51 protein-coding genes and 1 pseudogene (2 of these 52 only partly in view) are annotated in these 57671 nt (G+C 57.7%); 10 read left to right on the top strand and 42 right to left on the bottom strand.

Going from position 1 to position 57671, the window contains the following annotated elements; genetic code table 11:
- The 4 genes in view from FHW68_RS12970 to FHW68_RS12955 are tightly spaced (at most 19 nt apart) and all read right to left on the bottom strand, a layout consistent with a single transcriptional unit that may run on beyond the window.
- On the bottom strand, window positions 1-699 hold the 5' portion of the coding sequence (locus FHW68_RS12970) for a type IV pilus biogenesis/stability protein PilW (protein WP_260296508.1). It extends 123 nt beyond the left edge of the window; 699 of the gene's 822 nt are visible here — the first part of the coding sequence; its start codon is at window positions 697-699; its stop codon lies off the left edge, out of view.
- Window positions 686-1234, bottom strand: coding sequence for a hypothetical protein (locus tag FHW68_RS12965; protein WP_183680686.1), 549 nt, complete (start codon window positions 1232-1234; stop codon window positions 686-688). Before FHW68_RS12965 ends, FHW68_RS12970 begins: the two co-directional genes overlap by 14 nt.
- Before the next feature lie 19 nt (window positions 1235-1253).
- A complete protein-coding gene (locus tag FHW68_RS12960) occupies window positions 1254-1631 on the bottom strand; it encodes a hypothetical protein (protein WP_183680683.1) in 378 nt (125 codons plus the stop codon).
- Between the two features lie 10 nt (window positions 1632-1641).
- Window positions 1642-2091 (bottom strand): hypothetical protein, encoded by a 450-nt coding sequence (locus tag FHW68_RS12955; RefSeq protein ID WP_183680979.1) that lies wholly within the window; start codon window positions 2089-2091, stop codon window positions 1642-1644.
- A gap of 256 nt (window positions 2092-2347) precedes the next feature.
- Here FHW68_RS12955 and FHW68_RS27070 point away from each other — a divergent pair.
- Window positions 2348-2530: pseudogene (locus tag FHW68_RS27070) on the top strand (DUF6124 family protein); the annotation flags it as partial.
- A 127-nt stretch (window positions 2531-2657) separates the two neighbouring features.
- Here the strand turns inward: FHW68_RS27070 and FHW68_RS12950 are convergent.
- The 26 genes from FHW68_RS12950 to tssA all read right to left on the bottom strand — a co-directional run bounded on the left by FHW68_RS12950 (window position 2658) and on the right by tssA (window position 33605).
- Window positions 2658-4022, bottom strand: a complete 1365-nt coding sequence (locus tag FHW68_RS12950; protein ID WP_183680681.1) for a lysozyme inhibitor LprI family protein — start codon at window positions 4020-4022, stop codon at window positions 2658-2660.
- A 78-nt stretch (window positions 4023-4100) separates the two neighbouring features.
- Window positions 4101-4427 (bottom strand): hypothetical protein, encoded by a 327-nt coding sequence (locus tag FHW68_RS12945; protein WP_260296505.1) that lies wholly within the window; start codon window positions 4425-4427, stop codon window positions 4101-4103.
- Between the two features lie 248 nt (window positions 4428-4675).
- The gene (locus FHW68_RS12940; protein ID WP_260296502.1) at window positions 4676-5428 is read right to left on the bottom strand and encodes a lysozyme inhibitor LprI family protein; all 753 of its coding nucleotides are present in this window, start codon (window positions 5426-5428) and stop codon (window positions 4676-4678) included.
- 79 nt (window positions 5429-5507) lie between these two features.
- A complete protein-coding gene (locus FHW68_RS12935; RefSeq protein ID WP_183680679.1) occupies window positions 5508-5930 on the bottom strand; it encodes a hypothetical protein in 423 nt (140 codons plus the stop codon).
- Window positions 5931-5939: 9 nt separating this feature from the next.
- Window positions 5940-8369, bottom strand: a complete 2430-nt coding sequence (locus FHW68_RS12930) for a M23 family metallopeptidase (protein WP_183680677.1) — start codon at window positions 8367-8369, stop codon at window positions 5940-5942.
- Window positions 8370-8409: 40 nt separating this feature from the next.
- Window positions 8410-10458: a type VI secretion system tip protein VgrG gene (locus FHW68_RS12925; protein ID WP_183680675.1), complete on the bottom strand. Its 2049-nt coding sequence runs from the start codon at window positions 10456-10458 to the stop codon at window positions 8410-8412.
- A gap of 28 nt (window positions 10459-10486) precedes the next feature.
- Window positions 10487-11503 (bottom strand): serine/threonine-protein kinase, encoded by a 1017-nt coding sequence (locus FHW68_RS12920; protein WP_168185109.1) that lies wholly within the window; start codon window positions 11501-11503, stop codon window positions 10487-10489.
- Window positions 11500-12228: a PP2C family serine/threonine-protein phosphatase gene (locus tag FHW68_RS12915; protein ID WP_095633637.1), complete on the bottom strand. Its 729-nt coding sequence runs from the start codon at window positions 12226-12228 to the stop codon at window positions 11500-11502. The genes FHW68_RS12920 and FHW68_RS12915 overlap by 4 nt, the downstream gene beginning before the upstream one ends.
- Complete coding sequence (tssM, locus tag FHW68_RS12910) at window positions 12228-15752, bottom strand: type VI secretion system membrane subunit TssM (RefSeq protein ID WP_183680673.1); 3525 nt, start codon at window positions 15750-15752, stop codon at window positions 12228-12230. Before tssM ends, FHW68_RS12915 begins: the two co-directional genes overlap by 1 nt.
- 13 nt (window positions 15753-15765) lie before the next feature.
- Complete coding sequence (gene icmH / locus FHW68_RS12905; RefSeq protein ID WP_183680671.1) at window positions 15766-16641, bottom strand: type IVB secretion system protein IcmH/DotU; 876 nt, start codon at window positions 16639-16641, stop codon at window positions 15766-15768.
- Between the two features lie 5 nt (window positions 16642-16646).
- Window positions 16647-17978, bottom strand: a complete 1332-nt coding sequence (gene tssK / locus FHW68_RS12900) for a type VI secretion system baseplate subunit TssK (protein WP_095633640.1) — start codon at window positions 17976-17978, stop codon at window positions 16647-16649.
- A gap of 2 nt (window positions 17979-17980) precedes the next feature.
- A complete protein-coding gene (gene tssJ / locus FHW68_RS12895) occupies window positions 17981-18481 on the bottom strand; it encodes a type VI secretion system lipoprotein TssJ (RefSeq protein ID WP_095633641.1) in 501 nt (166 codons plus the stop codon).
- Window positions 18482-18486: 5 nt separating this feature from the next.
- Window positions 18487-19683: a type VI secretion system-associated FHA domain protein TagH gene (gene tagH / locus FHW68_RS12890; RefSeq protein ID WP_095633642.1), complete on the bottom strand. Its 1197-nt coding sequence runs from the start codon at window positions 19681-19683 to the stop codon at window positions 18487-18489.
- A gap of 17 nt (window positions 19684-19700) precedes the next feature.
- Window positions 19701-19841, bottom strand: a complete 141-nt coding sequence (locus FHW68_RS12885; RefSeq protein WP_007894589.1) for a hypothetical protein — start codon at window positions 19839-19841, stop codon at window positions 19701-19703.
- A gap of 270 nt (window positions 19842-20111) precedes the next feature.
- Window positions 20112-21632: a sigma-54-dependent Fis family transcriptional regulator gene (locus FHW68_RS12880; RefSeq protein ID WP_095633643.1), complete on the bottom strand. Its 1521-nt coding sequence runs from the start codon at window positions 21630-21632 to the stop codon at window positions 20112-20114.
- Window positions 21633-21642: 10 nt separating this feature from the next.
- Complete coding sequence (gene tssH, locus FHW68_RS12875; protein ID WP_183680669.1) at window positions 21643-24297, bottom strand: type VI secretion system ATPase TssH; 2655 nt, start codon at window positions 24295-24297, stop codon at window positions 21643-21645.
- 13 nt (window positions 24298-24310) lie between these two features.
- Window positions 24311-25318 carry a type VI secretion system baseplate subunit TssG gene (tssG, locus tag FHW68_RS12870; protein WP_095633645.1) on the bottom strand — a complete coding sequence of 336 codons (1008 nt, stop codon included), beginning with the start codon at window positions 25316-25318 and terminating at the stop codon, window positions 24311-24313.
- Window positions 25282-27069 (bottom strand): type VI secretion system baseplate subunit TssF, encoded by a 1788-nt coding sequence (gene tssF, locus FHW68_RS12865; protein WP_095633646.1) that lies wholly within the window; start codon window positions 27067-27069, stop codon window positions 25282-25284. Before tssF ends, tssG begins: the two co-directional genes overlap by 37 nt.
- Before the next feature lie 124 nt (window positions 27070-27193).
- Entirely contained in the window at window positions 27194-27631 is a 438-nt protein-coding gene (locus tag FHW68_RS12860) for a hypothetical protein (protein ID WP_095633647.1), read from the bottom strand.
- Complete coding sequence (locus FHW68_RS12855) at window positions 27631-28023, bottom strand: hypothetical protein (protein ID WP_143517878.1); 393 nt, start codon at window positions 28021-28023, stop codon at window positions 27631-27633. The genes FHW68_RS12860 and FHW68_RS12855 overlap by 1 nt, the downstream gene beginning before the upstream one ends.
- A 33-nt stretch (window positions 28024-28056) precedes the next feature.
- Window positions 28057-28986, bottom strand: a complete 930-nt coding sequence (locus FHW68_RS12850) for a DUF6402 family protein (protein ID WP_183680667.1) — start codon at window positions 28984-28986, stop codon at window positions 28057-28059.
- 67 nt (window positions 28987-29053) lie between these two features.
- A complete protein-coding gene (locus FHW68_RS12845) occupies window positions 29054-29578 on the bottom strand; it encodes a PAAR domain-containing protein (protein WP_183680665.1) in 525 nt (174 codons plus the stop codon).
- Between the two features lie 10 nt (window positions 29579-29588).
- Entirely contained in the window at window positions 29589-29996 is a 408-nt protein-coding gene (gene tssE, locus FHW68_RS12840) for a type VI secretion system baseplate subunit TssE (protein ID WP_007894554.1), read from the bottom strand.
- 12 nt (window positions 29997-30008) lie between these two features.
- Window positions 30009-31484 carry a type VI secretion system contractile sheath large subunit gene (gene tssC, locus FHW68_RS12835; protein WP_019580436.1) on the bottom strand — a complete coding sequence of 492 codons (1476 nt, stop codon included), beginning with the start codon at window positions 31482-31484 and terminating at the stop codon, window positions 30009-30011.
- 28 nt (window positions 31485-31512) lie between these two features.
- A complete protein-coding gene (gene tssB / locus FHW68_RS12830; RefSeq protein ID WP_095633651.1) occupies window positions 31513-32016 on the bottom strand; it encodes a type VI secretion system contractile sheath small subunit in 504 nt (167 codons plus the stop codon).
- Between the two features lie 32 nt (window positions 32017-32048).
- Complete coding sequence (tssA, locus tag FHW68_RS12825) at window positions 32049-33605, bottom strand: type VI secretion system protein TssA (RefSeq protein ID WP_183680663.1); 1557 nt, start codon at window positions 33603-33605, stop codon at window positions 32049-32051.
- 664 nt (window positions 33606-34269) lie between these two features.
- Here tssA and tssI point away from each other — a divergent pair.
- From tssI to FHW68_RS12805, 4 genes are read left to right on the top strand one after another with little or no spacing between them, the layout of a single operon-like run.
- Window positions 34270-37710 (top strand): type VI secretion system tip protein TssI/VgrG, encoded by a 3441-nt coding sequence (gene tssI, locus FHW68_RS12820; RefSeq protein WP_183680660.1) that lies wholly within the window; start codon window positions 34270-34272, stop codon window positions 37708-37710.
- Window positions 37703-38371 (top strand): DUF2931 family protein, encoded by a 669-nt coding sequence (locus FHW68_RS12815; RefSeq protein ID WP_183680658.1) that lies wholly within the window; start codon window positions 37703-37705, stop codon window positions 38369-38371. Before tssI ends, FHW68_RS12815 begins: the two co-directional genes overlap by 8 nt.
- On the top strand, window positions 38358-39065 hold the full coding sequence (locus FHW68_RS12810) for a DUF2931 family protein (protein ID WP_183680656.1): 708 nt from the start codon (window positions 38358-38360) through the stop codon (window positions 39063-39065). Before FHW68_RS12815 ends, FHW68_RS12810 begins: the two co-directional genes overlap by 14 nt.
- Complete coding sequence (locus FHW68_RS12805; protein WP_183680654.1) at window positions 39052-39759, top strand: DUF2931 family protein; 708 nt, start codon at window positions 39052-39054, stop codon at window positions 39757-39759. Before FHW68_RS12810 ends, FHW68_RS12805 begins: the two co-directional genes overlap by 14 nt.
- 263 nt (window positions 39760-40022) lie before the next feature.
- Here FHW68_RS12805 and FHW68_RS12800 read toward each other — a convergent pair whose 3' ends face one another.
- From FHW68_RS12800 to FHW68_RS12790, 3 genes are all read right to left on the bottom strand, one after another.
- Window positions 40023-40298: an HU family DNA-binding protein gene (locus tag FHW68_RS12800; protein ID WP_003213368.1), complete on the bottom strand. Its 276-nt coding sequence runs from the start codon at window positions 40296-40298 to the stop codon at window positions 40023-40025.
- 190 nt (window positions 40299-40488) lie between these two features.
- Window positions 40489-41637, bottom strand: coding sequence for an NAD(P)/FAD-dependent oxidoreductase (locus FHW68_RS12795; RefSeq protein WP_183680652.1), 1149 nt, complete (start codon window positions 41635-41637; stop codon window positions 40489-40491).
- A 19-nt stretch (window positions 41638-41656) separates the two neighbouring features.
- Entirely contained in the window at window positions 41657-41824 is a 168-nt protein-coding gene (locus FHW68_RS12790) for a rubredoxin (protein WP_027926308.1), read from the bottom strand.
- 200 nt (window positions 41825-42024) lie between these two features.
- On the opposite strand from FHW68_RS12790, the gene FHW68_RS12785 reads away from it, so the two are divergent.
- Both FHW68_RS12785 and ubiA read left to right on the top strand, forming a co-directional pair.
- Window positions 42025-42588 (top strand): chorismate lyase, encoded by a 564-nt coding sequence (locus tag FHW68_RS12785; protein ID WP_095632865.1) that lies wholly within the window; start codon window positions 42025-42027, stop codon window positions 42586-42588.
- Entirely contained in the window at window positions 42588-43478 is an 891-nt protein-coding gene (gene ubiA / locus FHW68_RS12780) for a 4-hydroxybenzoate octaprenyltransferase (RefSeq protein WP_095632864.1), read from the top strand. The genes FHW68_RS12785 and ubiA overlap by 1 nt, the downstream gene beginning before the upstream one ends.
- Before the next feature lie 149 nt (window positions 43479-43627).
- Here ubiA and FHW68_RS12775 read toward each other — a convergent pair whose 3' ends face one another.
- Window positions 43628-44005 (bottom strand): hypothetical protein, encoded by a 378-nt coding sequence (locus FHW68_RS12775; RefSeq protein ID WP_095632863.1) that lies wholly within the window; start codon window positions 44003-44005, stop codon window positions 43628-43630.
- 151 nt (window positions 44006-44156) lie between these two features.
- Here FHW68_RS12775 and phoB point away from each other — a divergent pair, with 151 nt between their 5' ends.
- From phoB to FHW68_RS12760, 3 genes are all read left to right on the top strand, one after another.
- Window positions 44157-44846: a phosphate regulon transcriptional regulator PhoB gene (gene phoB / locus FHW68_RS12770; protein ID WP_007896474.1), complete on the top strand. Its 690-nt coding sequence runs from the start codon at window positions 44157-44159 to the stop codon at window positions 44844-44846.
- Between the two features lie 143 nt (window positions 44847-44989).
- On the top strand, window positions 44990-46276 hold the full coding sequence (phoR, locus tag FHW68_RS12765) for a phosphate regulon sensor histidine kinase PhoR (RefSeq protein ID WP_221217140.1): 1287 nt from the start codon (window positions 44990-44992) through the stop codon (window positions 46274-46276).
- 123 nt (window positions 46277-46399) lie between these two features.
- Window positions 46400-47740 carry a hemolysin family protein gene (locus FHW68_RS12760; RefSeq protein WP_183680648.1) on the top strand — a complete coding sequence of 447 codons (1341 nt, stop codon included), beginning with the start codon at window positions 46400-46402 and terminating at the stop codon, window positions 47738-47740.
- 186 nt (window positions 47741-47926) lie between these two features.
- Here the strand turns inward: FHW68_RS12760 and FHW68_RS12755 are convergent, their stop codons facing one another.
- From FHW68_RS12755 to FHW68_RS12720, 8 genes are all read right to left on the bottom strand, one after another.
- A complete protein-coding gene (locus FHW68_RS12755) occupies window positions 47927-48823 on the bottom strand; it encodes a peptidoglycan DD-metalloendopeptidase family protein (RefSeq protein ID WP_183680647.1) in 897 nt (298 codons plus the stop codon).
- 121 nt (window positions 48824-48944) lie between these two features.
- On the bottom strand, window positions 48945-49895 hold the full coding sequence (locus FHW68_RS12750; RefSeq protein ID WP_095632859.1) for a response regulator: 951 nt from the start codon (window positions 49893-49895) through the stop codon (window positions 48945-48947).
- Between the two features lie 166 nt (window positions 49896-50061).
- Window positions 50062-50823 carry a phosphate signaling complex protein PhoU gene (gene phoU, locus FHW68_RS12745; protein ID WP_007896483.1) on the bottom strand — a complete coding sequence of 254 codons (762 nt, stop codon included), beginning with the start codon at window positions 50821-50823 and terminating at the stop codon, window positions 50062-50064.
- 120 nt (window positions 50824-50943) lie between these two features.
- Window positions 50944-51777 (bottom strand): phosphate ABC transporter ATP-binding protein PstB, encoded by an 834-nt coding sequence (gene pstB, locus FHW68_RS12740; protein WP_095052363.1) that lies wholly within the window; start codon window positions 51775-51777, stop codon window positions 50944-50946.
- Window positions 51778-51891: 114 nt separating this feature from the next.
- Entirely contained in the window at window positions 51892-53562 is a 1671-nt protein-coding gene (gene pstA, locus FHW68_RS12735) for a phosphate ABC transporter permease PstA (protein WP_095632858.1), read from the bottom strand.
- A 15-nt stretch (window positions 53563-53577) separates the two neighbouring features.
- Window positions 53578-55611 carry an ABC transporter permease subunit gene (locus FHW68_RS12730; protein WP_183680975.1) on the bottom strand — a complete coding sequence of 678 codons (2034 nt, stop codon included), beginning with the start codon at window positions 55609-55611 and terminating at the stop codon, window positions 53578-53580.
- A gap of 490 nt (window positions 55612-56101) precedes the next feature.
- Window positions 56102-57100, bottom strand: coding sequence for a phosphate ABC transporter substrate-binding protein PstS (locus FHW68_RS12725; RefSeq protein ID WP_095632856.1), 999 nt, complete (start codon window positions 57098-57100; stop codon window positions 56102-56104).
- 232 nt (window positions 57101-57332) lie between these two features.
- Window positions 57333-57671, bottom strand: the 3' portion of a protein-coding gene (locus tag FHW68_RS12720; RefSeq protein ID WP_095632855.1) for an MFS transporter. It continues 960 nt past the right edge of the window; 339 of the gene's 1299 nt are visible here — the last part of the coding sequence; its start codon lies beyond the right edge, outside the window; its stop codon occupies window positions 57333-57335.

Genomic DNA, 57671 nt, shown 5'->3' with positions numbered 1-57671 from the left:
GGCGATGTTCAACATCAACACTGTGCGTTTACCGACCGCCTCAACGCCTCGATAAAATTTTAGTGCAAGCGCATCGTTACCACCCTCGGCCAAGTAGAAACCCAAGTCATTGAACGCCTGAACATTACGCGCCGGGGGATGACACGCCATGTAGGACTCCGGACTCAAAAAGCTCAGGCTCCATTCGATGGATTCCGCACGGGACTGCGCCGGCTCGTCCACGACATGCCTCAACAAGTCCTTTGGGGGCTTCGTCTCCAGGACGGGATTGAACACTTCGCCGTCGTTGGAAACCCACTGATTGCCCACCCATTTACCGACACAAAAGCTGGCAGAACGCTCAGCGAGCACGCAACCGGTCTCCATCGAGATCACATCGCAATGCTGTTGCGACACCAGTTTTTCTTCACCACTCTCGACCGACAACATGCCGAAGCTCACCGGGTCGAGCAACAAGGTTTTCTTGTCAGGACTGAGCCAGTCGGAGTGCCCATCGGCGCCAACATCGGAGCCGAAGAGTGGGAAGGTTTTGCCGTTTGCGGTGAACCAGGCGGTCGCCGACTCCACACCGGGCATCGTCCATTTTGTCGCCCGAAACGTCACTGTGTGCCCGCCGACACCGACTATTGGCAGGTCTTCGGCAAAGGCACTGGCGGCAAACAGGCTGCCGAACATCAACACCCACTTAAGGCTGGCCATAAACGATCCTTTTCACTGCAGGGCTTTCCGATTGCAGTTGTCTCTTCGTGACGCCATAAGCCTCGATCAGCCCCTCCCAAGAACCTTTCGAACCAAACGACCGATAGCTATTGCTGTAGCTGTAATGCTCTAACCGGCCGGCCGTGGAGTAATACCCGCGCCACTCCGGGCAGGATCCGCACCCGCCATAACCGCCAATTGAAACCAGGCTGCCCTTGGTTCCTTTCACGCAATCCATCGCCACGACCACGTTACTCAACATCTTCGTCTTCGCACCGTCGGACGTGAGCTGTGAAACTTTGTCGATGTTGCGCCGAAGCATTTTGCCGCCGATGTTGATTGCTTGATCGGAGCAGACCGGGATTACGTGGGTTTCAGTTTCTTGCACCGTCACGGATCGGCAGGACGAAACCAATACCACTTCAACGCCGCCACACTGCATGACATCGCGTTGGGTGTAGGCATCCGAAGGAGCGGCGAAAGTTGGAAACGAGAGCAGCAGCGAAAGGCTGCCCGCGAGAAGACGCTGATTCATGGAAAATTCCCTTTCACCGTTAACTGGCCTGTTTTTTCGCGAGGCACTTTGCATAGCCGTCGGCGAATTGGGTATCGAATGACAGTTCCACCGGTTCCTCCAGTTCAGCCGAGGTATTGAGCAACACTCGGGTGGCCGGGATGTATTTGATCCAGCCGATGGTTCCGGTGCCGTTCGTGTCATAGAGCAACTTGGCCCGCACGGTTTCTCCGTCGTCATCGTCAATCAGCAGGTTGACCTTGTCCTTGCCGACATAGCGGAACGGGAAGTTGCTGCTCCTGACCATCTCGGTGAGGTAGCCGTAGCAACTTCCTGCTTCGGCAGTTGCCGGGATGGCGTAGGCAAGGGGCAACAGTAAAAGAGCATTCAGCGTGGGCCGAATGGAAAAGCGGTTCATCCAATCATCCTTAATCAAGCGGCGGTGATTCCGCGTCAGTGATCGTCAGCAGCCGAAACTCATTGTTCACAAACTCGTAGTAACGATCCCGGTAACGACTTTCCAACCGATTGCCTTGCGCGTCCTCTTCACCATTGAGCGCGAGGCCGGAAATGAAGATCAAGCGGCTATCGGACTGGTAGGCCATATCGAAAGTGCTGCCTTCGTATGCGTTCGGCAGCCCGACGACAACGTCCCCCGTACGCGCATCCAGCACTTCGCCGCAAATGGCGCTGCCGCCACAACCGAGCCTGTACAGGATGTAATGACCGGCGAAATTGACCTTGCCTTTCAGAGCCTGCGCTCGTGCTTGATCCATCATCGCGTTGCTGTTTTCTTGCGGTACCGGTTCATGGTTGGTGCCGGTGAACACTGGGGTGACGGTGTAGTCCTTGAAGTCCGGGTCGGCGGCGAAAGCCATGGACGTGGCAATGGCCAAGAGGCCTCCGAGTAGAACTGAACATCCTTTCACGCTGTAACTCCGTATATGGGGTACATCATTGGGCTGCTTTCTCAAAAACAATACTGCGCACCGCTGTTTTGATTTGTTCAAACCCTTCGGCGCTGATAGCCAAAGGAGGACTGGAAAGGTGAAAAGGGGACGGTGAAAAGGGTGATTTATTTATCGACAGCTAAACCTACCTCATAAACCTTATAAATAAATCAGTCTCCTTTTCGCCTCAGAAGACCTGAAGTCCATCAGCGCCATCGCTGCCGACCTGGCTGACGACATCGACGGCACCCGCCGCTCAGTCGCCCTGGCGCTCAGCAGAATGGCGGATGGGGTGCAGTTGATGGTGGAGCGAGCGCTGGATCATATTGATTCGCCGAATCCGGCGGAGTATCGGGCGAAGGTATAGCAACTTCGCGAATAGAGAACGGGGGCTTCGCGCCCCCCTTCTTGCTGAACCAAAATCGCACCGAGCCTCAATACGATCGACCAGTTGAACGCCCCCTTCTTCAACGTTTATATCTGCACAGCGAAATTCACAGACAGTGGCTAGCCTTTATGGCTGAGCCTTGCGAAACCAAGCGCTTCACGCTGTCGCTACCCCGCGGGCTACCTTTGTCAGCTGACAACTGATAACAGGCCAACGCCCGGGACATATCCTTCGTTCCCAACTCGCCACTCTCAAAAGAAGAAGCCAGATAGTTAATCGCCTCTGTGGATCCCATGGAAACCGCGCGAATAACTTCCCTTTCTGCTTGCTCGGGGTGCAGGCAAGGGCCGTTATAGTCGGTGGAATTACCGTTACAAAAATAAGTGGCATAACCCAACGCGCCGCTCGGTGTCGTCGATGCCGCTTTAAGCAGAGCCTCAAGCTTGCTGGTTTCCAACTGAGGTGCCATCTGCGAAAGACTCAAGCTTGCCGCCGACAGACTCGCCTGTGGATCACCCGACTCTGCAGCACATACATAATTTTCCAGGGACGCTTCATGCAATTCTTTAGTCAGCCGGTATTGTTCAAGCGCGCCTAAACCACCCAAACCCTCCGCACGTTGATAGCAGAAATTCTCGGCACGGCTCATTCCGGGTTTACTGGATGCAACAAGCTCCTTCTCGCTTATCGACCAATCCTCAATCCCCACCAACGACCAGCACGACTTTTTAGAAAAGTTAAAAATCTTGATATTGCTGTTACCGGCCCGTTTATCCACAACGCTCATGTGAGTGTCGTCGACCGTTTCGATCTCAACCCCTTCAGTCTTGCCTTCCATCGCAGCCATCAACGGAAACGCCAAACTCGAGCCTGTCTCAGCAGTAATTTGCGGTTCAAAGCGACCAGGGTCCGAAGTCCGCTTCAACACCAGTATTTTTACCGCCAGCGCGGTTAGTCGTTTCTGGGACTCAGTACTGGCAGAGAATGCCGGCAGAAACTGAGCAAAGTTCTGGGATGGACACGAGACACCTGATCCACGCCCAACAGCGGAGCCACTCACGATGTCGGGCGCAATATTGTCCAGAAAGACTGAGCGCTCGCGGCTCATTCTTGCTATGCAATTGTTCACCGTCACCACATAGGCGGACGTGCCAGGCTTAATCTCAAACGCTTCGAGCGGACAATTCGCATCGCGCAATTTTATCCACACACGCTGTGCTTCTTTGACCTTCGCCGTATACGCCGTCCCTGTGTCGGGTTCGGCTCGATACTGCGTTTCGAGTCGAGCCATCAGCTGGTGGTAACTCGTATTCAACTGTGAATCAGCAGCAACCTTCGATACGTCAGAGCACTTATCAACTTGTTGGCTTGTGATGTTCCCGGTGCACTCATCCTGAGCAAGTGCGAGTGAAACCGGTAGAACGGCCTGGCATGTCAATGTACAAAGAGCCCCTAAAAAAAAGTGTTTCACTGTCTTCTATCCTTGATCTATTCAGATGAAATCCAAGCAACCTAATCTGGAAAAATTTGTTACATACACCTCAGCGGCTTACTCGGATTGCCCTTCATAGCGCTGTGCCTGAGGATTGAAACGCCACAGATGCGGACGGGTCATCGCTTTGTCGCCCTTGTATCGAATCTGGCCGCTGGAGTTTCTGATGTAGGAGTAGATCTCGATCTCCTTGAAATTGCCGCCGTCCTTGCGAGCGCCATCCAACACCTTGACACCCGCAAAGTAATCACCACCCGCATGCTTCAGGTAGCCGCGGCACTGAATCAGAAAGGCGAATGTGCTGTCCATGGACGAACCGATACCCACACGGGAGTTGAAGATAAAATCTTCTACGCCATCGCCATTGAGGTCGCCGCGGTACACGACGTGACCTGGATCAAAGGAAAACTCTTTCCCGTCGGAGCTCGAAAGTATGTCTTCGGGACTTTCGCCGCTATCCGACCATTGTGAAAGGAAAGTATTTGGAGTCGTTCCTAGGATCGCAAAGACCCGACGCCATGGCTGTCATTGGCAGCCATGCCATACCTAATAACAGTAGTATTCTCACTGCATGCCCTTTGAATCAGCTATTAACCAGATGAAGTTGCCGCTTTCACTAGCTCTGGGATAAATCAATTTTTATATTTTTCAGGAGCTAGAGCCAGTTGACGCGTTCGCTCACCCGTCGCGCGAATCAGACATTGTTCTGTTGAGTCTCCAGAAACTGATCTATCTGATTTAGGATCCGGTTTGCATTCCGCATCTCGGAATTTTATCCAGACCCGTTGTGCCTCTCTCAATCCTTTTTGCTTAGCCTCGTCAAGACGAGCCATTCGGTCCCGATATGCAGCATTGAGCCGAGCATCTGCATCAACAAGTTCTACATCAAGTAAATCGTGCGAATAAGCCTGCAATTCCACATCAGCTAAAGCCTGCTCGGCTTCATCATTCCAGTTGTAGAAACCGTTTTCTTCAATTCGAAGTAGAGCGGATCGCCCATGATGATTCGTAGGATCGCTTTCGTTTACCTCCGAACGATAGACAATTTCGAGGTATATGGGGTCAGTAGACAGCTGGGGATCATTCAACAGAGTCTGCTGGATGATATTTCTTGGCTGCTGATCTTCAGTTATACCTACCGAAAAACAAGGATCTGGCCCCGGACGATCCGGTGACTTGATCCGCTTATGGCAGTCGCTACGGCTCGCCATTGGCACCGAAACTTCGCCTCCACCGACATCCGCAACCCTTACTAGCAATCGAACTTCAGGATCACGAGTAAAATCGGCCTGGAGTACAGTTGCGACCATAGTCCCCTCAGCCTTGACAACGATTGAAAACATAGCAACAGGCAAAATCCAGACCGATCTGAAAAGACGCAACATTTACCCCCCCGACTTTAGTTATGTCTCAAGCCAAAACCACCAACAAAAAAACTTGCACCCTACCAACAACTCTAAACAATCACTTCCATTCACACCCACCATCTACAGAGACTTCGACTGTTGGATCAAAGCTAAAGGAATACTCCTTTCCACTCTTTTTTTTGTAGACCATCGAAACTATATTTCCGCCTTGGCTAACCATCTCATACTCACCTGTTATCTGCCCATCTAAAACCTCTGACCATGTACGCGTTAACTGAGTCGGCGCTTGCGGGTCCAATTCTTCGTGCTCGACACGCTTTAATACCAACGATATTGGCTGTTTTGATTTCTTATACTTAACAAAGCCACCAAACCAATTAGCAGACGAGTCAGAATAAGTCCGCAACTCATACTTTATCTGGCCACCAGGTGAAGATTCAAAACAAAGAGATTCTGACTCAACCTCACAATACGCAGAAATCGGAAATACACATAAAATTAATGAAAGCAGCTTTTTCATCTCAATTCCTCATGGCTTCTGATGGACTAATGACACATTAATAGTGTGCGTCCCCAAGTAAAATTTCTTCTTCACGAGCGGGGGCTTTGGTGGCGGTTGCGGAATCATAACAGGATGACCATTTTGATCTAGAACTGGCTCCTTCTGACTATTCCTACGCCACTCGAATGTCAAACTCTGCGCATCACCTTTTCTTGGATAATCCAAAAGAATATTTTTGAGATAGATAACCGACTGCAATCGCGCATCTAATCCGTTCAAATTTTGAATTGCCACATTACCATTAACATCTCTACTTGCTGCGATCGCGTTGTTTTGCTCCACCCCAGCATCCAAATGACTAAGCATATTTTTCTTTTGAATTATATAGAAGCATGCACTGTCAGCACAGTTTTTATAGTTATGATCACCCGAAACGTTGCGCGCTATAAGCACATCAGGATCCCAACCTAGCTCGTGAAATTTTTGAGGAGTACTCGGAGTACTAAGCTTTCTGAAGTTACCATAAAGCTTATAGTTTGCAAGCCATGTAAGTTGAATCAGCCCCCTCCCGTAGTACGGACTATAACTTTGGTTTTCACCACCGAGCTCTTTCACCAATCGTAGATTGGCTGTCTCTGGAATAACATGAGCTAGAAAATGGAGTACCCGCAACTTATTCGCGGCAATTCCATACCGCCTCGTCGCCAAGTTAAACGAATCCGACCAATCCTTAATGATTTTATATGCAGCAGCCCAGCTGAGATTCGTCACGTTGAATGTCGCATGGTGTAAGTGGGATAAGCGGCGCGGCATACATTGAGTCATTTCCTCTGCTTTCATCCAGCCACATTTCCTAAATGCAGAGATAAATTCTTTAGGAGGAAAATGCCAATGCTTATTTTCTATTCCTTCAATTTTAGCTTCCTCCCAAAAACCCAATGCTTGTTGATGTTTCCTCAGTTTTTCATAAGCATCTTGTGGCATCGGTCCGTTTTCTGCCACTTTGAGCAACCAGTCGTAGCGGTTATCGAAATCATTTTTGCACCATTCACTTGGAAATTTACATATAAGGCGCTTAATTCGACTTTGCATTTCAGGCAACTCTAACCTAGCCTTGCTTAAACTACGCTCAGCCACATAGCGCTCTGACAACTGAAGCTTTTGATCTTGAGTAAGAGAATTATATCCTGGAGAAGTCGCCACCCCCACCGCATCGGTATTGTCCGAGACAACCTTATTAATATCCAAAGACAATAACGCTCGAACAAACGGAGATTGACAATGGCTATCCATATCTTTGTCATCATCAACCAAATGCCATCCTTGCCAATGAGGAAAGTCTGCATCGCTAAACTTGGTGATCGATGGATGATTTAGGTTAACCCACCCAACTTTTTCTTCCTCTCCGAATTTTCCGGGAATCTTTATTTGACGCCAGTGGGCTGCATCGACAGGCTGAAGGCGGTCCTCACCAAGGACTCGACCAAATCTCAACAATTCAAAGCCGGCACTAGGAGACTGCGGATATGTATCACTAGCGGCTTTATAAAGCCGGTACTCATACTCAGCCTTTTCAGTGAACGCTCCCAGTTCGAATCCAGAATGGGTAAATGTTTTAAGCTTACATTCACCGCCAGAATAGCTCATTTGAACAAATAAACCGTTCTGTAATTCCGAAGCCAATGCCCACTCATATCCATGGACTAAATTGGAGTCACCGGATAAGGATGTCGTCGCACCAGCCTCTTCAATTTTCGCGGGTCCTGCCGGCATAGCGGGGCACCGATAAACAACCTGAAAGTTGTTCTGTGTGGCCAGCAAATTCTGAGGCGGCTTTTCGTATATGAGAACTTCAGTTGGGATAAAAAAATGCGTATCACCCCAAAAGCTGTCTTTTCTCCCTTCATCTGTCTGAAATACCAAATCCCTTTCTTTGCGTCCGACAATATTTTCTATTTGACTGTCATCTGCAACTATCTCGAAATGGATTCGATTTTTTTCGCCATATACACTCCCTGCTTCGCCTACAGAATCCATGCGATAGACAGGATCACCTACTTTAGGATTGACCAAATCAATTTTTGAAAGATGCATATAGATTGAATAGAAGACGATTTTTGCTTTGGCTCCTTCTCCGATTTCAGTTTCATGGCGAATCACAACACATCCATCGTCTGTCCACTTATTACGATAACGTAATGCATGATCCTGAGGGGTAGTGCTCTCGAGGGTGGGTTTACGGAAATATGCCAACTTTCCATCTGAAATCGCGCGCACAGGCAATGCACTTCCTCCCTCTTGGGGAGCAGTCAAGTGGATGCCGCCATGCCAATTCAGGTCAAAGCTCAGTGGATAACCACCATCACCAGGAACACCACCCACCATGGCGCGCGCCAGGAAGGCATCGTCGGTCTCTCCCGCAACTGGAGCTGGAATAAAGGGAGGGCTAATGATCATTCAAAAAATTCCTTGTTCATATTGACGCTTGTCCGTCCGCTCAAAGCGAGAAAGGGTAATCAACTGTCGGTTTAACCTTCTCAGGCACCGCATTCCCCAACGCCTGATCCATCAAACTCCCCGCCTTATCCTTATCCGCCGCCCCCGGCAGCACCGGCGGCTTAATCCCAATCCCGGTCCCACTCCCCGCCGAACCACCCGCATTAATCTTCACCACCGGCCCAACAACAGTCACCCCACCGGCATCGAGCTTGATAAAACTCCCACCGGCCTTAACCGTGAGCTCCATCCCGGCTTCGATAACAATCTTGTCCCCAGCCTTCAGGTGAATCTCTTTCCCCGCACTGGTCAGCTGCGCAGTCCCCAGCTTGATGTGCTGGTTCTGCCCAACCGTCAGGTGATCATCCACCCGCACTTCACTCTTGCGATCCGCAATCGTGGTGCGATGCTCCTCAGCCTTCAGCTCGGTGTAGGTGTTCTTCTCCACGGTGTCGTGGCGTTCATTCCCCACCCGAATCTTCTGGTCGTGCTCAATGTTTTCATCCCAATCCCGCTGGGCATGGATGAAGATCTGCTCCGCCCCTTTCTTGTCTTCAATCCGCAGCTCATTAAACCCGCCGCCCCCCGGTGAGCTGAGGGTTTTGAATACGGTGCGGGTTTTGTTCGCCGGCAGGTCGTAGGGAACCTGGTTTTCCTTGTGGTACAGGCAACCGGTCACCAACGGTTGATCAGGATCCCCTTCGAGGAAGGTGACTAGCACTTCCATGCCGATGCGCGGGATGGCGATGGCGCCGTAGCGGTCGCCGGCCCAACTGGAGGAGACGCGCATCCAGCAGCTGGTTTTGTCGTCGGCGAGGCCTTCGCGGTCCCAGTGGAATTGCACTTTGATACGGCCGTATGGGTCGCAGTGGATTTCTTCGCCTTTGGGGCCGGTGACCATGGCGGTCTGGCTGCCGAGAACGCGGGGTTTCGGGTGTTGTAGCGCGGGGCGGTAGAAGACGTTCCACGGGGTGGCGAGGAATCGGTTGCGGTAGCCCTGGTGGAAGTCGTCTTTGTTGTTGGTGGTGTCGCTGGTCACGGACTCTTCGAGCACTTGCGGCTGTTTGCCTTCGTGGACGATTTCGGTGAGCAGCCAGAGGTCGTTCCACTCGGTGCGCGGGTGGTCGGAGATTTCCAGGAAGTGGCCGCTGACGAGGGTGGTCTGGTCGCCATGGCCTTCGGCTTGCTGGTAGTCGGCGCGGTGGCGCTCGAGGGCGCGTTGGCTGAGGAATTTGCCACGGGCGCGGTCGAGGAAGCGGCCGGGGTAGTCGTAGTCTTCCAGGTCCGGTTCGGTGCTTTCGCCGTCGGGTTTGCCGTCGGGTTTATAGCTGGCTTCAAGTCGCAGGTTGGGCTTTTCGAAGTCGTAGTCGCGGCGGGTGACACGGCCGGTGCGGGTTTCCAGGCGCAGTTTGAAGCCTTTGATCACCGGTTCGTCGGCGACCATGCCGCTGCCTTGGACATAAGCCGTTGGCTGGCCGAGTTTGGGGAACACGGTCTGGTCGTCGCCGAACACCAGCAGGTGGGCTTTTTCGCTGTGCTGGAAGTGGTAGTGAATGCCTTCTTCTTCACACAGGCGCTGGACGAAGTGCAGATCGGTTTCGTCGTATTGCACGCAGTAGTCGCGGTCCGGGCACGGCTGGCTCAACTGAAATTTGTAGGCGTTGCCCTTGATGCCGTGTTCTTCGAGGATCAGCGCGATGATTTTCGGCGCCGACATCTGCTGGTAGATGCGCTGGTTGGTGCGGTGATGCAGGTATTGCAGGTGCGGCACCAGGGAGACTTTGTAGCGGGTCAGGCGCCTGCCGGCATCGCCTTGGGCAACGCGGTAGATCTGGCCGTGGATGCCACTGCCTTTCGGGTCGAATGCGAGGAACGCCTGCTTGTGCAGGAGCTTTTCCAGGTCCAGGTCAGGGTTTTCGCTGACCAGTTCCAGGTCGAAGCGATACGGCTGGCTGATGCCTTCGGTGCCGGTGAACGACAGCACTTGCAGGTCGCCCACATAGTCTTCAACGGTCAGGCTGAAGTGCGTTTCGTTAGCTGGGTTGAACATGGCTTGCTCCCTGTTCGGTAGTCATCCGTTACGCCCGCAGTCGCAGGCGTTGCAGCAAAGACGAAGTGACGCCCAGGGCGTCACGCAATTGGGCGGCGGTGATGGTGCGCTTGGCCGCATCGAAAGCCAGCGCCGTTCGCAGGGCTGGCCAGCAGTGTTTCGGCAGGTTTCGGGGTGCGTGCAGCTCGCGTTCGAGGTGCCCGTCGCGGGCCTCGGTCGAGGGCAAGCGGCGGAACGGGTGTTTGCCGCCCGCCAATTCGTAGATCACGCAGGCCACGCCGTACACGTCTGCGCTGGCCGACAACGGTTGGCCCTCAAGCAGTTCAGGGGCAGCGTAGCCAGGGGTCCAGGCGTTGAAGCGGTTGCGGCTCAGGTGCGGCAAGCCGGGCAAGATGCCCTCTTGCGCTTGGCCAAGGCCGAAGTCGAACAGGCGAACGCCGTCTTCGCTGAGCATCACGTTGCTTGGTTTCATGTCGCCGTGCAGCACGCCGCGCGCATGGGCGTAGGCCAGCGCGTCGAGCAGCGGTAGCGCGATGTCACGCAGTTCTTTCCACGGCAGGCCCAGGGGCCGCTCGCAGAGTAATTTGTCCAGGGTTAGCCCACGCATGAGTTCCATGGTGATGAAGGCGCGCTGGCAGTCGGTGTCCACTTCAAAGGTGTGCGGTCGCAGCACGTTGTTGTGGCGCAGTCGTCGGGTCAGGGCGAACTCGCTGTAGAGCAAGGCACTGGCGTCCGGCGATTCGGCAAATTCTTCGCTGAGTATTTTCAGCGCGATGTAAGGATCGGGATCGCCGAACTGTTCGCTCAGCAAGTCCCGTGCGCGGTAAACCGCACCCATGCCACCGGCACCGAGCAGGCGCTCGATACGGTAACGCCCCGCCAGCACGTCCGGCAGTTCGCCGATACTGGCCCGGGTGGGCGCCAGCACAGGATCGGCCTGATGCGGCTTTCCGTTTAGAGGCGTGGCGAAGGCGAAGTAAGTCAGGTTATTGGCTTCTTCTTCGGTCACCAGCAGGTCGTCGATCGGTGGCATGAGTTCAGTCATTGGCGGATCACCACGGCGGTCAGGTTGTCCCGGGCCGAGCCACGCAGAGCGCCGTCGAACAGACGCTCCAGCGCAACGTGCGGCGCGGTCAGGCTGAGCGCGTTGCCCAGGGCATCGCTGCTCAGTCCTTGGTACAAACCGTCGCTGCACAACAGAAACGCATCGCCGGGATAGACCTCGAGCTCCAACACATCCAGGGTCAGTTGCTCGGCAGCGCCGACCGCACGGGTCAAGGCATGGGCGGCAGGATGAGCCTGGGCTTGCTCGACGCTCATGTTCTGCTCGTCGATCAATTGCTGTTGCAGCGAATGGTCCTTGGACAGCTGATACAAACGCTGGCCACGCCACAAGTAGCAGCGGCTGTCGCCGGCCCAGATGCAGGCCGCGCGATTGCCTTCCACCAGCAGCGCCACCACGGTGCTGCCCATGATGCTGTCGTGGCGCCCGGCGGTGACGGTCAATTCCTGACCCAAGCGGCGGTTGAGCCAGTGCAGGCACTGGCGAATCCCTTTGAGGCGTTCGTCGAAGTCGTCCTTCACAGGCAACTCCGCTAGGCTGGCGACGATCAACTGGCTGGCGATGTCGCCGCCCTGATGACCGCCCATACCGTCCGCGACCACCCACAGCCCCTGCTGTGGACAGTCGAGGAAAGCATCTTCGTTGCGCGCCCGAACCTTGCCCGGATCGGTACGCGCAGCGCTGCGCCAGGGGCTGGCAACCAGCATCAGAGCTGCACCGGCATACGGAAAGTACGCAGCACGCCCATGTCGAACGGGTTCGGCGTGCGCTGGCTCGACAGCAAGTAGTTGGCGCGCAGGCCGCCCACATCAGCTTTCAGCACCAGCACGTCGCGACCGGTCAGGTACTCGGTCTGCATCAGGTCGAACAGACGGAACAGCGACCATGGGCCGGTGTTCTTCTCGATGCCGATCGGGCGGCCAACCATTTTGTCCAGGACCAGACTGGTGCGACCGTCTTCAGCGTCGGTCGGCCATTTGAAGGACACCGGCACGATCGGGCCGTGACGGTATTCAATGGTCTTGTCGCCAAACTTGAACTCGGAACGGCTGACGGCCGGGTCGAGGGTGTACGGCTCCAGTTTGAACTGCACTTGCGGCTCGGCCGGGTTGATCGAGAAGAAGCTCTGGCGGATCACTTGGGCCGCGGCCATCTGGTCGAGGTAGACCTTGGAGATCGGCATGCTATGACCGTCAATGCTGCGCAGGCGGTAGTTGCCTGGATCGCCACTCACGAACGGACGCATGTAGTTGTCGAAGAAGCGATCGGCAATGCCTTGGGCCTTGAAGAACTCGCGGAAGTCGCTGATCGCAACGTCGCTGGTGCTGTGGGCGCTGAACGGGTAACGCTTGTTGATTGCCTTGCCGTAAAAGCTGTACAGCTCGCTCTGATAACGCTGGTTCAGGTACTGGTAGGAATCGTTGAGCACCAGACGCCAGGTGTCTTCGGCCAGCACGTTGAACCACACGCTCACAGGGCGTGGCAGACGGTTCGAGGCATTGCGCAAGTTGCTCAGCGCATCACGCTGGCCGCTCATGCGGGTCTTGGCCATTTCGAACGCAGCCTGCTCCGGCGCGCTGGCACGGGCCAGGCTCGACAGTTGCAGTTGCAGGTCGTTGAGTGCTGTCAGTGCCGGGGTCAAATCAGCGGCCGGGCCGTTGTTGTCATCCAGCAATCGGTGCAGCGGTTCGAAGCGCCGTTGCAGGGATTTTTTTGCGGTGTCTGGCAAGGTCTTCGCGATGTCCGACGCTTTGTCCGCGGCGGCCGCAGCCAGTTTGCCCAACTTGCCGCCCTTCTCGTCCAGTTTGTCAGCCGCCTCGGCAGCTTCATCGGCGCTGTCTGCAATGACCTGGAAACGGGTGTTCTCGCGCACTTCCACCAGCAGTTGCAGCACCGGCGAGTTGGCCGACGTCAGGCCCGCCAGTTGCTCGGCGCCTTCACCGGCGTCGTTGATCGGTGGCAAGGCCACCTGGCCGACCGCTTCGCTCCAGAAGTTGGCGTAGTCGCGAAAGTACAGCTGCTCCAGTTCGACCATCAGGCGACGCAAGTCCATGCCGCTGATGCCCGAGCCTTCGCCCAGCACCCAGTTGTCCCGCAGGATGTCGGTAACCAGCGCAGTGCCCTGGACCGAGAAGTACTGCTGATAACCCTGTTGGGTGTAGAACCCCGGGATCACGTAATCGGTGCCGACAAACAACGCACCTTGGGGGCCCAGGTGTTGGCTGAAGCGGTAGTCCGGCAGATTGCGAGCCTGCTCGCGCAGCATCCGGTAAACCACGTTAGCCAGCGACTCGCTGCGCAAAACCTGACGCGCCTGCGCCACCAGTTGATCGTTCAGCGGGTAGATAAACGGCTGCTTGAGCAAGCGCTCGAAGTGGGTGTTCAAGCCGTTCTGCACCGCGGTGTTGCCGGCGTAGCGCAGGGACCAGTCATTCGCGACCCAATCCTTGAGCCACGTAGCATCGCGGCGATCTTTCATGTTCAGCATCAGGTACGCACGCAGGCTGTTGAGCAGGCGTTCGCGGTCCTTCATGTTGGCGCGGATCTGCCCTTCCAGCAGGGTCGCAACCCGTGGCAACAGTTGCGCTTCAAGCTCACGCTCGTAGGCGCTCATGACCACTGGATTGGCGTCTTCGCCTTGGTACAGGCCACCGCGTTCGTGGTACGACACGTCACCTTTGTTCGGAAAGACCTGGGTTGCCGCATAGCGGGTGTCGAGGGTCTTGAGCGCCGCCATGGCGTCATCACGAGCGGTCAGGGCCGAGCGTTGCTGATTCCAGGTTTGCGCCAGTGAGCGCAGGTTTTCCAGACGCTCATAGTTGGCCGAGAAACCGCCCGCCCACAGCATGCCGAACAGCGCCAGCGCCGCCAGTGCGCCCACGTACAGGGCGCGCTGGCCCCAATGGATGCGGCTGCGCTCGCGTTTGTCCAGACCGGCCAGATCGGCCTCCGGGAAAATCACCCGGCTGAGCAAATGGTGAATGAACCGAGAACGGCCGCTGCGCAGGGTCGGCAGCATGCCAGCGTTCATGCCCAGGTTAGCGCCGATGCTGGCGGTGGTCTGGTCCATCTCTTGAGTCAGGTGCGGCGCGCTGATCAGGTAGAAGCCGCGCAACTGGCTGACACGCTGGTAGCGGTTGCCGGTGAACGCCAGGTCGACGAACAGGCACAGGCGTTCGCCGATCTGCCCCAGTTGATGCGGAAAGTCGAGGATGCGGCCACGGCGCTGGGTGTCGCGCTCCTGGTGCATGCGCATGATCACCTGGCTGTTCAGGCGACGCAGCAGCTCTTCGAACTCGGCGCGCAGCACGGCAACATCAGTGCCGCTCTGCTCTTTGCGGAAGCTGGTACCGAGCACCTGATCGCTTTCTTCGCGGGTCAGCTGATCGAAGAATTCGTCGAAACCAAGCAGGCGATCGGCCTTGCTCAACACCAGATAGATCGGCACGTCGACGTGCAGTTTTTGATGCACGTCTTGCAGGCGCGCACGCACCTGGCGGGCCAGGGTCTCGAGGTCTTGCTCGGTATTGCCCAGCAGCATTTCCACCGGAATGGCCACCAGCACCCCGTTCAGCGGGCGGTTACGCCGACGCTTGCGCAGCAGGTCGAGCAAGGTGCTCCAGGCGCTGCCATCGACTTCGGTATCCGGCTGGGTCAGGTAACGGCCGGCGGTGTCGATCAGCACGCCGTGGTCGGCGAAATACCAGTCGCAATGCCGCGTGCCGCGAGTGTCGCGGGTGAGTTTGCGGTCGATCTTGTTGATCGGAAACTCAAGACCCGAGAAATCCAGCAGGCTGGTCTTGCCACTGCCCTGCGGGCCGATCAGCAAGTACCACGGCAAATCACTGCGCCAGCGCTCGCTGCGACCGCGATACAGGCTCGAAGTCTTCAGGGTTTTCAACGCATCCTTGAAGCGTACGCGAAGCTCTTTCTGCTCTTCGTCGATCAGCTCTTCGCGGCGAATACGGTCCTGGCCGTCTTCGGTTTCTTCGATGGCCTTCTTGCGCACACCGGCGCGCCAGCTGACGAAGACCATGGTCAGGCCCCAGACCAGGAACAGCACACTGATGGTCAGCAGGCGGGAGGTCGAACCTTCCCAGAACTTGTAGTCATTGACCGCCAGCAGCGGCCCGACGAACCACACCAGCAGCGCGACGAACAGCACCAACAGCAGGGTCCAGACCCAGGTCTGGCGCAGGAAAGCGCCGACTTTCTTGAAAAACTTTTTCATCACACGTCCCTGTTTACGGCTGCGACTGCGGCTGAACCGCGGCCGGATCTAGCTGCTGATAAGGTTGCAGAACGGTTTCGCGTTGCTCGCCCAACACCCAGGCGAAGCCCGAATACATCACCACCAGGCAAACCACAGTGAACAGCACCACCATCCACGCCGGCACGATGCGCACCAGGCTGCGGCGCTGATCGTTCAAGCCTTCCCAATGCGGCGACAGCTCACGCGGCACGTCGCCGCGCAGCTGACGGATCTGCCGATACAAGGCGTCGCGGATGCCTTCGAGCTCAAGCATGCCGCGGGCTTGCACCCGGTACTTGCCTTCAAAACCGAGGGACAGGCACAGGTACATCAGTTCCAGCATCGGCAGGTGCTTGACCGGGTTTTTCGACAGGCGATCCAGTAGCTGGAAGAACTTCTCGCCACCGAAGGTTTCGTTGTGGAAGCTGCTGAGCAGGCTCATCTGCGACCATTCGCTTTCGTTGCCCCACGGCGTGGTGACGACGGCTTCATCGACCACGGTGCAAAGCACGTAACGTGCGGCCATCACCTGGCTGCTTTCAGCGCCGTTGTGCAGCGCCCGCACTTCAAACAGCTTCAGCCCGGCGGTCAGTCGCTCGTTGAGCGCATACAGGTCTTCGCGGGTGTCGCTGTGCTTGAGTCGCACCACTTCCGACAGCAAGTCGGACGCCGCGGCCACCAGCGAATTGAGGCTGATGTTGAACGCTTCGGCCGGGCGCAAACGCGCGGCATAGATCATCCGTTCTTCCAGCTGTTCGAAACGCGGTGGTGCAGCGAAGTCAGTCAACGGACTCGACGCCGGGCCATGGCCCTGACGGTCGAGCAGGACGGTTTTGTCGTCCTGGTTGTGTTCCATGTCCTTGATCATGTCGGTCAGTTCCTGATGGCCCAGAATTTCAGTTCAAGCTCGGCAAATTCGCCGGACACGTGGAACGCGAAGCCGCCGGAGCGCTCCAGTTGCGCCAGGTCTTCGGAACTGAGTTCGAGGATGAAATAGGTTTTGTTGGAGTGGAACGCGATCTGCCGTGGGGCCACCGGCAACGGTTTGACCTTGATGCCCGGCAGATGCAGGTTGACCAGTTGGCGAATACGCTCCACCGGCCCGACCTTGAGGTGCGCCGGCAAGCGATGGCGCAGTTCTTCGGAGTCGCAGTTGGCACTGGCCGCGAGCACGAACGAGGCCGAGCCCAGCAGTTTGTGGTCGTGCAAGGGCGACACGATGATTCCGTACTGACGCGCCTGCAGCACCAGTTCGATAGCGTGCTGTTCGAGCACCATCGACAGCACCTGACGAATCGCTTCCATCAGTTTGCGGAAACTCGCGCCCTGATCACTGTGCTGATAACGGCTGTCCAGACGCGGGCGTTTGCTCTCGCTGGAAAATGTCGCCAGATCGCCAAGCATAGTCAGCAGCGTGCGGTACAACTCTTCCGGGTGCACCTGTTCCAGGCCGAGGTAATGGCGCAGCAACAGTTCGGTGCGGTTGATCAGTTGCAGCATCATGAAGTCACCGACTTCCGCGCCACCGACCTTGCCGTTGGAGCGAATCCGGTCGGCGATGGTATCGCCCCGGTGGCCGAGCATGCTGATCACTTCCTTGAGGCACGACAGCAGGTAGCTGGACGAATGCGCCTGAAGGTAGGTCGGCACGAAATCCGGATCGAGGCTGATCACGCCGTCGGGCGTGGTATCGAGCACTTCGCAGATTTTCAGCTTCACGTAGGCCTGGTCGCTTTGCTGCTCACCCAGCAACAAACGGAAATCCGGACGGGCGCAACTGACCTGGCTCGCAGAGTCGTCACCGGCATTGGAGTCGGCAACTTCCGCTTCGTACGCGGTATAGCGCGCCAGCACATCGGATTGCTCCGGGCGGCGAGACTCGATGTGGTTACCGGTCACCAGTGGCAGCGCCAGATAAATCGGTGTGTTGCCGGTGTTCGGCGGCACATCCAGGGCCAACGGTTCGGTGTTGCCACCCAGCTCGAACAGGCTGCCGTCCGGCAGAATCCCCGAGGCCTGGCTGATCACCAGTTTGCCCATGTTGAGGAACTGCAAGTCGATTTCCAGGTTGAGGAAGCCCCAGGTGTAACTGCCCAGCAACTGGGTGCGGGTCTTCATCTGGTGGTCGTAGTAACGATCGTTGTGCTGGAAGTGCTGCGGTCGCAGCAGCATGCCTTCCTGCCAAATGACTTTATGGGCATTCATGTTCAGTCATCCGCCTTGGCGAGCGTTTCATGGGTATTGCGGATGCCGGCCTGATCGAGGGTCAGGTCAGCCACGGTGACTTCCAGCGCAGTGGTTTGCAGGGTGTAGCGCCATTTGGTTTCCGGCAGGTCGCGATAGGCCGCGAGCACGCCGACATAACGGCTGCCCTCCTCCACGCTGAGCTTGAGCTCGATGGTTTCACCGGGGCGCAATTCGAGTTCTTCGCTGGCCACCAGGTCCGGTGCCAGGGATTCCTTGGCACGTTCGTAGAGGCTGAAGAAATCAGCGTTCTCGAACGTTACCGGGTGCTTGAGCTCCAACAGGCGCACGACAATCGGCGACGGACGACCGTTGAGGTCCGGGTTCAACTGATCGCTGGCCGTCAGCTTCAGGTTGAGTTTGGTCACGGTGGAATACGGCGACAGCGACGAGCAACCGGCCACCAGCACGAGGGCAGCCAGCGCAGTCAGCGTCTTGAAAAAAGCGGTCGAACAGCGAGACATGCGCATCATCCTTGGTGGTCGGTGTGTAGGGTGGAAATCAGCCGTATCTGCTCTTCGTAGGCCTGGGCGAAATCACGGGCCAGCAAACGCTCGCTCCAGTCATCATCCTGACGCAAGGCCTGGTGATAGCGCCCGTACGCTCTCCAGCGACTGCCTGAGGTGGCGAGCAACGGCTTGTTGTCGCGCTCGAAGCGCAGGGTCAGCTGTTGCGGCGAGAAGTGCTCCAGGGTGCCGCGAACGGCGGCGCGACTGGCGGTCAGCAACGCGACCTGATGCGCCTGCAAATCACGGAACGCACGGGAGATCGCTTGTTCGGCCGGCAACTGACCCGGCTTGTTGCCCTGCAACAGAATGCCCAGCGCTTCGCCGGCATCGACGGCAAATTTCAATGGGTTCTTGTTAGTGCCTTGCACGGTGGTTTGAGCCAGGCGCAGTTCGTTTTTCAGTTCGCTGCGGGTGCGCAGGCTCTGCTGCAAACCGCCAATGCTTTGCTTGAGCAGGCGTGCGGCATTCAGTGCCAGGGCTTCGCGGGCATCGTGATCGAGGCCTTTGAGGTCCACGCCCAACGCCGCACCGAAGTGCTCCCAAAAACCTTCGCTCTGACGCTCGACCGCTTTGGGCGGGGACGCTGGCGCAGGTTCTGCCGGGGCCGCGATCAGCTCCGGGACCATCAGGCTTTCCATGTCGATGCGCGCGTAGTCGGCGCGTTGACGGGTGTCTTCGATGGTTGTGCTCGGGGCGATCAACTCATCGATTTCCGAGTACACGCGTTCCTGCTGGTCGAGTGCATTGAGCGGGTCGAGATCGAGAAACGCATCGTCCGGAATGATGCTGCCCGCCGCTTGCGGACGGCCGGCTTCAACGTCGAAGGTCGCCGGGTCGCGCACCAGTCGCGCACGGATCTCGAAGTCACCCAGCACGTACACACTGCCGTGCTCAATGCGCATCGGCTCGCCTTTGCGCAGGCGCGCGCCGCTTTCGCTGTCCTGGATACCGTTGCTGCTAGTGTCGGTCAGGAAAAACGTGCCTTCGCGGTAGCTGATCAACGCGTGATGGTTGGACAGGTGACGCTTGCGGTCGGGGATGATCCAGTCGCAATCCTCGCCTCGGCCAATCACGCCACCGGCCTGTTTGAAGGTCTTCTGGCACAAATCCGTGGGCACGAACTGCTTGGTGTTCAGCATTTCGAAAACCAGTTCCATGGTGATACTCCTTGCGGTCACTTGCCGCGATTGACCGCCTGCGGATCACCCAATGGGCGATAGGTGTTGTCGTTGTATTTGTAATTGCCGCTACAGCCGCCGAGGCCGCATAGAACGACGAGGGTCAGCAGGACGGCTTGCCAGTGACGAACAGGCATCAGAGGGTCTCCAGGGGTAGACAAAGCACAAAGCGCCGACCCGTTCGGGCAGCGCTGTTAGAAGCGAATGAGGTGATCTGTGGCGAGGGGGCTTGCCCCCGTTGGGTCGCGAAGCGGCCCCAAAACCAGCCATCCTGTTTATTCAGGCAAACCGCACTTAACGGACTACGACTGCTGCGCAGCCGAACGGGGGCAAGCCCCCTCGCCACAGGAATTGCGCTGGCCACAACAGGCATTCCAACCACAGTGTTTGGGTGGCAAAAGTTATGGTCAGCCATCGAAGTCACCCAAATTGATATTCAGGCGCCCGAGGCGGTACAGCAGTGTGCGCCGGGGCAGTCCGAGTTCACGGGCGGCGAGGGTCTGGTTGCCGTCGTTCTTGCGCAGGCAATCAAGGAGTAGACTGCGTTCGACCTGTTCCAGGCGTTCGCGCAGATTCAGGCCGCTGCTGTCCTCCGGCATGGCTTCCATGCGCAGGGAAAAATGCTCGGCCAGCAACTCACCGCCTTCGCACAGCAAGACCGCGCGTTCGACCAAACCCTTGAGTTCGCGAACGTTGCCGGGGAAGGCATAACCGGACAAATGATCCAGCGCCGCGTCGGACCATCGCACCGCATCGCGTTGCAGAAACGCGCAGGCCTTGTCGGCGAAATGTCGGGCCAGGTCGAGGATGTCGCCTTCGCGCTGACGCAAGGCCGGCAACTCGATCGGAAATTGCGCCAGGCGGTAGTACAAGTCCTCGCGGAATTTGCCTTCACTGACCAGCACCGCCAAATCCCGGTGTGTGGCGGCGATGATGCGCACGTCGATCTTGTGGGTGTCGTTGGAACCCAATGGGCGGATCTCGCCTTCCTGCAACACGCGCAACAGCTTGGCTTGCAGGGACAACGGCATATCGCCGATTTCATCGAGCAACAAAGTGCCGCCATTGGCCGCATCGAACAGCCCGGCACGGTCGCGGTCGGCACCGGTGAAAGCGCCTTTGCGGTAGCCGAACAGCTCGCTTTCCAGCAGGTTCTCGGGGAACGCCGCGCAGTTCTGCACGATGAACGCCTGAGAACGTCGCGGGCCGCAATCGTGAATCGCCCGCGCCACCACTTCCTTGCCGGTGCCGGTCTCGCCACGCAGCAGCACGGTGTACGGGCTGTGCAAAACTTTGCTGATCAGCGAATAGGTCTGACGCATCGCTGCGCTTTTGCCGATCAGGCCATAACCGCTGGCGCTTGGAACATTGACCGGTGCAGGTACTGCATTGCCGCTCGGTTGCCGCAAACGTTGCAGCAAGTGCAACTGGCCGAGGACGAACGAGCCCAATTGACCAAGGGAATCGGCAAAGCCTTGCAGGTTGATATGCCGATGACTGGCACACAGCAGCAAGCCTTCGACAGCTTTTTGCTGATTGACCAACGGCACGCACAACAGCGACTGCCAGGGCGTGGCTTGCAGCGGCAGGAAACTGGTTTCGTGCAGGCTGCCGCTCAGCTCGCTGAGGCACACCACGCGGTTCTGGCACAGAGCGAATTGCAGCAGTTGTTCACCGTTGTAATCCGCCGGCAGGCTCGCCGCTTCCCGAGGTTGCAAGATGCCGTTCAGGCACTCGGCGTTCATCCCCAGGCAGGTATGGGTCGCATCCAGCAGGTACAGCTGCGTCAGCTCGCAACCGCTGAGCTCGGCCAAACCGCGCACGAAGTCACCCAGCAGCGCAGCACCGTCCGCCGCCCGCGACAGGCTGGCGAACTGCGCCAGCAAGGCTTCGGCATAGATCAGCGGTTGCGGCACTTGAGTGAACATCACACCCACCTCAGGCGAACTCGCACATCACGCTGGCGTTACCGTCGAGCGTTGCGTGAACACGCTTGAGGCTTTCGCCGGTGGCCATCGCATCGAGCAAACGGTCGGCCACCAGCGGCAGCACGTGCAGATCCAGCAAGTGGTCGATCAGGCGTGCGCCGCTATCGCTTTGGGTGCAGCGCTCGGCCAGGTGATCGACGAGGTCCTGGGAGTAAGTGAAGTCGAGCTGACGACGGTTCAGGCGCTCGCCCAAACGACCCAGTTTGATTTCGATCAGCTCGCGCAGCACCGGGCCACCGACCGGGTAGTAAGGCACCACGCGCATCCGTGCCAGCAGCGCCGGTTTGAAGTGCTTGCTGAGCACCGGGCGAATGGTTTCTTCCAGGACTTCGGCGGTGGGCCGCGCACCGTTTTCGCAGAGTTGGCTGATGCGGTCGCTGCCCAGGTTCGAGGTCATCAGGATCAGCGTGTTGCGGAAGTCGATCTCGCGCCCTTCCCCATCGTTGGCCACGCCTTTGTCGAAGATTTGGTAAAACAGGTTGAGCACGTCCGGGTCGGCTTTCTCGACTTCATCGAGCAACACCACCGAATACGGTTTCTGCCGCACGGCTTCGGTGAGCATGCCGCCCTCGCCGTAACCGACGTAGCCTGGCGGCGCACCGATCAGGCGCGAGACGGTGTGCTTCTCCTGGAACTCGGACATGTTGATGGTGGTGATGAAGCGGTCGCCGCCGTACAGCAAATCAGCGAGGGCCAGTGCGGTTTCGGTTTTACCAACGCCGCTCGGGCCGACCAGCAGGAACACGCCAACCGGTGCATCAGGCTTGTTCAGGCCTGCGGCGGTGGCGCGCATCGAACGGTCGAGGGCATGAACCGCTTGCTCCTGACCACGAATACGCGTGCGCAGGTCGGTGGCGAAACTCGCAACTTTGGCGTTGTGTTCACGGGCCAGTTGCGCCAACGGCACGCCGGTCCAGGCACTGATCACTTCGGCCACCAGGCGCGGGCAGACTTCGAAACTCACCAGACGCTCTTTGACCTGGGCGTCGGTCAGGGCGCGGTGGGTTTCATTGAGTGCGGCTTCCAGCGAATCGACGCTTTGCGCTTCGTCCACGGTCGCTTCAACGGTTTCAATCACGGTGCCTTCAGCGTCGTCTTCAACCGTGATGGTCGGTTCGACAGCGGCGGCCTCGCGGGCCTTGGCCAGTTGCTGACGCAGCTCCAGCAGGCGCTCGGCCAGCTCTTTCTGCTCGGTCCACAGCGTTTCCAGAGCGACCTTTTCCTCTTCAGCATCGGCCAGGCGATCTTCCAGAGCGTCCAGCGCTTCGTGATCGATCAGCAAACCAGCTTCAGCGTCACGGCGCAGGGCCTGACGCTGACGGCCACCTTCGGCCAGTTCGCCACGCAGGCGTTCCAGGCTTTCCGGAGCCGCGGCGAGGCTGATACGCACGCGGGCGCACGCAGTGTCGAGCACGTCGACAGCTTTGTCTGGCAACTGACGACCCGCCAGGTAACGGGCCGACAACTCGGCCGCTGCAACCACCGCGTCATCGCGCAGGTAGATGCCGTGGCTCTTCTCATAAACCTGGGCCAGGCCACGCAGGATGGTCACCGCTTCGCTGACGGTCGGTTCGTGCAGTTGCACCGGCTGGAAGCGACGGGCCAGGGCCGGGTCTTTCTCGAAGTATTTTTTGTACTCCGCCCAGGTGGTGGCGGCGATGGTGCGCAACTCGCCACGGGCCAGGGCCGGTTTCAGCAGGTTGGCCGCGTCGGAGCCGCCGGCATTGCCGCCCGCGCCGATCAGGGTGTGGGCTTCGTCGATGAACAGGATGATCGGTTTCGGCGAAGCTTTGACTTCGTCGATCACGCCTTTGAGACGACGTTCGAATTCACCTTTGACGCTGGCACCGGCCTGCAACAGACCCATGTCCAGCGACAGCAACTCGACGCCTTTCAAGACTTGCGGCACTTCACCGGCCGCAATGCGCGAGGCCAGGCCTTCGACGATCGCGGTTTTGCCAACGCCGGCTTCACCGACCACGATCGGGTTGTTCTTGCGCCGACGGGCGAGGATGTCGACCATCTGTCGAATCGCGCCATCGCGGCACAACACCGGGTCGAGTTTGCCGTCGCGGGCTTGTTGGGTCAGGTTGTGGGTGAAGCGCTGCAGCAGCGATTCGCCGGGCACAGCGGGCTTACCGGTAGCCGGTTGCTCTTTCTGCGACAGGGCGAATTCTTTCAGGCGCTCGATGTTCAGCTTGGCCAGCAACGACTGGTAACGGCTGCCCGCATAGCGCATCGGGTTGCGCAACAACGCGAGGATCAACGCGGCTTGCTCGACCTGGCTCTGGCCCAGTTCGAGGTTGGCCACCAGCAAGGCGTCTTGCAGCCACTGCACCAGTTCCGGGGCGAACACCGGGTTGCGCGAGGCGCTGTGCTCGACCCGTGATTGCAGCGCGGCGCTAAGCTCGCCGGCGTCCACTTCGGCATCCTGCAACGCGCGGGCGAGCAGGCCTTGCGGGCGTTCCAGCAAGCCCAGCAGCAAGTCTTCGACGAGGATCTTGCTGCCGCCACGGGCGACGCAGCGTTCGGCAGAACTTTCCAGGTCACGACGGGTTTCGGCGTCCAGCGCCTGGATCAGTTGTTGCAGGTCTACGTTGATCATGTGTCATCTGTCCTTAATGAATTTTGCTGCCCAGGGTCACCACGCCATCCGCTTTTTCGCGGCCCAGCCAACTGGTCCACCCCAGGCGACAGGCGTTCTGCTCACCGATGCGCAGTTCGCGGATTTCTTCCTGGCGCAGCACCAGGCGAATGTCGTAATCGAGCGGGTCACGCAGGGTGAACCGCACCAGCGCACACAGCGGCTGGTAGCCGAAACCGATCGGCAGGAATTCGTGAAAGCGTTGCCAGTCGAGCTCGCGGATGTGAATGCGGAATTTGCCGCTGCGATCGCGCACGTGCTCGCCCAGCACCAGGTCTTCGCCGAGCATGCTATTGGCGCGGCCCAGGCGATTGCGCTGCTCGTCGAGGATCTCGACGCGGCGCTCGATGCACTGCTCGATGGTCAGTTCGGCGTGCTTGAAGTAATAGCGCAGCACCGCTTCGATCAGCGCCGCCGAGTGCGCCCGCAAGCTGAGCAGGCCGAGGTACGGCAAGAGGCGTTTCCAGTTCAGTTCCTGGGCCTTGCGGATCTCTTCGCCACCGAGGCCGATCAACGCAAACAGCTGCGCCGAAAACGGATCGAGCGCGCCGCTCTGGAAGCTGGCGCGGTAGCGGTACTTGCGCCAGATCGGCAGCATCAGCCGTTGCAGGCGATGGTGGAACAGGTCGAGGAAATTGCGGGTCGGGTTGCCGTCTTCGCTGTCGCCCAGGGCCTGTTCGCCGTAGAACGCCGGCAACGGCGAACCGGAACCGACCAGGCCGATCAGGTTGAAACGCAGGCGCGCGCGCATCTGCCCGTGCTCTTCGAAAAACTCCACGCGATCGACGTCGCTGCCAGGGAAACCCAGGCTCGGGTTGGCCTGGAATTCCAGCTGGTCGTACAGGTCGTCTTCGCTCAGGCAGGGGTGCGCCTCGCGCAGCCGGTCAATCACCAGCAGCACGGCCTGAAACAGCGAGTACTCGCGTATAACCCGGGTCAACCCGCTTAAAGCAGGGGTTGCAGACCCATACGTGGTGTCCATTGGTACACCTCTCCCTGTGTGCTTTTTACCCGCAACTCGTGATACGAATTGAGGCTGGCGTAAAGCGCGAAAAACTCGTTAAGAACCGAAGCAAACACGAACAGGTCGCCCTCGCCGATATACCCTTCCGGGTCGATGGTCAGCTCGGTGCGCAATCCGCGAACCGGCAATCCTCGGTGCAATCTGTCGACGTGCTGGTGCTTGATCGACTTGAGCCCGCCGAGCAGGCGTTTGCTGACTTTTTCCGCGTGTTGGTCGTAGTAGCGCGGCAGGTCGTAGGTTTCGAGAATCACCTTCAGCGCATTGACGTCGGCCAGCGACAGATAGTTGAGCGACATGTTGCTGATCAGCTTCCAGAGGAAGTCGCGGTTCAGCGGTGGCGCGAAGCTCGAAGTGGCCGGCGTGATGTTGCGAAAGCTCAAAAACTCCGGGGTCTCTTCGCAGGCCTTGCAGATGTCACCGAGCTTGAGCTTGCGCGGCAGGTTCTGGTTGGTGCACATCAGCTCGATCGACAGGGTTTCGTGGGCTTCGGTGTGACGGATGCCGAAGCTCAGGTAGGTGTCGAGGCCGCCGTGCAACAAGGACGAACGCTGGCGAATGCTGTAATGCGGACGGCTGGTGGGCACATCGAAACTCGGGTCGTGCTCGAAGGATTCGAACGGCACGTACGCTTGATAACCGAGGCCTCCGGGCTTCCAGCCAGTCACGGTTTCCACCGAGAACACACCGCAGTTTTCCAGATCGTATTCAGCCGGCAGCAGCAGGTATTCGTCCTGCTTGCCGTCGAGGCGAATCGGCAGCGCATCGTGTTTGAACAGGTTAACGATCGGCGTGCAGTAGAGCTTCACGTTGTCCAGCGTCGGACGCATGCGCATGATGCCGCTCTTGCGAATGTCGAAACGCAATTCGAGGCCGCGCATTTGCTTGAGCGTGTCCTCCGGCAATGCCTTGAGCAGGTCCAGACCGTTGATATCGACGAACAGGAACTTGTCCTGGAAGGCGAAATATTCCTGCAGGTAGCGGTAGCCGCGGAAGGTGTTCAGCGGATAGGGGATCAATGCTTCTTCTTCGGCAAAACCCACCGGCTGCACGCGGTCGCCCGGCATCTTGAACGCCATCGGCTGGCCGCTCACACCGTTGACAGGCTTGCCGGCGCCGTCCAGCGGAATCAGCTCGATGCCTTCAAGGTTGCGCAACAGGCTCAGGTAAAGCATCTGGCTGATATAGCGCTCACCGGCGAAGTGCAGGCGCAGACGACTCAGCTCCAGTTCGCCGAGATGGCCATCGGCGCTCATCTCCAGGCGCAGGCTCAACAGCGAACCGTCGCCCTTCACCGAGTAATTCAGCGCGGCCAGATCCAGCGGCAACACCTCGGTCGGGTAGCACGTACGGAAACGGCAACGCACATCATCGACCGGCACGCTCTCCACCGGCGTATCACGCTCGACCATCAACGCCGGCCCGGAACGCTTCAACGGGTCGAACTGCAAGATGCTGAACGCCGGCAGCGGCCGCATGTAGTTGGGCCACAGCAGGTGCATCAGCGAGTGGCTCAGCTCCGGCAACTCGTCGTCGAGCTTCTGGCGCAGGCGACCGGTGAGGAATGCAAAGCCCTCCAGCAACCGCTCCACATCCGGATCCCGCCCGGCCTGACCGAGAAAAGGCGCCAACGCCGGGCTACGCTCGGCGAATCGACGACCTAACTGGCGAAGTGCGGTGAGTTCGCTTTGGTAGTAGTGGTTAAAGGACATGGGTTAGCTGCCTGGTAGTAGAACTCATGAAAAACTGCCCTGTGTATTACGCTCAATGCCCGACTGGATCATTGGATGGCGCCTGCAGGTTGGCTTGGCCTGGCGTAACGGCTTATGCGGGGGCTCAATTTTCAAGATGTACATAAGGGGTATTACTGATAAACATATTTAGCCAATGCGACTCCCACTGGGGCATGGCGATATCGAAAGTTTTTTGGGCTCGATTAAAATATATCCACGCAATGCCGACAGTGGAGTCATCTTCAGTCACCCTCATATCCAGCGATTGAGTGTCATACAAAGGTGTACGGTAAACCTCTTGTGGATGTTGCCTATCGATTACTCTCAAGTAAGCCATTCCACCAAGCGTGAAAATCTTCCCAACCCTTACGTTTTCCAAAATATACCGACCGGAAGGACTGACTACTGTCGAACTGGCTGGATAGTTTCGCATCGTAGTGACAACAAAAAACAACAACACAGATAGCGTCACGAGCAACACTGCCATTCGGCAGGTGTATTTCCTGTACTTATTAAAAAACAAATCACTTAACTCGGCCATTATTTTTCACTCTCACTCGATGGCTCTACAACGTACGGTGTATTACTCACAAAATAATTCATCCTGTAGTCTTCCCATCGCTGAGCATGAAAAATGAATTTTTTCTCGGAGGTCAGAAATTCGACATTAGGAATACTTAACTTCCCCGTAGCTTCATTTACCTGCATTTCCAGAAGCCTCGTTGGGTATAGCGGGCTTCGATAGGTATACTTAGGCGCGTCTTGATCCGTAATTCGCAGATAGGAAAGGGCTTCTCCGGAAAACAAGGAAGGAAAGGGTACACGCTCCACGATGTACTGCCTTGAATAACTCAATTCGATAATATCTGGACGCCGCTGAGACAGATTATCGACAAACGAATAAAAAGATAACACCCCGACCATCAGGGACATTAGTAACATCAGACATGTAATTACCGAACGCATTTACTCGACTACCTTGATCAGAGTAGGCGTTACACCTTCATACAGTACGTCGGAGTACACAATAAAATCTCCACCTTTGCCGTGCTTTGTTCGGTAGTCGGAAAAATCACTATTTTGTATCAGGTGATAACGTTTGCCGTCGATATCCTTGAATATGGCCTGCACGTCTTCGCCACGCAATGCGGCAGTTTTGGCCATTTCTGCCTTCCCTATTGCCGAAAAAAAATTTGAGCCATTTCCTGTTACTGGATCTGCTACACCATCATAGTTCCAATACCCTAAAGGCTGACTGAATCGGTTACCTACATCGCTAAAATCGTAACTATCATCGATATAGAACCCTAAACGATTCACCAAAAAACTGATTTTTCTTGAAGCGAGAATAACTTCGCCCTCAGCAATCACTCTCATATTGAAGTTCGCAAGGGCGCCTCTAAGTTCATCCAGCAGAAAAATATTGGCGTTTGGCGTCTGAACAGCAATTGTATTGGTATATCCAAACTTCTCGGCTTCTCTAGCGCTTGTAAATTTTATTTGGTAGGCACCGTCGACCTTGCCTTCAAACTTACCCTGGAAATTCTCGCGCATTCTAACCAATGCATTTGGACTGTTCCATTTTGCCTTTAACTCACTGAATACTTCATTGGCGCGCTTAAATTTTAAGACCCAAGCCATTTTAACAATTGAGCTTTCTACATACGGATCCAGCGGTTCTTTTTTATGATCTTTGGTAAGTTCATCCATCCCACCATCTTCAGTTGCCCATGGATTGCCTTTAAACCAATAGCGCATCAATCCGGCAGCTACTGGCCAGTTCATCTTATCCATCGCCCCAGGGATGTCCGAAACTCCAAATTTACGCACAGTTGCCGTCTGCCCGGTCTTATTGCTCGCCGGCGAAAGTGTTGCAGTCACTGTTGTATTTGCCATGTCAACATCCCTGTCATTTTTGCTCGCCTACCCTGCCACTTACAGGGTGAGGAGCTATTGTGCATTCTCAGGCGATCGCCACTTTTGTTTGCTGTTCAATAATCAGCTCAACGGGCTCGGCAATGTCCGAGTGGATCATCTTTGTCTTGCCATCGGCACCAGTAACACCGGTCACAATTTTTCCGGAGGCCGTCTTCAGCGTGTACTCGATTCCGGACAGCGGCTTTCCAGTGTCCTGACAGTCGATTACGAAATGTTCGTTAAATGGCCAACTGAGTTCCACCGGCAACGGCGGCACAAACGGCGCCGGCGAATGCGAGTTCCCGATAATTACCGTCCCGGACCCGGCCGTAACCTTGTTGCCATGAGTACCGGCTGAGCCCACGGTCGCCGCCGGTTTACCGTTAATCAAAACAGTTGTCGCAAGATCGCCAACCATCGCACCACCACACGCCGAGGCATCGCCTTGGCGGGCGGCCGCGAGGCCGTCGAAGAACACGTCGCCGGAACCGGCGGCGATCGGGTTGGTGCCGTGGCCGGGGAGCGGGCAAGCGGTGGGGTCGGATACGCGTGCTGCGGGTTTGCCGGACATCGGAGTCTCCTTAGTTGACCTTCACTTGACCGCTGCCATCCAGGCGCGCGGCGAAACTGACCTGGCGCTTGAAACCATCAACTTCCAGCAGGCCTTCGATGCTGAAGGACAGGCGAAGCTGATCGTTGTCACGCGGCAGGGAGATGACACGCACATTGCTCAGGCGTGGCTCGTAGGCTTCGATGAAATTTTCGATGGCCAAACGGGCCTGACTCAGGGAGTCGTGCAGGCTCAGGCGCATGTCATTGAGATCGGGTAGCCCGTAATCGGACAGCGTTTGCACGCTGCCCGCACGGGTGCTGAGCATCTTGGCCAGATGGGCAGCCACGGACGCCATGGCGGAGACCTCGCGGCTCCAGCCGACGCGTTTGTCTGCGTCGCCACCCAGGCGCTCGAAAAGGCTGCCGTATCCAGTCATGAGTCGCTCCGCTTACTCTTTGTCCAGCTTGCCAACCAGCGACAGGGTGAAATCGGCACCCATGTATTTGAAGTGCGGGCGCACGTTCAGGCTGACGCGGTACCAGCCCGGCTCGCCTTCGACATCGCTGACGATGATCTGGGCGGCGCGCAGTGGACGACGGCCACGGACTTCGGCGCTCGGGTTTTCCTGGTCGGCCACGTACTGGCGGATCCACTTGTTGAGTTCCAGCTCCAGGTCGGTACGTTCTTTCCACGAACCGAGTTGCTCGCGCTGCAGCACTTTCAAGTAATGAGCCAGGCGGTTGACGATCATCATGTACGGCAGTTGGGTGCCGAGTTTGTAGTTCAGCTCTGCGGCCTTGCCTTCTGCGCTGATGCCAAAGAACTTCGGTTTCTGCACCGAGCTTGCGGAGAAGAACGCCGCGTTGTCAGAGCCTTTGCGCATGGTCAGGGAGATGAAGCCTTCCTCGGCCAGTTCGTATTCACGACGGTCGCTGACCAATACTTCGGTCGGAATCTTGGTTTCGATTTCGCCCATGCTTTCGAAGTGGTGCAACGGCAGGTCTTCAACCGCGCCACCGCTCTGCGGGCCGATGATGTTCGGGCACCAGCGGAATTTGGCGAAGCTGTCGGTCAGCTTGGTGCCGAACGCGTAGGCCGTGTTGCCCCACAGGTAGTGCTCGTGGCTGTTGGCGACGGTTTCTTTGTACACGAACGACTTGACCGGGTTTTCTTCCGGGTCGTACGGGTTACGCAGCAGGAAACGCGGCACGGTCAGGCCCACGTAACGGGAGTCTTCCGACTGGCGGAAGCTCTGCCATTTGGCAAATTGCGGGCCTTCGAAGTGATCTTTCAGATCTTTCAAGTCCGGCAGGCCGGTGAAGCTTTCCAGGCCGAAGAATTTCGGGCCGGCGGCCGCAATGAACGGCGCGTGGGACATGCAGGCTACGCTGGACACGTACTGCATCAGTTTCACGTCCGGCGAGCTTGGAGACATGTAGTAGTTGGCGATGATCGCGCCCACCGGCTGACCACCGAACTGACCGTATTCAGCGGTGTAGATGTGCTTGTACAGGCCCGATTGCATCACTTCCGGCGAATCTTCGAAGTCGTCCAGCAGGTCGTCCTTGGAGACGTTGAGGATTTCGATCTTGATGTTTTCGCGGAAGTTGGTGCGGTCGACCAGCAACTGCAGGCCACGCCACGACGATTCCAGGGACTGGAAGTCCGGGTGGTGGAGGATTTCATCCATCTGACGGCTGAGCTTGGCATCGATCTCGGCGATCATGCGGTCGACCATGGCCTTCTTGACCGGTTCACCGTTGTTCTGCGGCTTGAGCAGCTCTTCGATGAACGCCGACACACCGCGTTTGGCGATGTCATAGGCTTCGTCGTCTGGTGTCAGGCGGGTTTCGGCGATGATGCTGTCGAGAATGCTGTATTCGCCATTCTCGTTGCTCTTTTGCTGTGCTGCGCTAGTGCTCATTGTGTTGGCTTCCTTGACTGATAAAGACTCAAGCGTCCTGGGCTGCGGCGTTCAGGCCCAGCTCACCCAGTACACGACCGCGAGATTCGTCGTCGGCGAGCACGCCTTCGATGGCTTTGCGGAACGCAGGCGCGTTACCCAGCGGGCCTTTGAGGGCCACCAGCGCGTCGCGCAGTTCCATCAGTTTTTTCAGCTCGGGCACTTGCTCGACCAGCGAGGCCGGGTTGAAGTCCTTCATCGAGTTGACGCGCAGTTTCACGGCCAGTTCTTCAGTGTCGCCTTCTTCCTGAAGACGATTCGGCACGCTCAGCGTCAGGTTCAGCTCTTGCTTGGCCAGCACTTCGTCGAAGGTCATTTTGTCGATGCTGATCGGCTTGCGATCTTCGACTTTTCGTTCGTCCTTGCGGTGGGTGTAGTCACCGATTGCCAGTAGTTTCAGCGGCAGTTCAATCTCTTCCTGAGCACCGCCGGTGGCGGGTTTGAAGGTGACGTTGATGCGTTCCTTGGGGGCTACCGAGCCTTCTTTGGCCATGGCTTTTCTCCTTGCGGTTGTGGCCCTGGGGCCTATTCGAGTACCACTTCGAGATCGAGGTGGCACAGCCTGCGATAAATCTCTTCCTTGCGTTCACGCACTGCATGGTTCTGCGGTAACAACTCGCAGCAGCTATGCAGCAAATGCAGCACTTCCAGCGCAAGATCGGGCTCCCAGGCGTGCAGGCCTGAGTCCTGTAATGTTTGGTCGAGGGTTTCGAGCTGGGTCTTGGCCAGTTCGTACTTCTTGGCCATGAAGCACAGCCGCGCGAGGGCGAACTGCCAGAAGAATCGAACCCGCCCGCCGTGGGCACTTTGCAAGCCCTGCTTGAGGATCTGCACGGCGGCCTTGAGGCCATCCTTGCGCAGAATCGGCAAGACCTCTTCCAGCGCCAGCTCCCAGGCTGGCTGGGTATCGGCGACCTCGACTTTGCGTGGCGCACTGGCGCTTTGCAGGTGCGGCATGACGTGGGCGCCAATCCAGGCGCGGGTGGCCGGATCGGCGAAGGGGGCGCCGTCATGGAAACGCAATTCGATGAGGCCGGGCAGACGCTGAACCAAAAGCGCGAAGTGGATTTCCACTTCGCGCATCGCCATCTCGGCGTTCAACGCCTGGAGGCATTCCCAGACCATTCGCTGGCCATCGAACCAGAACGGTGCCTTCGCCAGGCTCGCCTCCAGCTCTACCAGCAGATCAGCGTATTTCCCTTGGTCGTAGCGGTCCTGATAGGCCTTGAGTTTGTCCGCCGGCAGCCCGCGCAGAACGGTGATCTGCTCGGTGTTACGCTCGGGCACCGCGTCGATGGGCAGCCACAGCAGCGTGCGATTGAGGCGCAGGGCGCGCAGGTCGGTAGCTTTCTGCTTGAGCCACCAGGCGCACAACGGACGGGCGTTTTCCTGCTGGGCGCGCAGGGCCTTGTGGGCTTCTTTTTCGTTATCGATCGGCGCGCCGGGAGTGAACAGCTGGGTCGCGGCCTGCTTGACCTGCGCCACTGCGGCGCCCACCACACCGGGCTCCGGCTGATTGTCGGCGGCGCGCTGGACCATGTTTTTCAAGCGACGGGAAATCGGCAGCAGCAACGGCGCGTCATCGCCCAGATGCTCGGTGCACGCAGCATCAAGGCCTTCCAGGTGCTCGACCAGCCGGCGGAACAGCGGCAACTGCTCTTTGATCGCGACGTTTTCGTTCAGCACCTGCTCAAGACGCGGCACCAACCAACTGATGGCTGCGGCGCGGGTACGAGCCTTGTTCGGGTGAACCTCGGCCCAATGATTTTCACAGAGATGGTGCAACAAACCGAGGCCGGCCAGCAGCCCCTGGAAGGATTCGCGCTGGTACAACGCCCAGGTCAGCCACGCTGCGACACGCAAATCCTTGGATTGAGTGCGCAGCAGATTTTCACTGTTTTCGCGGATTTTCAGCCAGTCGATCTGACCGCTTTCGTGCATGGACGAGGCTTTACCCAACTCGCTTTCCAACGCCTCGTATTCGCTCGAAAAGCGAACGTCCTCGCCCGCGAAATTCTCTTTGGACACAGAGGCTTTTGCGAGTTCAAGGTAATGAGCAGAAAGTTTGCTTGAGTAGGACATCCATGGCCTTTAATTAGGATTACAGTCATATGGCCATTGGAGTTGCAATGGCGGCAGACAGTATCAAAGAGCTGCGATGATTCTCATCCAATTGAGGTTCGTGCTCTTTCAAGTGCGCGCATCGTAATCACAATGATGGCCACTAGCAAGCATCCGATTAAACAACAAGACGAAGTCTTTTAATCTCGTAGGAGATATCCCTATATGCAGCAGGGGAATCCCTGAGACTGGTTTAATTGTTCATTGTGTGATCCGCAGGCCGAAAACCATTGAAATAGAGCTTTCCGATTCTCTCACCTGAATAGATGCCGTATTCATTGTCGACTTGCTCCCTGAGGTGGAGGTGAATCATGCCAAAAATACAAATTGATGAATGTAGGAGCATTCCGAAATGCTACCGATATCCATGAATTAATGACGTGCGACAGTCAGCAAGAAAAAGTGCCACTATTTTGATGGCACCCCTTTTATATTCCACCGAAGTTCCAAAATGGAACTTTGATATCGCGGAAATTTCATACCGGGCTTCAAGATCCCTCCTACATCAATACTCTGGATGCCTTGTTAGTGTGCATGGCATTTTGGCGACCTGCAGGCATGACTGGGGATCGCGATTTTTTCTCACTCAGCTTAAGGACGAGCTAAAAAGCAAAAGGATAAGCGCATGCTCGCACCCGCCAATGCCCCTCTATTCACCCTGACGATCCCCAACGTTCGCAACGATTTTAAAGTGCTGGCTTTTGAAGGCACTGAAACCATTGGCGCGTTGTACTCAATCAGTATCGATCTGATCAGTGAATACCCCGGTATCGATCTGGAGAGCCTGCTTCTCCAACCTGCATTTCTGCAATTCGGTCTTAACGGCGAAGGTATCCACGGATACATCGAAGGGGTGTCCGAAGGCGATGTTGGTAAACGCCCGACCCGCTTTCAGGTGCACTTGGTGCCGGCGCTGTATTACCTGCAATTCAGCCAGGATCAGCGAATTTTCCAGGGGCAGACGGTGCCGCAAATCATCGCTCACGTCCTCAAAGCGCACGGCATTCAAGCCGATGCATTCACCTTCCACGTCAAAACAAGTCCCCCGCGCGAATACTGCACTCAATACCGGGAAAATGATTTGGAGTTCGTCCAGCGGCTCTGTGCCGAGGACGGCATTACGTGGCATCACCAGCACTCTTCGCAAGGCCATTTGCTGGTGTTTACCGATGACCAGACATTCTTCCCGAAACTGGGCGAAACCCCGTATCAGCAAGACACCGGCATGGTGGCGGAGCATCCGGTCGTCAGCCAGTTTTCCTTTGGTTTCAAAACCCGCCCCAGCATCGTGACCCGCCGTGACTACGACCTGAAACGCCCGAACGCGGTGCTGGAAAGTCGCTTTATCGCGGAGTTCGACCCCACCCTCGAAGACTATTGCTATCCACTGCCATTCGAGACCGAAAAGCGCGGCAAACAACTGGCCCGGCAGGCACTGGAACGGCATCGAGTCGATTATCGGTTGGCGGAGGGCGAAAGCGATCAGCCAACTTTGCGTAGCGGCCACTTTTTCAATCTAACGAAACACCCACACGAAACGCACAACGATCTATGGCTGCTGCTCAGCGTGACCCATTTCGGGAAGCAGCCTCAAGCGCTCCAGGAGTTCGCCACCAGCGCTACCGAATCTGAGAACGACTTTACCCAAGGCTACCGCAACAGCTTCAGCGCAATTCCCTGGGACGTTTTTTACCGGCCACCGATGCCTGCACCAAGGCCCATGCTGAATTGCCAGACCGCTCGCGTCACCGGACCTGTCGGCGAAGAGATTTACTGCGACGAATACGGTCGCGTCAAAGTCAAATTTCACTGGGACCGGTCTGAACGCAATGACGAAAACAGCAGTTGCTGGCTGCGGGTAGCGTCCAGCTGGGCGGGGGACAACTTCGGCACGGTGATCATTCCGCGTATCGGGATGGAAGTCCTCGTCACCTACCTCGAAGGCAATCCCGATAATCCGTTGATCACCGGCTGCCTGATCAACAAGGTCACGCCGCCGGCCTACCCATTGCCCGAAAACAAAACCAAAACCGTACTTCGAAGCCACAGCTCCCCCCGCACGGGTGGCTACAACGAACTGTCGATGGACGATCGCGCTGGCGATGAGTTGATCCACCTGCGTGCTCAGCGGGATATGGAGCAGAAGGTTGGAAATGACAGCCGGCTGGAAGTGGGCAATGAGAGTCGAGTCACCATCAAGGGCGACCGTATTACGGTGCTGGGATCTGAAGAGCACCTCACTATCACGTCGGATCGAAAAATCCAGGTAAGCGGCAACGACTACCTGCATGTCGCAGGCGAGAGCCACACAAGAGCTGATGAAACGCTGGTTATCGAAGCCGGTGAGCACGTGCACATCAAGGCAGGTACGCACCTGGTGATTAGCGCGCAAGAGAGCCTTTCCATAACGGTCGGCGATCAACACATCGTGCTCAACGCCGACGGTATTTTCAGCAGTAGCGCGATTGATGTCGGGGGTGCTCCAACGCCGGGTACGGCTGCGCATACATTACTGCAGGGGGCTGCGGCGGGCTTCTTGGTGTCCGTCGCGCCTGAGCCATCAGAAGAAAATGCATCAGATGATCTGGAGGAAGAGGAGGAAGAAGTCGAAGAGGAAGGTATTACTTTGCGGATTGGCATGTTCTTCGATGGCACTGGCAACAACAAAGCCAACAGCGAAACTGTAGCGGCCTGCTACGCACCGGACGCCAACCTCGCGGAAGCCGCCGAGGAAATACAAAAGCACTGCGCTGCTTATGGGTACGACGGCAACGGGAACTCGCCGGACAATAGTTATGGGAATGATGTGAGTAACATTGTCCGGCTTTACAAATTATATGAGGACCGAGTGGACGAAACGTTGTTGCCAGCCGCAACCAACACTTCCATTGCCATTTATGTCGATGGTATCGGGACAAACAGCGGTGGTACCGATTCGCTTTTTTCACAAGCAACGGGGCTGGGCGAAACAGGGGTAATTGCCAAGATTGAGCAGAGTTCGGCACTTATCGTGGAGCAGATACGTCGACTCAATGATAGGAATCCAGGAGTAACAGTTGATCGGATTGAATTCGACATTTTCGGTTTTAGTCGGGGTGCGGCAGCCGCACGGCACTTTGCGAATGAAGTGTTGAAAGGCGAGCACAGCATTCTGGCGAAAGTACTGCCGGCCGGCTCTACGGTCTTGTCCAGCGACTTTAACTGGCGTCTCACAACCCATATCACCATCAACTTCATTGGCCTGTTCGATACCGTCGCATCGATTGCCAATCCCGGGCTGTTCGACTTCACGGGTACCAACAGCAGAAACCCCGGCGTCAATCTCAGACTGCCAGATGACTGTGCCAATAAGGTGGTGCACTTGGTTGCCCGAGACGAAATTCGTGAAAACTTTGCCCTCAACAGCCTCGGCGACATAGACCTGGTCTTACCCGGCGCGCACTCGGACCTCGGCGGTGGATACTTGCCAAGAGCCAAGGAAAAACTCCTGCTGGGCAAACCCGTTACCAGCAACATCAGCCAAAGCATGGCACCCACCCGCAGTGCCGCTTACCTTGCCGCCGAAAAGGAAATGTACGCCTGGCATGAAAAAGGCGTCATCGAATTGGATGGTCCGGGCAACGAACTTCAAGTGGCGCTCTGGGAACGTCCATTGCCCAAATCAAGAGAGCGAGGTGGGCCCAGTACCGATCCACAGAAAAAGGTTTTTGCGGCTGCCAGTATTGAACGCCCGGTGCATGGCGAACTGTCGCTGGTGTATTTGCGCATCATGCGCGAGCTTGCCGTCCGACATGATGTGCCGTTTGACATCATTGATACCAATGACCCGAAACTAGCTCTACCTTCCGAATTGGAACCCATCCACAAAAAGCTACTGGCCTACGCCCTTGGCGAAACAACGGTCGAGGGACTGACGCTTGAAGAAAGAGCACTGTTACGCAGGCGCTATATCCACCTTTCCGCTAACTGGAACGCTGCCAAAGGTCTAAACAGCAGCGACATGAACATTGTTTTTATCAACCGACCAGCCAAAAACAATCAACGTACGGTGCATCCCAATGAGTAACTCCGTCTGCATTTTTACTAAATGCGCAGGCCTGCTGGTTGGGTTGCTGTTGGCTGGCTGCACGCAAAGCTTCGCTCAATCCAGTAATGACTTGCCTTGGTTCCTGGCTTTTTCTGCACCGGCCTATATGGAAGTCTGGATCGAAACTGCGGACGTGGTCGATATCCGGGAACAAGTATTCCGAGGTGCCGGAGGTGGTATAGCCTCTGTTCCAAAGCCCCCAAATAATCAGGGCATTGCTAGAGGATGGGTCAGTAGCAACGGTTCAGGTAAGGGCAGGTATGTCACTGGCGCCGATCTGCCCCGTCTGATCTACGTGCGCTGGCAATCCCTGGCCGAACCGCAAACCTATGAGGCCTACATTGTCATTCCCGAATCCGCACGGGAAATCATGCGCAAACCGGAAAAGGCCTTTTGTAGAGCTGACGGTAAATGGATCACCGACTACCGCGACGACATTGGCATCGGTCTGGCACCGGGCGGCATTGCCAAGGTCTGGCTGGGCGGCCCCTGCCTTAAGTCGGTCGAGATTGCTCGGGTAGTAGGAACCATCAACCCAAGAGGCCCTTATGAAGGCAAATCCGGCGGTAAGCATCGACCTTTGTCCGAAACATCCAAGGCTTACATAGAAAAGTTCGGGATTCCTTATGGCTCCTGGTAAAAACAAGCCGGCGGCCGTATCGATCAATAAGCAGTCCCATCCAGCCAAAAAATGCGCAGGCCTGCTGGTTGGGTTGCTGTTGGCTGGCTGCACGCAAAGCGTCGCTCAATCGCTCGATCACAAAGAATGGTTCCTGGGCTTTGGAGCACCGGATTACATGGAGGTGTGGATCGAAACAGCAGACGTCGTGGATATCCAGGAGCGGGTTTTACGAAGAGCCGGCTCCGGAATCGCATCGGTACATACCCCCGCCAACAACAAGGGAAAACCTGCAGGCTGGCCGGAGAGTCCTGGTAGAGGAAAAGGCCGCCATGTCACGAGTGTCGATCTGCCACGATTGATCTACGTGCGCTGGCAATCCCTGGCCGAACCGCAAACCTATGAGGCCTACATTGTCATTCCCGAATCCGCACGGGAAACCATGCGCAAACCGGAAAAGGCCTTTTGTAGAGCTGACGGTAAATGGATCACCGACTACCGTGACGACATTGGCATCGGTCTGGCACCGGGCGGCATTGCCAAGGTCTGGCTGGGCGGCCCTTGCCTTAAGTCGGTCGAGATTGCTCGGGTAGTGGGCAGCGTTAATAAACAAGGACCGTCTCAGGGGAAAAATGAAGGCCGTTATGCCTTGCCCCTGTCGCCGGAGTCCAAATCCTACATAGAGAAATTCGGAATTCCTTATGCCTCCTGGTAAAAACAAGCCGGCGGCCGTATCGATCAATAAGCAGTCCCATCCAGCCAAAAAATGCGCAGGCCTGCTGGTTGGGTTGCTGTTGGCTGGCTGCACGCAAAGCGTCGCTCAATCGCTCGATCACAAAGAATGGTTCCTGGGCTTTGGAGCACCGGATTACATGGAGGTGTGGATCGAAACAGCAGACGTCGTGGATATCCAGGAGCGAGTTTTACGAAGAGCCGGCTCCGGAATCGCATCGGTACATACCCCAGCCAACAACAAGGGGAAACCTGCAGGCTGGCCGGAGAGTCCTGGTAGAGGAAAAGGCCGCCATGTCACGAGTGTCGATCTGCCACGATTGATCTACGTGCGCTGGCAATCCCTGGCCGAACCGCAAACCTATGAGGCCTACATTGTCATTCCCGAATCCGCACGGGAGATCATGCGCAAACCGGAAAAGGCCTTTTGTAGAGCTGACGGTAAATGGATCACCGACTACCGCGACGACATTGGCATCGGTCTGGCACCGGGCGGCATTGCCAAGGTCTGGCTGGGCGGCCCTTGCCTTAAGTCGGTCGAGATTGCTCGGGTAGTGGGCACCGTTAATAAACAAGGACCGTCTCAGGGGAAAAATGAAGGCCGTTATGCCTTGCCTCTGTCGCCGGAGTCCAAATCCTACATAGAAAAGTTCGGGATTCCTTATGGTTCGTGGTGACAGCAATCCCTCGGCCGCGCCAGTCATCAAGCCGTCCGGCCCAGCAGTCGTAAACCCTGAGTGCATGGAGAGCCTGACGCATCGCATTTTCTGATTTTACGACTGCCATGCAGTCGAACGCAGGCTTCGCCAGCTGCTACACGGATCGCGTTTTGGCTTAAGTGATTGGCATTACTCTCGCCCCATAAAAAAATGGGCACCCAACCTGGTTGGCGTGCCCATTCTTTTTTCCGCTCCCCCGCTACGCGGGATATGGATGCGGATTACGGATTAACGCTGTCTTTCAACGATTTTCCTGGCTTGAACGCAACAGTGTTGCTGGCCTTGATTTTGACTGGCTCACCGGTCTGCGGGTTTTTGCCTGTACGTGCACCGCGATGGCGTTGCAGGAAAGTCCCGAAGCCCACCAGCGTGACGCTGTCTTTGCGGTGCAGAGCGCCGGTGATTTCTTCGAGAACGGCGTTGAGAACGCGGTTGGCCTGCTCTTTGGTGAGGTCTGCTTTTTCCGCAATGGCAGCGGCGAGTTCTGGTTTACGCATTAGTGAAGCCCCTTTGACGGTTTTTTGTTGTTATGTCCGTGCTGTTCTCGTTGGAACAGCGCCCAAAGCGCCGCAGTGCTCTACTCTGCGGCAGACGGGAGGAGGATGGCACGCGCTTAAGAGCGGCGCCAGTCTCCCTGCGACCTTTGTGGGGGCAAAAGCAGGGTGATTCCGACAGAACGACCGCTATTTACGCCAGCAAGGGCGGAAGCTCTTTGTTCAGGGCGAGTTTTTCCATCACCGCCGCACCTGTCAGGGCATAACCCAGTAATTGGCCGGCGCTGTCGCGGCACAGCACCTTGATGTCTGCGCCCTGTCCTTCGACCGTCCAGACCCCTTCCGCACCCCGTGGCGGCGGCGAAACCACCAATGGGCAGATCGGGGTTTTCACGGTGATCGGCATCGGGCCATAACTGACCGCTACAGGGTTTCCGGCCAGGGTTTGAGCCAGCGCTCTCGCACAGCTCATGAGGGGCATGACGTACAACAGATTCAGCCCGTCGACCTCGGCGCAGTCGCCCAAAGCGTAGATATTGGCGTGAGAGGTTTTCAGATGACGGTCGACCACCACGCCACGGTTGACTTGCAGCCCGGCAGCGGCTGCCAGGTCGATGCGCGGGCGCAGGCCGATGGCCGACACCACCACATCGCAAGGAATGACCTGACCATCGGACAAATGCGCCTCCAGGCCATCAGCCACTCGCTGCAAGCGATTGAGCACCGGCCCGAGATGGAAGCGTGCGCCCAGGCCTTCCAGGCCGGCCTGGACCGCAGCAGCCGCCGCCGGATGCAGCAAGGTCGGCATGACCTGTTCGCACGGTGCAACCAGTTGCACCTCGTAGCCGCCCAGCATCAGGTCGTTGGCGAATTCGCAGCCGATCAGACCCGCGCCCAGCAGCAACACCCGGCGCTTGCCGGCCACCGCCGCGCGAAAGCGTGCGTAGTCTTCAAGGTCGTTGATCGGGAAAACGGCCTCCGCCGCGTCACCTTCGATCGGCACCCGTACGGTTTCCGCGCCCCATGCCAGGATCAGATCGCGGTAGATCACCGCCTCTTCGCCGATCCACAGGCGCTTGTGGCCCGGATCGATGCCGCTGATGCGCGTATGGGTGCGCACTTCGGCCTTCAATTGCTCGGCCATGGTGCCCGGTTCGGCCATGCTCAGGCCATCGGCGTCTTTATTCTTGCCGAAGCCGGTGGAGAGCATCGGTTTGGAGTAGGAGCGTCCATCATCTGCGGTAATCAGCAGCAGCGGGGTTTCGCCATCGAGTTTGCGAAACTCCCGGGCCAGGTTGTAGCCAGCCAGCCCAGTGCCGACGATCACGACAGGTGCGTTCATTCCCTTACTCCCCAGGTTCTTAGTTGATTTCGATCATTTCGAAATCCATTTTGCCCACGCCGCAGTCCGGGCACAGCCAGTCTTCCGGCACGTCCTGCCACGGCGTGCCCGCCGCAATACCGTCGTCCGGCCAGCCATCGGCTTCGTTATAAATCAGGCCGCAGACCACACATTGCCACTTTTTCATTCAGGTACTTCCTCAGGGTTCAGGCTTTTGCCGGCGCGAACGGTCGATCGGTGAAGCGTTGCCGTCCGGCTCAGGGCGTTTTGTACTGATCAGGGCCGGCAGATGCAAGCCTGTTCGGCGCTACGGCTGGCGGGATCAATCAAATTCACCGCCTGACATGGTAAGCTCGCCGCCTCATTTGCTGCCAATAATGACTCACTGTGCCGCACTCAAAATCCCCTTGCGAGATACCGGTCTGGCTGCCTCGAAGCCAACTGGCGCCCCTTCCCGACATGTCTACGCTCGATTGGCTCTTCGATGAAGGATCGCTGACCCGACGTTTGATCCGTCTGTCGAATAACGGCTTCAGCGTCACGCCGCTGTTCGAAGGCTGGCAACCACTGCGCGCCGATGAATGTGCTGCGCTGGAGCTGGCCGAAGGCAGTGAAGGTTGGGTGCGCGAGGTGTATCTGCGCGGGCACGGTGAAGCCTGGGTATTTGCCCGCAGTGTGGCAGCGCGTAGCGCATTGCAGGGCGATGGATTGCATATGGATGAATTGGGTAGTCGTTCGCTGGGCGAATTGCTGTTTTGTGATCAGGCATTTCAGCGCCGGGCCATTGAGGTTTGTCACTATCCTCAGGCATGGCTACCGATGGATGCTCAAGCGCCCGAACTGTGGGGCCGGCGCTCGCGTTTCGACCGCGGCGCCTTGAGCGTGCTGGTGGCCGAGATCTTCCTGCCGACCTTGTGGAAAGCCACCCGCGCCCATCCGGAGAATTGCTGATGTACCAAAGCCTGCTCAAGTCCCTGAATCGCTTGAATCCACGGGCCTGGGATTTCATTCAGTTGACCCGCATGGATAAGCCGATCGGCATTTATTTGCTGCTATGGCCAACGTTATGGGCACTCTGGATTGCCGGTGAAGGTTCGCCGTCATTGGCCAATATCGTGATTTTCGTGCTCGGCGTTGTACTGACCCGTGCCGGCGGTTGTGTGATTAACGATTGGGCGGATCGTAAGGTCGATGGCCACGTGAAACGCACCGAACAACGGCCATTGGTGAGCGGCAAGATCAGCTCCAAAGAAGCCCTGGTGTTCTTTGCGGTGCTGATGGGCGTGAGTTTCCTGCTGGTGCTGTGCACCAATGCGAAAACCGTGTGGCTGTCGCTGGGCGGCTTGGCCCTGGCGTTCACGTATCCGTTCATGAAGCGCTATACCTATTACCCGCAAGTGGTGCTGGGTGCGGCATTTTCCTGGGGCATGCCGATGGCGTTCACAGCCGAAACCGGTGAACTGCCGGCAGCGGCCTGGTTATTGTGGATCGCCAACCTGTTGTGGACCGTGGGCTACGACACCTATTACGCCATGACCGACCGCGACGATGATCTGAAGATCGGGGTGAAATCCACGGCAATTCTGTTTGGCGACGCCGACAGAGTGATCATTCTGACCCTGCAGGGCTTGGCGTTGGGGTGTTTGCTGCTGGCAGGTTCGAAATTCCAGCTCGGCGGCTGGTTTCACCTCGGGTTGCTAGCGGCGGCGGGTTGTTTTGCATGGGAGTTCTGGTACACCCGCAGCAAGGACCGGATGCGCTGCTTTCAGGCGTTTTTGCACAATCACTGGGCCGGGTTGGCGATTTTCGTGGGGATAGTGCTGGATTACGCATTGCGCTGACTGATCTGTAGCAGCTGCCGCAGGCTGCGTTCGGCTGCGCAGCAGTCGTGAATTCTGTGCACGCGGTTTACCTGTTACACCGCATAGCCAGATTTCACGACTGCTGCGCAGCCTGCGGCAGCTGCTACAGGTGCGCTCTTGCGCGCCAATCAGTGCCGATACATGTGCCAGAAGCCGCCTTTACCATCACCCTCCGTATCCCCGGGCTTTTTGTCCATTTTGTAGCCATACATTGGCTTGCCTTTGTAAGCCCATTGCATCGTGCCATCTTCACGTTTGATCGGCGTCCAGTCACCTGTGGGCTTGGCATCCATCGGCGCCATCAATGGCGGCCAATTCGTCGCACACTCACCCATGCACATCGACTTGCCCTCCTTGTCTTTGTCAAACGTGTACAAGGTCATGCCCTTGTGATCGACCATCATGCCGTCTTTCATCATGGCCGGTTCGGCGGCGAAGGCCAGGGACGGCAGCGTTAGCGCCGCCGCGACCAGCAGGGCCTTCCAGGATTGCGCAATGTGATTCATGAAACCTTCCTCTTGTGATTGTCAGGATTCGGACTTAGAGCTTAGTTCAGGATCACGACAATCGCAGGACGGCTAAAATACTGTCACACGACTGCAATATTTCCGTTATCTAATGCGGCGCAAGACAGTTAAATGACAAGAGGATTAAGGCATGGTTGGCAGGAGCATTCTGATCGTCGACGACGAAGCGCCCATTCGCGAAATGATCGCCGTTGCGTTGGAAATGGCCGGCTACGACTGCCTGGAGGCGGAGAATTCGCAGCAGGCCCATGCCATTATCGTCGACCGCAAACCGGACCTCATTTTGCTCGACTGGATGCTGCCCGGCACTTCCGGCATCGAACTGGCCCGCCGCCTCAAGCGTGATGAGCTGACCGGGGATATTCCGATCATCATGCTCACCGCCAAGGGCGAAGAGGACAACAAGATCCAGGGCCTGGAAGTCGGTGCCGATGACTACATCACCAAGCCGTTTTCCCCGCGTGAACTGGTGGCGCGCCTGAAAGCCGTGCTGCGCCGCGCCGGCCCGACTGATGGCGAGGCGCCGATCGAAGTCGGCGGCCTCCTGCTGGACCCGATCAGCCACCGCGTGACCATCGACGGCAAACCCGCCGAGATGGGCCCGACCGAGTACCGTTTACTGCAATTTTTCATGACCCACCAGGAACGCGCCTACACCCGCGGGCAGTTGCTGGATCAGGTGTGGGGCGGCAATGTCTATGTCGAAGAACGCACCGTCGACGTGCACATCCGTCGCCTGCGCAAAGCCCTCGGCGATGCCTATGAAAATCTGGTACAAACCGTGCGCGGCACTGGCTATCGGTTTTCCACCAAGGCATAAAAACAGCGGCAAGCTTCAAGCTATAAGCGGCAAGCAAGGCGCAGCCGAACCCGTCACTCTTACTTGAAGCTTGCAGCTTGAAACTTGAAGCTGCGTTAGGACGCTCCGTGAACCAAAACTGGCATGGCACCCTGATTCGCCACATGCTGTTGCTGGTCACCGCCTGTCTGGTGATCGGCCTGATTTCCGGCTATTACGGCTGGAGCCTCGCCGTGGGCCTTGGACTTTATCTGGCCTGGACTCTCAAGCAACTGCTGCGCTTGCACGAATGGCTACGCCTGCAAAAACCCGATGAAGCACCGCCCGATGGTTATGGCCTGTGGGGCGAAGTGTTCGACAGCATTTACCACCTGCAACGCCGCGACCAACGGGTGCGCGGGCGTTTGCAAGCGGTGATCGACCGGGTTCAGGAATCCACCGCGGCGCTGAAAGATGCGGTAATCATGCTCGACAGCGACGGCAACCTGGAATGGTGGAACCGCGCCGCCGAAACCCTGCTGGGCCTCAAGACCCCACAGGACAGTGGCCAGCCGGTGACCAACCTGGTGCGCCATCCGCGCTTCAAGGAGTACTTCGAGCAGGACAGCTACGCCGAACCGCTGGAAATCCCTTCGCCGATCAATGATCGCCTGCGCATTCAGCTGTACATCACTCGCTACGGCAACAACGAACACTTGATGCTGGTGCGCGACGTGACGCGTATCCATCAGCTGGAGCAGATGCGCAAAGACTTCATCGCCAACGTGTCCCATGAGTTGCGCACACCGCTGACAGTGATCTGCGGCTACCTGGAAACCCTGCTCGACAACGTCGAGGAAGTGAACCCGCGCTGGATCCGTGCCCTGCAGCAGATGCAACAGCAAGGCGGGCGCATGCAGACCTTGCTTAACGATTTGCTGCTGCTGGCCAAACTCGAAGCCACCGATTACCCCTCGGACAACCAACCGGTGGCCGTCGATAGCCTGCTGCAATCGATCAAGAGCGATGCTCAGCAACTGTCTGGTCAACGCAATCAGCACATCACCCTGGAAGCCGATCCAACCATTCTGCTCAAGGGTAGCGAAGCGGAATTGCGTAGCGCGTTCTCCAACCTGGTGTTCAACGCAGTGAAGTACACACCGGCCGAGGGCAATATCCGCATTCGCTGGTGGGGTGATGATCAAGGCGCACACCTGAGCGTGCAGGATTCCGGGATCGGCATCGACAGCAAACACTTGCCGCGCCTGACCGAACGCTTCTATCGCGTGGACTCCAGCCGCAACTCCAACACCGGCGGCACCGGGCTGGGGCTGGCCATCGTCAAGCATGTGTTGCTGCGTCACCGGGCACGTATGGAAATCAGCAGTGTGCCGGGCCATGGCAGCACGTTTACTTGCCATTTTGCGCCAGCCCAAGTGACAAAATCCCGCGTCACCAGTGCCGCCGATTGATACCGGCCAGCACTCACCACTAGGCAAGCCAAGAGTCAGCCGCTACATTGGCTGACTTGTGCCTGCCCTTCAGGCGCACTTTTTTCTTTCTTTTCGAATACACGGAACCCGCAAAACTCCATCATGGACCCTTCCCCTGGCTTGACCGTCGCAACAATATTCGCCGACTTCGGCATGATTCTTTTTGCTCTGATCCTGGTTTTGCTCAACGGCTTTTTCGTTGCGGCAGAGTTTGCCATGGTCAAATTGCGCTCGACCCGTGTCGAAGCCATCGCTGAAAAACACGGTTGGCGCGGGCATATCCTGCGTACCGTGCACAGTCAGCTCGACGCTTATCTCTCGGCTTGCCAATTGGGTATCACCCTCGCCTCGCTGGGCCTGGGCTGGGTCGGCGAACCTGCGTTCGCGCACCTTCTGGCCCCCGTGCTGAGCGCCGTAGGCGTGGATTCCGCCGAGGTGGTGAAGGCCGTTTCGTTCTTCACAGCCTTCTTCATCATTTCGTACCTGCACATCGTGGTCGGTGAACTGGCCCCGAAATCCTGGGCCATCCGCAAACCCGAGCTGTTGTCGCTCTGGACAGCGGTGCCGCTGTACTTGTTCTACTGGGCCATGTACCCGGCCATCTACCTGCTCAACGCCAGCGCCAACCAGATCCTGCGCATTGCCGGCCAGGGTGAACCCGGCCCGCATCACGAGCACCATTACAGCCGTGAAGAATTGAAGCTGATCCTGCATTCCAGCCGTGGCCAGGACCCTAGCGACCAAGGCATGCGCGTATTGGCCTCGGCGGTGGAAATGGGCGAGCTGGAAGTGGTGGATTGGGCCAACTCCCGGGAAGACCTGGTGACACTGGAGTTCAACGCGCCGCTCAAGGAAATTCTGGCGATGTTCCGTCGCCACAAGTTCAGCCGCTACCCGGTGTACGACAGCGAGCGTCAGGAGTTCGTCGGCCTGTTGCACATCAAGGATTTGCTGCTTGAATTGGCCGCGCTGGATCACATTCCCGAGTCGTTCAACCTCGCCGAACTGACCCGCCCGCTGGAGCGTGTGTCTCGCCACATGCCGCTGTCGCAACTGCTGGAACAGTTCCGCAAGGGCGGCTCGCATTTCGCGCTGGTCGAGGAAGCCGACGGCAACATCATCGGCTACCTGACCATGGAAGACGTGCTGGAAGTGTTGGTGGGCGACATTCAGGACGAACACCGCAAGGCTGAACGCGGGATCCTTGCGTATCAACCGGGCAAATTGCTGGTGCGGGGCGACACGCCGCTGTTCAAGGTCGAACGCCTGCTGGGCATTGACCTGGACCACATCGAAGCGGAAACCCTCGCCGGGCTGGTCTACGAAACCCTGAAACGGGTGCCGGAAGAGGAAGAAGTGCTGGAAGTCGAAGGCTTGCGGATCATCATCAAGAAGATGAAGGGGCCGAAGATCATTTTGGCGAAAGTATTGATGCTCGATTAATAGACCGATGAGGGCTTTTGTGGCGAGGGGGCTTGCCCCCGTTGGACGGCGAAGCCGTCCCCCAAAGAGCCTGATCGCGATAGATCAAAAATAACCGGGTTTCGAGGTTTCAGGGCTGCTCTGCAGCCCAACGGGGGCAAGCCCCCTCGCCACAAAAGCCCTCGTCACATTAGATATCCATCGTCTTCACTGCTTGCCCAACGCAAAGTTGGGCAACGCGCCTACCGGTTGGTTGAACTGATACGGAATCGATACCAGCCCCAACCCGGTATTGCGCTGCACCACGAAGTGCAGGTGCGGGCCGCTGCTGTTGCCGGTATTGCCCGACAGCGCCAGCGCACTGCCCACCACCACGCGCTGACCTTCCCGTACGCTGACCGAACCTTTCTTGAGGTGCAGGTACACGCCCATGGTCCCGTCCTCGTGCAGTACCCGCACGAAGTTGCCCGACGGATCGTTGCCGCGCCCGGTCTGGCCATTCTCGGTTTTCACCACCGTGCCGCCGCGCGCCGCGATGATCGGCGTGCCTTCGGGCATGGCGATGTCCATCGCATAACGATTCTTCGGCCCGTAGTGGCTGTATTGGCCATTGGCGCCCTGACTCAGCCGGAACGGCCCGCCACGCCAGGGCAACGGATAACGATAGGCCATGGCAGCCCCTGCAGGGTCGCCCAGTGAATATTCGAACTTCGGGGTATACGCCAGCGGCCTTCCGGCCTTCGTCGCCTTGAGCAGCGCCAGACGAATGCTGCTGCGTGCCGGCATGACCCGACGAATCGGCCGGCTCGGTGCGCCGCTGACATTATTGAGCCCGGAAAAACTCAGCTCGATCTCGACCGGCGCATACAAGTCGTTGCGCACGAACACGCTGTCCATGCCCTTCTGCTTCTTGATATCGAGATACACCTGCCGCTCGAGGCGCTCGACCATCCGGTCGCGAAAAACGAACACCTTCGCACCTTTGCTGGGGCGATCGCTGTAAGAGACCACGCCACTGGCGTCGGTGGAGCGGTAAATCGTCATGGCCACAGCCGAGGTGGAGGCCATGATCAGACCACAGAAAAACAGCAGGCGCGCGAACATGGGCAAGATTCTGTCGAGTAAGGCCTGGAAAGAGCCTAGCAGCTGAAATGGACCAGCGTAGTCAACAGATGTTTCAAATGATCGTTCCCACGCGGAGCGTGGGAACGATCAGCGGTACACGTTACGCGCCCGGTACGAAATGCTTCTGCGCGGTGCCACGGGCGATCAGGCGGGAGATGTAGTCGAGCTTCTGCGCATCCTGGTCGACAAAGCGGAAGGTCAGTTGCAGCCACTCGCTGTCGGGTTTCGGCTCGAAGGCGACGATGGCGTGCAGGTAGCCGTTGAGCCGAGCGATTTCAGCGTTGTCGCCCTGCTCCAGGTCGAGTACGGCACTGTCGAGGACTTGCGGCAGGGTGTCGGTGCGTTTCACCACCAGCAGCGCTTCCTTGATGCTCAAGGCCTTGATCACGCATTGCTGGGTGCCGCTCGGCATGCGCAGTTGGCCTTGGCCACGACCACCGGCCGCTGCAGCGGAGGCAGCCGGCGCCTTCACCGGCGGGCTGTTAAGCAGGCCACGGGACGGCGCGGCAGCCGGGGCGGGCGCGGCGGCGGCAGGTTTGGCGAAGGAGTTGACCGGTGCCGCCGATGGCGCGGTGATCGCTGCCTTGCCGCCGGTGAGTGCACTAAGGGAGTCGTTGCCGAATGCCGAGTTCATTTTGGTCGGCGCGCTGTTCATCAAGGTGTCGAGCTTGCCGACCTTGTTCAGTGCCTGCTTCACCTTGGTCAGCAGTTGCTCGTTGGTGAACGGCTTGCTGACATAGCCCGAAACCCCGGCCTGAATCGCCTGGACGACGTTCTCTTTGTCGCCACGGCTGGTGACCATCACGAACGGCATGGTCTTGAGGTTGTCCTGCTCGCGGCACCAGGTCAGCAGTTCCAGACCGGACATTTCCGGCATTTCCCAGTCGCACAGAACCAGGTCGAACGCCTCCTTGGCCAGCATGGCTTGGGCCTTTTTGCCGTTGACGGCATCTTCAGTCCGGATCCCCGGGAAGTAGTTACGCAAGCACTTCTTCACCAGGTCACGAATGAACGACGCATCGTCTACGACCAACACACTGATCTTGCTCATCCAACACCCCTTTATAGATCCCGGCAAGCATAACGCTGGCTGATGGCACTTTGCCAAAACTCTTCAGTCACGCCGGGACTTTTCGTTCGCGGGTGCTGCTCTTCAATTCAAAAGCCACACAAACAAAACGCCCGGCCAAAGGGCCGGGCGCTTTTCTTGGGCAATCTTACTTATCGTCAGCTTTGCCCGGAACATTAGCGGTTTCGGCACTTGTGCCTTCAACTTCTTCCTTCATGCGCTTGAGGCCCAGATGACGCACGTCGGTACCGCGCACCAGGTAAATCACCAGTTCCGAGATGTTGCGCGCGTGGTCACCGATTCTCTCCAGCGAACGCAGCACCCAGATAATGCTCAACACCCGCGAGATAGAGCGCGGGTCTTCCATCATGTAGGTGGCCAGTTCGCGCAGCGCGGTCTTGTATTCGCGGTCGATGATTTTGTCGTACTGCGCCACCGACAACGCCAGGTCGGCGTCGAAGCGGGCAAATGCGTCCAGCGCATCGCGAACCATGTTGCGGACCTGGTCACCGATGTGGCGAACCTCGACGTAACCGCGTGGCGCTTCGCCTTCTTCGCACAACTGAATGGCACGGCGGGCGATCTTGGTGGCTTCGTCGCCGATGCGCTCCAGATCGATCACCGATTTGGAGATACTGATGATCAGACGCAAGTCCGACGCCGCCGGTTGGCGACGGGCCAGAATGCGCAGGCATTCTTCGTCGATGTTGCGTTCCATCTGATTGATCTGGTCGTCGATCTCACGCACTTGCTGGGCCAGGCCGGAGTCGGCCTCGATCAGCGCGGTGACCGCGTCGTTGACCTGCTTCTCGACCAGCCCGCCCATGGCCAGGAGATGGCTGCGCACCTCTTCCAGCTCGGCGTTGAACTGTGCGGAAATGTGGTGAGTAAGGCCTTCTTTACTAATCATCTTGTTCGCTCCGCGAAAGTTGCAAGCTTCAAGCTGCAAGCTTCAAGCAGTTATGTATAAGTCCTGAAATCGCACCGCTTCTTTCTGGCCGCTTGCAGCTTGACGCTTGCGGCTGTACGGCTAGCCGTACCGTCCTGTGATGTAGTCTTCGGTCTGCTTCTTCGCCGGATTGGTGAACAGCGTGTCGGTGTCGCCGAACTCCACCAGCTTGCCCATGTACATGAACGCCGTGTAGTCGGAAACCCGCGCGGCCTGTTGCATGTTGTGGGTCACGATAACAATGGTGAACTTGGATTTCAGTTCGTAGATCAGCTCTTCGACTTTCAGCGTGGAGATCGGGTCGAGTGCCGAGCAGGGTTCGTCGAGCAGCAATACTTCCGGCTCCACGGCGATGGTGCGGGCAATCACCAGACGTTGCTGCTGACCACCGGACAGGCCGAGTGCCGACTCGTGCAGACGGTCTTTGACCTCATCCCACAGCGCCGCGCCTTTCAACGCCCATTCAACGGCTTCGTCGAGGATGCGTTTCTTGTTGATGCCCTGGATGCGCAGACCGTAAACCACGTTCTCGTAGATGGTTTTCGGGAACGGGTTAGGCTTCTGAAACACCATGCCGACCCGGCGACGCAGCTCGGCCACATCTTCGCCCTTGCGGTAGATGTTGTTGCCGTAGAGGTTGATGGCGCCGTCGACGCGGCAGCCATCCACCAGGTCGTTCATACGGTTGAAGGTACGCAGCAGCGTGGACTTGCCGCAGCCGGACGGACCGATGAAGGCAGTCACGCGCTGTTTCGGGATGTTCATGCTGACATCGAACAACGCCTGTTTGTCGCCATAGAACAGGCTCAGGCCCGGCACTTCAATGGCCACGGTTTCCTGCTCCAGGCTCAGGCTCTGTTTGTCGCGGCCCAGGGCCGACATGTTGATGCCGTGAGTGTGTGCTTCGTGTTGCATGGGGTCTCACTCCGTTCGTAGCTGCAAGCTTCAAGCTGCAAGCTGCAAGTTTTGAGCAAAAGCGGCGAGCAGCATTTTCTTGCCGCTTGTAGCTTGCCGCTTGTGGCTTATCAATTAGCTATCCAGCGCTTTGTATTTTTCGCGCAGATGGTTACGGATATAAACCGCCGACAAGTTGAGCGTGGCGATCACCAGTACCAGCAGCAAAGCGGTGGCGTATACCAGCGGTCGCGCGGCTTCGACGTTCGGGCTCTGGAAGCCGACGTCATAAATGTGGAAGCCCAAGTGCATGATCTTCTGGTCCAGGTGCAAGTACGGGTAGTTGCCATCCAGCGGCAGCGATGGCGCCAGTTTCACCACACCCACCAGCATCAGCGGCGCCACTTCACCGGCGGCACGGGCCACCGCGAGGATCATCCCGGTCATCATCGCCGGGCTGGCCATTGGCAGGACGATCTTCCACAAGGTTTCTGCCTTGGTGGCGCCGAGGGCCAACGAGCCTTCGCGCACGGTGCGAGGAATCCGCGCCAGGCCTTCTTCGGTAGCCACAATCACCACCGGCACGGCCAGCAGGGCCAGGGTCAGCGAGGCCCAGAGCAGGCCCGGCGTACCGAACGTCGGCGCCGGCAGTGCTTCGGGGAAGAACAACCGGTCGACCGAACCGCCAAGCACGTAGACGAAGAAGCCCAGACCGAACACGCCGTAAACAATGGCCGGAACCCCCGCCAGGTTGTTCACCGCGATACGGATCAACCGGGTCATCGGCCCCTGACGTGCATATTCACGCAGGTAGACCGCCGCCAGCACGCCGAATGGTGTCACGATCATCGCCATGATCAGGGTCATCATCACGGTGCCGAAAATCGCCGGGAAAATCCCGCCTTCGGTGTTGGCTTCACGGGGGTCATCGCTGAGGAATTCCCAGACCTTGCTGAAGTAGAAGCCGATCTTGGTGAAGGTGCCCATGGCGTTCGGCTGGTAGGCGTGAACCACTTTGCCAATGCCGATTTCGACTTCTTTGCCGTTGGCATCGCGAGCGGTCAGGCTGTCGCGGTTGAACTGAGCGTGCAGATCATTCAGGCGCGCTTCGATGTCCTGGTAGCGCGCATTGAGCTCGGCGCGCTCGGCCTCCAGATCCGCTTGCGCGGCTGCGTCGAGACGGCCCTCCAATTCCAGTTTGCGACCGTGCAGACGCACCCGCTCGAGACCGGCGTTGATCGCGCCGATGTCGACCTTTTCCAGGGTCTTGAGCTGTGCGGCGAGCTGGTTGACGCGATCCACGCGCGCCTGCAACTCAGGCCATGCGGCCTCGCCTTCAGCGATGACCTTGCCATCTTGTTTGACGTTGACCAGGTAACCGTAGAAGTTGCCCCACTCGCGACGCTCGATGGCCATCAGCTCGGGTGGCGTCTTCTGGTTGGTCAGCCACTCGCCGACAATCCAGGTGAAGTCAGTGCCGTTCAGGTCACGGTTGCCGACCTTGATCAGCTCGCGGGTCATGAACTCCGGGCCCTGATCGGGCACCGGCAGGCCAGCGCTTTTCAGGCGCTCACGTGGCACTTCTTCCTTCTGCACCACTTCGCCGATGACGAGGTGATTGGCTTGGCCCGGCACGTCGTAACTGGCGTGGATCAGGTCCGCCGGCCAGAAGTGACCCAGGCCGCGCACGGCAATCACCGCCAGCAGGCCAATGGTCATGATGACTGCAATGGACACCGCGCCACCGCTGATCCAGACGCCGGGGGCGCCGCTCTTGAACCATCCTTTCAGGGAGTTCTGTTTCACAGACTTCTACCTTTCTTAAAGCGACGAGTATTTCTTGCGCAGACGCTGACGAATCAGTTCCGCGAGGGTGTTCATGATGAAGGTGAACAACAACAGCACCAGCGCCGAGAGGAACAGCACGCGGTAGTGGCTGCCGCCGACTTCCGACTCAGGCATTTCCACCGCAACGTTGGCCGCCAGGGTGCGCAGGCCTTCGAACAGGTTCATTTCCATGACCGGAGTGTTGCCGGTGGCCATCAGCACAATCATAGTTTCACCCACCGCACGGCCCATGCCGATCATCAGCGCCGAGAAGATGCCCGGGCTGGCGGTGAGGATCACCACGCGCGTCATGGTCTGCCACGGCGTGGCGCCGAGGGCCAGGGAACCGAGGGTCAAACCGCGAGGCACGCTGAACACGGCGTCTTCGGCGATGGAGTAGATGTTCGGAATCACCGCAAAGCCCATGGCCAGGCCGACCACCAGAGCGTTGCGTTGGTCGTAGGTGATGCCCAGGTCGTGGGAGATCCACATGCGCATGTCGCCGCCGAAGAACCAGGTTTCCATGTACGGGCTCATGTACAGCGACAGCCAGCCCACGAACAGGATCACCGGAATCAGGATCGCGCTTTCCCAGCCGTCCGGCACCCGCAGGCGCAGCGATTCAGGCAGGCGGCTGAAAGTGAAACCGGCGACCAGGATGCCGATCGGCATCAACAGCAGCAGGCTGAAAATGCCCGGCAAATGTCCTTCCACATACGGAGCGAGGAACAGGCCGGCGAAGAAACCGAGGATTACCGTCGGCATCGCTTCCATCAGCTCGATCACCGGTTTGACCTTGCGACGCATGCCCGGGGCCATGAAGTACGCGGTGTAGATCGCAGCGGCGACGGCCAGTGGCGCGGCCAGCAGCATGGCGTAGAACGCAGCTTTCAAGGTGCCGAACGTCAGCGGCGAGAGGCTCAGCTTGGGTTCGAAGTCAGTATTGGCCGCGGTCGATTGCCAGACGTACTTAGGCTCGTCGTAGTTCTCGTACCAGACCTTGCTCCACAACGCGCTCCACGACACTTCCGGGTGCGGGTTGTCGAGCAGCAGCGGTTGAAGCTTGCCGCCCTGCTCCACGATCACGCGGTTGGCCCGTGGCGACAGGCCGAAAAGACCTTGGCCATCGACCACCTGATCCACCAGCAACGTGCGGTGAGCGGTGCTGTGGAACACGCCCAGTTTGCCGGACGCATCCAGGGCAACGAAGCCTTTGCGACGCTCTTCAGCGGTGATTTCAATGATCGGCGCTGTGCCCATCTGGAAGGTGCGGATCTGCTTGAAGCGCTGCTCGCCATCCGGGTCTCGAGCCATGAACCATTGGGCCAGACCACCCTTGGAGTCACCGACGATCAGCGAGATGCCGCCCAGCAATTGGGTAATAGCGGTGACTTCGGTATTGCCGTCTTCAAGCAATTTGTAGCGCCCGTTAAGGCTCTTGTCGCGCAGGCTGAAAACGTCGGCCTGAGCGCGACCATTGACCACGTACAACCACTGCTGACGCGGGTCGATGAAGATGTTCTTCACCGGCTCGGTCATTTGCGGCAGCTCAACGCGCTTCTTCTCGTTGGTGACTTCGCCGGTCATCATGTTTTCTTCGCTGGTCAGCGACAGGACATGCAACTGCGCGGCCGTAGAGCCGGCCAGTAGCAGGGTCGAATCGGCAGCATTGAGGCTGACGTGTTCCAGAGCGCCGCCCGCCTCGTTCAACACGATTGGCGTTTCGCCGTACGGGTATTCGATGGCCGGCGAGATGGTCTTCTTGCCTTCCGGGTAGCTGACTTTATAGGTGTGACGGAACACCAGCGCCTGACCGTTGGACAAACCCAACGCCACCAACGGCTGGCCAGGCTGATCTTCACCGATGGACGTCACGCGGGTGCCGGCCGGAATCGGCAGGTCGACGCGGCGCAGCTCAGTGCCCGTGTCGACATCAAAGAACAATGCCTGGCCCTTGTCGGAAACCCGCATGGCGACCTGGTTCTGTTCTTCGAGGGAAATCATCAGCGGCTTGCCGGCGTCTTGCATCCAGGCGGGCGTGATGGCGTCTTTGGCGGTCAGGTCGGCCCCCTGGAACAGCGGCGCGACGACGTAACCGAGGAAGAAAAAGATCAAGGTGATCGCGCCGAGCACGGCGAGGCCGCCCACGAGGACGTACCAACGGGTCAGGCGATCTTTCAGCGCACGAATACGGCGCTTGCGTTGCAGCTCAGGCGTATTGAAGTCAATTCGCTTGGGGGGATTTGTAGTCATGGTGGAATTGGCCAGATCATTCATGCGCACACCCTAGCGATCCTGTATGACAGAAAGATGACAATGCAGTGACGCAACAAATCCGCCGCCAGTGGTAACTGGCAGTGGATTGGAAATTTGGGGGCCGGTATTTACCGGCATTTGCAGGAGCGAGGCTTGCCCGCGAACGGGTCGTTACATTCAACATCAATGTTGACTGACCCACCGCTTTCGCGGGCACGCCTCGCTCCTACACAGGTCCGGGGTTTAGCCCGGACCTAGGGTTTTACTTTTTTGCGACGTTGCCGCCTTCTTGCAGACCCAGGTCAGCCAGTGCTTTTGCAGCAACCTTGGCTGGCACCGGGATGTAGCCGTCTTTCACAACCACTTCCTGACCCTGTTTGGACAGAATCAGCTTCACGAACTCGGCTTCCAGCGGGGCCAGAGGCTTGTTCGGGGCCTTGTTGACGTACACGTAGAGGAAACGCGACAGCGGATACTTGCCGTTCAGGGCGTTTTCTTCAGTGTCTTCAACGAAATCGGTGCTGCCTTTCTTGGCCAGGGCCACGGTTTTCACGCTGGCGGTCTTGTAGCCGATGCCCGAGTAGCCCACGCCGTTCAGCGAAGAGCTGATCGATTGCACGACCGAAGCCGAGCCTGGTTGTTCATTGACGTTTGGCTTGAAGTCGCCTTTGCACAGGGCTTCTTCCTTGAAGTAGCCATAAGTACCGGATACCGAGTTACGACCGAACAGTTGCACCGGCTTGTTGGCCAGATCGCCGGTCACACCCAGATCGCCCCAGGTTTTCACATCGGTTTTACCGCCGCACAGACGCGTCGAGGAGAAGATCGCATCGACCTGCTCCATGGTCAGGTGCTGGATCGGGTTGTCCTTGTGCACGAACACCGCCAAGGCATCCACAGCAACCGGAATAGCGGTTGGCTTGTAGCCGTACTTGGTTTCGAAGGCTTGCAGTTCGTTATCCTTCATCTTGCGGCTCATCGGGCCCAGGTTAGCGGTGCCTTCAGTCAACGCAGGTGGCGCGGTAGAAGAACCGGCAGCCTGAATCTGGATGTTTACGTTCGGGTATTCTTTTTTGTAGTTCTCAGCCCACAGGGTCATGAGGTTGGCCAGGGTATCGGAGCCGACGCTGGACAGGTTGCCCGACACACCAGTGGTCTTGGTGTAGCTCGGGATAGCAGGGTCAACAGCGGCAACCGCGTTGGCAGTCGCAACGCCAGCAGCGACAAAAGTCATTGCCGCCATCAAACGCTTCAGTTTCATGCCTTACTCCTAGCAGATAGGTGTGTTAAGTCGGGGCCAAGTATCAGCAGGCCGTGTGAACACTCTATGGCTGAAATATGACAATTGGATGAAAGGCCAGCATTTGCTTTTTTTGCAGGCAGACCGCGTTATCGTCTTCGCGAGCAAGCCTCGTTCCTACAGGATTAGTGTCATTTCAAAATTGGCGCATGACCTGTAGGGGCGAGGCTTGCCCACGAAGACGTCGGTCGGCTTAGCGACCCTTCTTCCAGAGATACGCCCCCACCAGAATCCCGACGCCACACAGAACCGCCACATAATAGGCAGGCCCCATCGGGCTTTCCTTGAGCAGCAGGCTGACGATCATCGGCGTGAGGCCACCGAAAATGGCGTAGGCGACGTTGTAGGAAAACGACAGGCCGCTAAAGCGCACCACGGGCGGGAATGCCTTGACCATGACATACGGGACCGCACCAATGGTGCCCACCAGCAAGCCTGTCAGGGCGTACATCGGGAACAGCCAGTCGGGATGCTCAGCCAGGCTGTGGTAGAAGGTCCAGGAGCTGGCCAGCAACGCTGCGCAGCCGAACAC

Origin of the sequence: Pseudomonas sp. Tn43 (genome assembly GCF_014192635.1) — a bacterium.
GTDB lineage: Bacteria > Pseudomonadota > Gammaproteobacteria > Pseudomonadales > Pseudomonadaceae > Aquipseudomonas.
Note: the sequence above shows the minus strand (reverse complement) of the source record. Positions and strands in the feature narration are given on the sequence as shown.

What these genes read in the sequence shown, in the direction of transcription:
- FHW68_RS12965 (WP_183680686.1), bottom strand. Translation starts at nt 1,234, where the DNA reads ATGAATCAGCGTCTTCTCGCGGGCAGCCTTTCGCTGCTGCTCTCGTTT.
- FHW68_RS12960 (WP_183680683.1), bottom strand. Translation starts at nt 1,631, where the DNA reads ATGAACCGCTTTTCCATTCGGCCCACGCTGAATGCTCTTTTACTGTTG.
- FHW68_RS12955 (WP_183680979.1), bottom strand. Translation starts at nt 2,091, where the DNA reads ATGGCTTTCGCCGCCGACCCGGACTTCAAGGACTACACCGTCACCCCA.
- FHW68_RS12940 (WP_260296502.1), bottom strand. Translation starts at nt 5,428, where the DNA reads ATGTTGCGTCTTTTCAGATCGGTCTGGATTTTGCCTGTTGCTATGTTT.
- FHW68_RS12935 (WP_183680679.1), bottom strand. Translation starts at nt 5,930, where the DNA reads ATGAAAAAGCTGCTTTCATTAATTTTATGTGTATTTCCGATTTCTGCG.
- FHW68_RS12930 (WP_183680677.1), bottom strand. Translation starts at nt 8,369, where the DNA reads ATGATCATTAGCCCTCCCTTTATTCCAGCTCCAGTTGCGGGAGAGACC.
- FHW68_RS12925 (WP_183680675.1), bottom strand. Translation starts at nt 10,458, where the DNA reads ATGTTCAACCCAGCTAACGAAACGCACTTCAGCCTGACCGTTGAAGAC.
- FHW68_RS12920 (WP_168185109.1), bottom strand. Translation starts at nt 11,503, where the DNA reads ATGACTGAACTCATGCCACCGATCGACGACCTGCTGGTGACCGAAGAA.
- FHW68_RS12915 (WP_095633637.1), bottom strand. Translation starts at nt 12,228, where the DNA reads ATGCTGGTTGCCAGCCCCTGGCGCAGCGCTGCGCGTACCGATCCGGGC.
- tssM (WP_183680673.1), bottom strand. Translation starts at nt 15,752, where the DNA reads ATGAAAAAGTTTTTCAAGAAAGTCGGCGCTTTCCTGCGCCAGACCTGG.
- icmH (WP_183680671.1), bottom strand. Translation starts at nt 16,641, where the DNA reads ATGATCAAGGACATGGAACACAACCAGGACGACAAAACCGTCCTGCTC.
- tssK (WP_095633640.1), bottom strand. Translation starts at nt 17,978, where the DNA reads ATGAATGCCCATAAAGTCATTTGGCAGGAAGGCATGCTGCTGCGACCG.
- tssJ (WP_095633641.1), bottom strand. Translation starts at nt 18,481, where the DNA reads ATGTCTCGCTGTTCGACCGCTTTTTTCAAGACGCTGACTGCGCTGGCT.
- tagH (WP_095633642.1), bottom strand. Translation starts at nt 19,683, where the DNA reads ATGGAACTGGTTTTCGAAATGCTGAACACCAAGCAGTTCGTGCCCACG.
- FHW68_RS12885 (WP_007894589.1), bottom strand. Translation starts at nt 19,841, where the DNA reads ATGCCTGTTCGTCACTGGCAAGCCGTCCTGCTGACCCTCGTCGTTCTA.
- FHW68_RS12880 (WP_095633643.1), bottom strand. Translation starts at nt 21,632, where the DNA reads ATGTTCACTCAAGTGCCGCAACCGCTGATCTATGCCGAAGCCTTGCTG.
- tssH (WP_183680669.1), bottom strand. Translation starts at nt 24,297, where the DNA reads ATGATCAACGTAGACCTGCAACAACTGATCCAGGCGCTGGACGCCGAA.
- tssG (WP_095633645.1), bottom strand. Translation starts at nt 25,318, where the DNA reads ATGGACACCACGTATGGGTCTGCAACCCCTGCTTTAAGCGGGTTGACC.
- tssF (WP_095633646.1), bottom strand. Translation starts at nt 27,069, where the DNA reads ATGTCCTTTAACCACTACTACCAAAGCGAACTCACCGCACTTCGCCAG.
- FHW68_RS12860 (WP_095633647.1), bottom strand. Translation starts at nt 27,631, where the DNA reads ATGGCCGAGTTAAGTGATTTGTTTTTTAATAAGTACAGGAAATACACC.
- FHW68_RS12855 (WP_143517878.1), bottom strand. Translation starts at nt 28,023, where the DNA reads ATGTCCCTGATGGTCGGGGTGTTATCTTTTTATTCGTTTGTCGATAAT.
- FHW68_RS12850 (WP_183680667.1), bottom strand. Translation starts at nt 28,986, where the DNA reads ATGGCAAATACAACAGTGACTGCAACACTTTCGCCGGCGAGCAATAAG.
- FHW68_RS12845 (WP_183680665.1), bottom strand. Translation starts at nt 29,578, where the DNA reads ATGTCCGGCAAACCCGCAGCACGCGTATCCGACCCCACCGCTTGCCCG.
- tssE (WP_007894554.1), bottom strand. Translation starts at nt 29,996, where the DNA reads ATGACTGGATACGGCAGCCTTTTCGAGCGCCTGGGTGGCGACGCAGAC.
- tssC (WP_019580436.1), bottom strand. Translation starts at nt 31,484, where the DNA reads ATGAGCACTAGCGCAGCACAGCAAAAGAGCAACGAGAATGGCGAATAC.
- tssB (WP_095633651.1), bottom strand. Translation starts at nt 32,016, where the DNA reads ATGGCCAAAGAAGGCTCGGTAGCCCCCAAGGAACGCATCAACGTCACC.
- tssA (WP_183680663.1), bottom strand. Translation starts at nt 33,605, where the DNA reads ATGTCCTACTCAAGCAAACTTTCTGCTCATTACCTTGAACTCGCAAAA.
- tssI (WP_183680660.1), top strand. Translation starts at nt 34,270, where the DNA reads ATGCTCGCACCCGCCAATGCCCCTCTATTCACCCTGACGATCCCCAAC.
- FHW68_RS12815 (WP_183680658.1), top strand. Translation starts at nt 37,703, where the DNA reads ATGAGTAACTCCGTCTGCATTTTTACTAAATGCGCAGGCCTGCTGGTT.
- FHW68_RS12810 (WP_183680656.1), top strand. Translation starts at nt 38,358, where the DNA reads ATGGCTCCTGGTAAAAACAAGCCGGCGGCCGTATCGATCAATAAGCAG.
- FHW68_RS12805 (WP_183680654.1), top strand. Translation starts at nt 39,052, where the DNA reads ATGCCTCCTGGTAAAAACAAGCCGGCGGCCGTATCGATCAATAAGCAG.
- FHW68_RS12800 (WP_003213368.1), bottom strand. Translation starts at nt 40,298, where the DNA reads ATGCGTAAACCAGAACTCGCCGCTGCCATTGCGGAAAAAGCAGACCTC.
- FHW68_RS12795 (WP_183680652.1), bottom strand. Translation starts at nt 41,637, where the DNA reads ATGAACGCACCTGTCGTGATCGTCGGCACTGGGCTGGCTGGCTACAAC.
- FHW68_RS12790 (WP_027926308.1), bottom strand. Translation starts at nt 41,824, where the DNA reads ATGAAAAAGTGGCAATGTGTGGTCTGCGGCCTGATTTATAACGAAGCC.
- ubiA (WP_095632864.1), top strand. Translation starts at nt 42,588, where the DNA reads ATGTACCAAAGCCTGCTCAAGTCCCTGAATCGCTTGAATCCACGGGCC.
- FHW68_RS12775 (WP_095632863.1), bottom strand. Translation starts at nt 44,005, where the DNA reads ATGAATCACATTGCGCAATCCTGGAAGGCCCTGCTGGTCGCGGCGGCG.
- phoB (WP_007896474.1), top strand. Translation starts at nt 44,157, where the DNA reads ATGGTTGGCAGGAGCATTCTGATCGTCGACGACGAAGCGCCCATTCGC.
- phoR (WP_221217140.1), top strand. Translation starts at nt 44,990, where the DNA reads ATGCTGTTGCTGGTCACCGCCTGTCTGGTGATCGGCCTGATTTCCGGC.
- FHW68_RS12760 (WP_183680648.1), top strand. Translation starts at nt 46,400, where the DNA reads ATGGACCCTTCCCCTGGCTTGACCGTCGCAACAATATTCGCCGACTTC.
- FHW68_RS12755 (WP_183680647.1), bottom strand. Translation starts at nt 48,823, where the DNA reads ATGTTCGCGCGCCTGCTGTTTTTCTGTGGTCTGATCATGGCCTCCACC.
- FHW68_RS12750 (WP_095632859.1), bottom strand. Translation starts at nt 49,895, where the DNA reads ATGAGCAAGATCAGTGTGTTGGTCGTAGACGATGCGTCGTTCATTCGT.
- phoU (WP_007896483.1), bottom strand. Translation starts at nt 50,823, where the DNA reads ATGATTAGTAAAGAAGGCCTTACTCACCACATTTCCGCACAGTTCAAC.
- pstB (WP_095052363.1), bottom strand. Translation starts at nt 51,777, where the DNA reads ATGCAACACGAAGCACACACTCACGGCATCAACATGTCGGCCCTGGGC.
- FHW68_RS12730 (WP_183680975.1), bottom strand. Translation starts at nt 55,611, where the DNA reads ATGCAAGACGCCGGCAAGCCGCTGATGATTTCCCTCGAAGAACAGAAC.
- FHW68_RS12725 (WP_095632856.1), bottom strand. Translation starts at nt 57,100, where the DNA reads ATGAAACTGAAGCGTTTGATGGCGGCAATGACTTTTGTCGCTGCTGGC.